50 protein-coding genes (1 of these 50 only partly in view) are annotated in these 57471 nt (G+C 71.1%); 21 read left to right on the top strand and 29 right to left on the bottom strand.

Annotated features, from left to right (window positions below; all coding sequences use genetic code 11):
* The 4 genes from ABD830_RS27640 to ABD830_RS27625 form a co-directional block, all read left to right on the top strand.
* Positions 1 to 381, top strand: the end of a protein-coding gene (locus ABD830_RS27640) for a sensor histidine kinase (protein WP_344993354.1). It extends 798 nt beyond the left edge of the window; only the last 381 of its 1179 coding nucleotides appear in the window; its start codon lies off the left edge, out of view; it ends in the stop codon at positions 379 to 381.
* Positions 382 to 414: 33 nt separating this feature from the next.
* Positions 415 to 1167 carry a LytR/AlgR family response regulator transcription factor gene (locus ABD830_RS27635; protein WP_344993351.1) on the top strand — a complete coding sequence of 251 codons (753 nt, stop codon included), beginning with the start codon at positions 415 to 417 and terminating at the stop codon, positions 1165 to 1167.
* Positions 1167 to 1595, top strand: coding sequence for a hypothetical protein (locus tag ABD830_RS27630; RefSeq protein WP_344993348.1), 429 nt, complete (start codon positions 1167 to 1169; stop codon positions 1593 to 1595). Before ABD830_RS27635 ends, ABD830_RS27630 begins: the two co-directional genes overlap by 1 nt.
* A gap of 67 nt (positions 1596 to 1662) precedes the next feature.
* Positions 1663 to 3150: a sodium/solute symporter gene (locus ABD830_RS27625; protein ID WP_344993345.1), complete on the top strand. Its 1488-nt coding sequence runs from the start codon at positions 1663 to 1665 to the stop codon at positions 3148 to 3150.
* An 11-nt stretch (positions 3151 to 3161) separates the two neighbouring features.
* Here ABD830_RS27625 and ABD830_RS27620 read toward each other — a convergent pair whose 3' ends face one another.
* From ABD830_RS27620 to ABD830_RS27600, 5 genes are all read right to left on the bottom strand, one after another.
* The gene (locus tag ABD830_RS27620) at positions 3162 to 3605 is read right to left on the bottom strand and encodes a protease inhibitor I42 family protein (RefSeq protein ID WP_344993342.1); all 444 of its coding nucleotides are present in this window, start codon (positions 3603 to 3605) and stop codon (positions 3162 to 3164) included.
* 32 nt (positions 3606 to 3637) lie between these two features.
* Positions 3638 to 4216: a DUF3618 domain-containing protein gene (locus tag ABD830_RS27615; protein ID WP_344993340.1), complete on the bottom strand. Its 579-nt coding sequence runs from the start codon at positions 4214 to 4216 to the stop codon at positions 3638 to 3640.
* The gene (locus tag ABD830_RS27610; RefSeq protein WP_344993337.1) at positions 4213 to 4593 is read right to left on the bottom strand and encodes a phage holin family protein; all 381 of its coding nucleotides are present in this window, start codon (positions 4591 to 4593) and stop codon (positions 4213 to 4215) included. Before ABD830_RS27610 ends, ABD830_RS27615 begins: the two co-directional genes overlap by 4 nt.
* A 63-nt stretch (positions 4594 to 4656) precedes the next feature.
* Positions 4657 to 4821 (bottom strand): hypothetical protein, encoded by a 165-nt coding sequence (locus tag ABD830_RS27605; protein ID WP_344993334.1) that lies wholly within the window; start codon positions 4819 to 4821, stop codon positions 4657 to 4659.
* An 18-nt stretch (positions 4822 to 4839) separates the two neighbouring features.
* Positions 4840 to 5601, bottom strand: a complete 762-nt coding sequence (locus tag ABD830_RS27600; RefSeq protein ID WP_344993331.1) for a methyltransferase domain-containing protein — start codon at positions 5599 to 5601, stop codon at positions 4840 to 4842.
* A 91-nt stretch (positions 5602 to 5692) separates the two neighbouring features.
* Here ABD830_RS27600 and ABD830_RS27595 point away from each other — a divergent pair, with 91 nt between their 5' ends.
* Entirely contained in the window at positions 5693 to 8674 is a 2982-nt protein-coding gene (locus tag ABD830_RS27595; protein WP_344993328.1) for a DEAD/DEAH box helicase, read from the top strand.
* Between the two features lie 2 nt (positions 8675 to 8676).
* Positions 8677 to 9453 (top strand): SWIM zinc finger family protein, encoded by a 777-nt coding sequence (locus tag ABD830_RS27590; protein WP_344993326.1) that lies wholly within the window; start codon positions 8677 to 8679, stop codon positions 9451 to 9453.
* Between the two features lie 30 nt (positions 9454 to 9483).
* On the opposite strand, the gene ABD830_RS27585 is transcribed toward ABD830_RS27590, so the two are convergent.
* From ABD830_RS27585 to ctaD, 8 genes are all read right to left on the bottom strand, one after another.
* Entirely contained in the window at positions 9484 to 10422 is a 939-nt protein-coding gene (locus tag ABD830_RS27585) for a diacylglycerol/lipid kinase family protein (RefSeq protein WP_344993323.1), read from the bottom strand.
* A 51-nt stretch (positions 10423 to 10473) separates the two neighbouring features.
* Complete coding sequence (locus ABD830_RS27580; RefSeq protein WP_344993320.1) at positions 10474 to 13218, bottom strand: immune inhibitor A domain-containing protein; 2745 nt, start codon at positions 13216 to 13218, stop codon at positions 10474 to 10476.
* Positions 13219 to 13364: 146 nt separating this feature from the next.
* Positions 13365 to 13706, bottom strand: coding sequence for a fumarate reductase subunit FrdD (frdD, locus tag ABD830_RS27575; RefSeq protein ID WP_344993317.1), 342 nt, complete (start codon positions 13704 to 13706; stop codon positions 13365 to 13367).
* Entirely contained in the window at positions 13703 to 14086 is a 384-nt protein-coding gene (locus ABD830_RS27570; RefSeq protein ID WP_344993314.1) for a hypothetical protein, read from the bottom strand. The genes frdD and ABD830_RS27570 overlap by 4 nt, the downstream gene beginning before the upstream one ends.
* The gene (gene sdhB, locus ABD830_RS27565) at positions 14083 to 14829 is read right to left on the bottom strand and encodes a succinate dehydrogenase iron-sulfur subunit (RefSeq protein ID WP_344993311.1); all 747 of its coding nucleotides are present in this window, start codon (positions 14827 to 14829) and stop codon (positions 14083 to 14085) included. The genes ABD830_RS27570 and sdhB overlap by 4 nt, the downstream gene beginning before the upstream one ends.
* On the bottom strand, positions 14822 to 16567 hold the full coding sequence (gene frdA, locus ABD830_RS27560; RefSeq protein WP_344993308.1) for a fumarate reductase (quinol) flavoprotein subunit: 1746 nt from the start codon (positions 16565 to 16567) through the stop codon (positions 14822 to 14824). The genes sdhB and frdA overlap by 8 nt, the downstream gene beginning before the upstream one ends.
* Before the next feature lie 5 nt (positions 16568 to 16572).
* Complete coding sequence (locus tag ABD830_RS27555; protein WP_344993305.1) at positions 16573 to 16806, bottom strand: hypothetical protein; 234 nt, start codon at positions 16804 to 16806, stop codon at positions 16573 to 16575.
* 32 nt (positions 16807 to 16838) lie between these two features.
* The gene (gene ctaD / locus ABD830_RS27550; RefSeq protein WP_344993303.1) at positions 16839 to 18551 is read right to left on the bottom strand and encodes an aa3-type cytochrome oxidase subunit I; all 1713 of its coding nucleotides are present in this window, start codon (positions 18549 to 18551) and stop codon (positions 16839 to 16841) included.
* Between the two features lie 248 nt (positions 18552 to 18799).
* Between ctaD and ABD830_RS27545 the strand changes: the two genes are divergently transcribed.
* Entirely contained in the window at positions 18800 to 20023 is a 1224-nt protein-coding gene (locus ABD830_RS27545; protein WP_344993300.1) for an aspartate aminotransferase type Ic, read from the top strand.
* Here the strand turns inward: ABD830_RS27545 and ABD830_RS27540 are convergent.
* Positions 20004 to 20558 carry a hypothetical protein gene (locus ABD830_RS27540; RefSeq protein ID WP_344993297.1) on the bottom strand — a complete coding sequence of 185 codons (555 nt, stop codon included), beginning with the start codon at positions 20556 to 20558 and terminating at the stop codon, positions 20004 to 20006. The two genes, ABD830_RS27545 and ABD830_RS27540, sit on opposite strands and share 20 nt — an antisense overlap.
* A gap of 108 nt (positions 20559 to 20666) precedes the next feature.
* Here ABD830_RS27540 and ABD830_RS27535 point away from each other — a divergent pair, with 108 nt between their 5' ends.
* The 6 genes from ABD830_RS27535 (at position 20667) to ABD830_RS27510 (ending at position 30498) form a co-directional block, all read left to right on the top strand.
* Positions 20667 to 22061 carry an FAD-binding oxidoreductase gene (locus ABD830_RS27535; protein ID WP_344993294.1) on the top strand — a complete coding sequence of 465 codons (1395 nt, stop codon included), beginning with the start codon at positions 20667 to 20669 and terminating at the stop codon, positions 22059 to 22061.
* A gap of 159 nt (positions 22062 to 22220) precedes the next feature.
* Positions 22221 to 24491, top strand: a complete 2271-nt coding sequence (locus ABD830_RS27530; RefSeq protein ID WP_344993291.1) for a serine/threonine protein kinase — start codon at positions 22221 to 22223, stop codon at positions 24489 to 24491.
* A 121-nt stretch (positions 24492 to 24612) separates the two neighbouring features.
* Positions 24613 to 26145, top strand: coding sequence for an acyl-CoA carboxylase subunit beta (locus tag ABD830_RS27525; protein WP_344995970.1), 1533 nt, complete (start codon positions 24613 to 24615; stop codon positions 26143 to 26145).
* Positions 26142 to 28022 (top strand): ATP-binding protein, encoded by a 1881-nt coding sequence (locus tag ABD830_RS27520; RefSeq protein ID WP_344993288.1) that lies wholly within the window; start codon positions 26142 to 26144, stop codon positions 28020 to 28022. Before ABD830_RS27525 ends, ABD830_RS27520 begins: the two co-directional genes overlap by 4 nt.
* Positions 28019 to 28780, top strand: a complete 762-nt coding sequence (locus ABD830_RS27515; protein WP_344993285.1) for an enoyl-CoA hydratase-related protein — start codon at positions 28019 to 28021, stop codon at positions 28778 to 28780. Before ABD830_RS27520 ends, ABD830_RS27515 begins: the two co-directional genes overlap by 4 nt.
* Positions 28777 to 30498 carry an acyclic terpene utilization AtuA family protein gene (locus ABD830_RS27510; RefSeq protein ID WP_344993283.1) on the top strand — a complete coding sequence of 574 codons (1722 nt, stop codon included), beginning with the start codon at positions 28777 to 28779 and terminating at the stop codon, positions 30496 to 30498. The genes ABD830_RS27515 and ABD830_RS27510 overlap by 4 nt, the downstream gene beginning before the upstream one ends.
* Here ABD830_RS27510 and ABD830_RS27505 read toward each other — a convergent pair.
* Positions 30487 to 31020: an ROK family protein gene (locus ABD830_RS27505; RefSeq protein ID WP_344993281.1), complete on the bottom strand. Its 534-nt coding sequence runs from the start codon at positions 31018 to 31020 to the stop codon at positions 30487 to 30489. The genes ABD830_RS27510 and ABD830_RS27505 overlap by 12 nt on opposite strands.
* A 753-nt stretch (positions 31021 to 31773) precedes the next feature.
* Between ABD830_RS27505 and ABD830_RS27500 the strand changes: the two genes are divergently transcribed.
* The 4 genes from ABD830_RS27500 to ABD830_RS27485 all read left to right on the top strand — a co-directional run bounded on the left by ABD830_RS27500 (position 31774) and on the right by ABD830_RS27485 (position 34371).
* Positions 31774 to 32787 (top strand): phosphotransferase family protein, encoded by a 1014-nt coding sequence (locus ABD830_RS27500; protein ID WP_344993278.1) that lies wholly within the window; start codon positions 31774 to 31776, stop codon positions 32785 to 32787.
* 79 nt (positions 32788 to 32866) lie between these two features.
* Positions 32867 to 33127 carry a hypothetical protein gene (locus ABD830_RS27495; RefSeq protein ID WP_344993275.1) on the top strand — a complete coding sequence of 87 codons (261 nt, stop codon included), beginning with the start codon at positions 32867 to 32869 and terminating at the stop codon, positions 33125 to 33127.
* Positions 33128 to 33184: 57 nt separating this feature from the next.
* Entirely contained in the window at positions 33185 to 34036 is an 852-nt protein-coding gene (locus ABD830_RS27490) for a helix-turn-helix domain-containing protein (RefSeq protein WP_344993272.1), read from the top strand.
* Between the two features lie 68 nt (positions 34037 to 34104).
* Complete coding sequence (locus tag ABD830_RS27485; protein WP_344993269.1) at positions 34105 to 34371, top strand: hypothetical protein; 267 nt, start codon at positions 34105 to 34107, stop codon at positions 34369 to 34371.
* Positions 34372 to 34432: 61 nt separating this feature from the next.
* On the opposite strand, the gene ABD830_RS27480 is transcribed toward ABD830_RS27485, so the two are convergent.
* From ABD830_RS27480 to ABD830_RS27445, 8 genes are all read right to left on the bottom strand, one after another.
* Positions 34433 to 35404 (bottom strand): ABC transporter substrate-binding protein, encoded by a 972-nt coding sequence (locus ABD830_RS27480; protein WP_344993266.1) that lies wholly within the window; start codon positions 35402 to 35404, stop codon positions 34433 to 34435.
* A 14-nt stretch (positions 35405 to 35418) separates the two neighbouring features.
* Positions 35419 to 36366 (bottom strand): ABC transporter permease, encoded by a 948-nt coding sequence (locus ABD830_RS27475; protein ID WP_344993263.1) that lies wholly within the window; start codon positions 36364 to 36366, stop codon positions 35419 to 35421.
* Positions 36363 to 37172, bottom strand: coding sequence for an ATP-binding cassette domain-containing protein (locus ABD830_RS27470; RefSeq protein ID WP_344993260.1), 810 nt, complete (start codon positions 37170 to 37172; stop codon positions 36363 to 36365). The genes ABD830_RS27475 and ABD830_RS27470 overlap by 4 nt, the downstream gene beginning before the upstream one ends.
* A 76-nt stretch (positions 37173 to 37248) precedes the next feature.
* Entirely contained in the window at positions 37249 to 39273 is a 2025-nt protein-coding gene (locus ABD830_RS27465) for an ArnT family glycosyltransferase (RefSeq protein WP_344993257.1), read from the bottom strand.
* Positions 39270 to 40445 carry a bifunctional glycosyltransferase family 2/GtrA family protein gene (locus ABD830_RS27460; RefSeq protein ID WP_344993254.1) on the bottom strand — a complete coding sequence of 392 codons (1176 nt, stop codon included), beginning with the start codon at positions 40443 to 40445 and terminating at the stop codon, positions 39270 to 39272. Before ABD830_RS27460 ends, ABD830_RS27465 begins: the two co-directional genes overlap by 4 nt.
* Positions 40446 to 40470: 25 nt before the next feature.
* Positions 40471 to 41826, bottom strand: a complete 1356-nt coding sequence (locus tag ABD830_RS27455; RefSeq protein WP_344993252.1) for a sensor histidine kinase — start codon at positions 41824 to 41826, stop codon at positions 40471 to 40473.
* Positions 41823 to 42524: a response regulator transcription factor gene (locus ABD830_RS27450; protein WP_344993250.1), complete on the bottom strand. Its 702-nt coding sequence runs from the start codon at positions 42522 to 42524 to the stop codon at positions 41823 to 41825. The genes ABD830_RS27455 and ABD830_RS27450 overlap by 4 nt, the downstream gene beginning before the upstream one ends.
* Before the next feature lie 64 nt (positions 42525 to 42588).
* On the bottom strand, positions 42589 to 43791 hold the full coding sequence (locus ABD830_RS27445) for a cytochrome P450 (RefSeq protein ID WP_344993247.1): 1203 nt from the start codon (positions 43789 to 43791) through the stop codon (positions 42589 to 42591).
* 87 nt (positions 43792 to 43878) lie between these two features.
* Between ABD830_RS27445 and ABD830_RS27440 the strand changes: the two genes are divergently transcribed.
* On the top strand, positions 43879 to 44436 hold the full coding sequence (locus ABD830_RS27440; protein WP_344993244.1) for a TetR/AcrR family transcriptional regulator: 558 nt from the start codon (positions 43879 to 43881) through the stop codon (positions 44434 to 44436).
* Positions 44437 to 44449: 13 nt separating this feature from the next.
* On the opposite strand, the gene ABD830_RS27435 is transcribed toward ABD830_RS27440, so the two are convergent.
* Positions 44450 to 45958 (bottom strand): phytoene desaturase family protein, encoded by a 1509-nt coding sequence (locus ABD830_RS27435; RefSeq protein ID WP_344993242.1) that lies wholly within the window; start codon positions 45956 to 45958, stop codon positions 44450 to 44452.
* A gap of 285 nt (positions 45959 to 46243) precedes the next feature.
* Between ABD830_RS27435 and ABD830_RS27430 the strand changes: the two genes are divergently transcribed.
* The 3 genes from ABD830_RS27430 (at position 46244) to ABD830_RS27420 (ending at position 50681) form a co-directional block, all read left to right on the top strand.
* Complete coding sequence (locus tag ABD830_RS27430; protein WP_344993240.1) at positions 46244 to 47170, top strand: pseudouridine-5'-phosphate glycosidase; 927 nt, start codon at positions 46244 to 46246, stop codon at positions 47168 to 47170.
* Positions 47167 to 48096: a carbohydrate kinase family protein gene (locus ABD830_RS27425; protein WP_344993238.1), complete on the top strand. Its 930-nt coding sequence runs from the start codon at positions 47167 to 47169 to the stop codon at positions 48094 to 48096. The genes ABD830_RS27430 and ABD830_RS27425 overlap by 4 nt, the downstream gene beginning before the upstream one ends.
* A gap of 83 nt (positions 48097 to 48179) precedes the next feature.
* Entirely contained in the window at positions 48180 to 50681 is a 2502-nt protein-coding gene (locus ABD830_RS27420) for an Rta and bZIP domain-containing protein (protein ID WP_344993236.1), read from the top strand.
* 79 nt (positions 50682 to 50760) lie between these two features.
* On the opposite strand, the gene ABD830_RS27415 is transcribed toward ABD830_RS27420, so the two are convergent.
* From ABD830_RS27415 to ABD830_RS27395, 5 genes are all read right to left on the bottom strand, one after another.
* Entirely contained in the window at positions 50761 to 53967 is a 3207-nt protein-coding gene (locus ABD830_RS27415) for a helix-turn-helix transcriptional regulator (RefSeq protein WP_344993233.1), read from the bottom strand.
* Positions 53968 to 54056: 89 nt separating this feature from the next.
* Positions 54057 to 54491 carry a GNAT family N-acetyltransferase gene (locus tag ABD830_RS27410; RefSeq protein WP_344988883.1) on the bottom strand — a complete coding sequence of 145 codons (435 nt, stop codon included), beginning with the start codon at positions 54489 to 54491 and terminating at the stop codon, positions 54057 to 54059.
* Between the two features lie 88 nt (positions 54492 to 54579).
* Positions 54580 to 55716 carry an acyl-CoA dehydrogenase family protein gene (locus tag ABD830_RS27405; RefSeq protein WP_344988881.1) on the bottom strand — a complete coding sequence of 379 codons (1137 nt, stop codon included), beginning with the start codon at positions 55714 to 55716 and terminating at the stop codon, positions 54580 to 54582.
* A gap of 2 nt (positions 55717 to 55718) precedes the next feature.
* Positions 55719 to 56624 carry a hydroxymethylglutaryl-CoA lyase gene (locus ABD830_RS27400; RefSeq protein ID WP_344988879.1) on the bottom strand — a complete coding sequence of 302 codons (906 nt, stop codon included), beginning with the start codon at positions 56622 to 56624 and terminating at the stop codon, positions 55719 to 55721.
* Between the two features lies 1 nt (position 56625).
* A partial coding sequence (locus ABD830_RS27395) for a biotin/lipoyl-containing protein (protein ID WP_344993230.1) occupies positions 56626 to 57471 on the bottom strand: 846 nt, incomplete at its 5' end.

The following is a 57471-nucleotide window of genomic DNA, read 5'->3' as shown; positions in this document are numbered from 1 at the left end:
GTGACGCTGCGCATCGCGCCCGAGGTGCTGCCGGTCGCGGTGCCGTTCCTGTGCCTGCAGCCGCTGGTCGAGAACGCCGTCAGGCACGGCCTGGAGAGCCGCAACGGCGTCGGCCGCATCACGATCATCGCCGAGGACGCGGGCGCCGAGTGCCGCATCAGCGTCGAGGACGACGGGCTCGGCATGGACCCCGATCGGCTGCGCCGCATCCTCGCAGGTGACATCCCCGCATCGGGCGGCGTGGGGCTGGCGAACGTGGACGAGCGGCTGCGCCAGGTGTACGGCGACGAGTACGGTCTCGTCGTCGAGACCGCCCAGGGAGCGGGCACGAAGGTCAACGTCAGGTTGCCGAAGTATCACCCAGGCGTCTCTGCCCGTTGACCTTGATCTTTGTTGTCTGTTTTATCACTATCTATGGCACAACTACGGGTCCTCGCGGTCGACGACGAGCTGCCTGCCCTCGAAGACCTGTCGTACCTGCTGCGTGCCGATCCCCGCATCGGCGAGGTGGCCTCCGCCAGGGACGGCGCGGCGGCGCTGCGGCTGCTCGACCGCGCCATCGCCGACGGCCGCCCGATCGACGCGGTCTTCCTCGACATCCGCATGCGCGGGCTCGACGGGGTGGTGCTCGGGCGGCTGCTGTCGCAGTTCGCGAACCCGCCGCGGGTGGTGTTCGTGACGGCGTACGAGGAGCACGCCGTGGACGCGTTCGAGATCAAGGCCGAGGACTACCTGCTCAAACCCGTACGGCCGGAGCGGCTGGCGGAGGCGATCAGACGGGTGGCGGTCTCCGCCGACGTGCCCGTCGAGGGCGGGGAGACGGACACCATCCCGGTCGAGCTGGGCGGGGTGACGCGGTTCGTCTCCAGCGCCGACGTGATCTACGTGGAGGCGCACGGGGACTACGCGCGGCTGCACACGGCGACGGGCAGCCATCTGGTCCGGATCCCGCTGGCCACCCTGGAGGAACGGTGGGCCTCGGCCGGGTTCGTCCGCGTGCACCGCAGCCATCTGGTGGCGGTCAAGCACATCGAGGAGCTGCACATCGACTCGGGCAAGTGCACGGTGCGGGTCGGCGACACGGAGCTGCCGGTCAGCCGCCGCCACACCCGCGAACTACGGGACCTGCTGGTCCGCCGGGCCAGGAAGGCGAGGTCGGCGCCGTGATGAGCCCCGAGCCGCGGCCCGCACGCCGGGCGCCCCTCCCCAAGACCGACGCCTCCCGGCGGGAGAGCACGCGCAGGGTGGCCGTGACGAGCCCGCGCACGGCCGCCGCCCGCCGCCCCCGTTACCCGGCCACCAGGGAGATCGACGAGCAGACCCGGCTGGGCGAGGTCTACATGCGCTCGTTCCTGCGCACCCAGTTCAGGCTGGCGCTGTTCGTGTGCACGGTGCTCGCCTGCGTGGTGGGCGGGCTGCCGCTGCTGTTCCTGCTCATCCCCCAGCTGCGCTCGGTGCACCTGCTCGGCATCCCGCTGCCGTGGGCGGTGCTCGGCGGGCTCATCTACCCCGCCTTCGTCATAGGCGCCTGGCTGTACGTGCGCCAGGCCGAGCGGAACGAACGCCACTTCGCCGAGCTGGTCGAGCGCCAATGAGCGGGCGTAGCGAGCGAATCATCAAACGCGTCCTCTTCAGGCTCATGCGAGCGGCGGAGCCGGTCGCATGAGCCTGACGGCGGTATTGGTGGTCATGGTGGCGGCCGTGCTCATCGGGGCGTTCGGGATCAGGTTCTCCCGTACCACCTCCGACTTCTACGTCGCCTCCCGCACGGTCAGCCCGCTCTGGAACGCCTCGGCCATCGGCGGCGAGTACCTGTCGGCCGCCTCGTTCCTGGGCATCGCCGGGCTCATCCTGTCGTTCGGCGTGGACATGCTCTGGCTGCCCGTCGGCTGGACCGGCGGGTACCTCGTGCTGCTGGTGCTGGTGTCGGCGCCGCTGCGGCGCTCCGGGGCGTACACGCTGCCGGACTTCGCCGAGGCCAGGCTCGAGTCGATGACCGTGCGCCGCACCGCGAGCGTGCTCGTCGTGCTGATCGGCTGGCTCTACCTGATGCCGCAGTTCCAGAGCGCGGGCCTGGTGCTGCGTACGATCACAGGCGCGCCCGTGTGGGTCGGCGGGCTCCTGGTCGCGGTCGTCGTGGCGGTGAACGTGCTGTCCGGCGGCATGCGGTCGATCACGTTCGTGCAGGCGTTCCAGTACTGGCTCAAGCTGACGGCGCTGGCCGTGCCGCTGGTGTTCCTGATGATGGCGTGGAAGGCGGACGGAGCGCCCCCGGTGAGCGTCCAGGACGCCGCCACCTGGCAGGTGCCGCTGTCCGGCGGCAAGGAGTACGGGCTGTACTCGACGTACTCGCTGATCCTGGCCACGTTCCTCGGCACCATGGGGCTGCCGCACGTGCTGGTGCGGTTCTACACCAACCCGGACGGCCGGGCCGCGCGCCGCACCACGCTGGTCGTGCTGACCCTGCTCGGGGCCTTCTACCTGCTGCCCGCCGTCTACGGCTGGCTCGGCCGGCTCTACGCGCCCGACGTGATCGGGGCCGACACGGTCGTGCTGACGCTGCCCGCGCGGATGGTCGGCGGGACGCTGGGCGACGTGCTGACGGCGCTGGTCACGGCGGGGGCGTTCGCCGCGTTCCTGTCCACCTCGTCGGGGCTGACCGTGTCCGTGGCGGGGGTGATCGCGCAGGACCTGCTCAAGGGCGGGGTGCGCTCGTTCCGGATCGCCACGCTGATGGCGGTGGTGGTGCCGCTGGTCCTGGCGCTCTGGGCGCGGGCCCTGCCGGTGGCGGACGTGGTGGGGCTGGCGTTCGCGGTGGCGGCCTCGTCGTTCTGCCCGCTGCTGGTGCTGGGCATCTGGTGGCGTCGCCTCTCGACCACGGGCGCGCTGGCCGGGCTGTTCGTGGGCGGGGGGCTGGCGTGCGCGGCGGTGCTCGTCACGATCGTCGCCGGTCCCCACGACGGGGCCGCGGGGGCCCTGCTCGCCCAGCCGGCGGCGTGGACGGTGCCGATCGCGTTCGCGGTGATGGTGTCGGTGTCGTTCCTGACGCCGCACCGGGTGCCGGCGGGGGTCGCCAGGACCATGGTGCGGCTGCACGCGCCTGAGGACCTCGACCTGGACCGCGGCGACTGGCGGCCCCGCTCGTCCTAGCGGGCCGGCGGCTACTTCACGGTGACGTCGAAGACGGCCTCGCCCGACTGCTGTCTGCTCTCCTCATTGGGCGGCGTCGTGGACTGGCCGCACCGCCAGCAGTCGCGCAGCCTGATCTGCGTCGCGCCCGGGCGCTTGCTGTTGAACACGAAGTACGTCGTGCCGCCGGCCCCGACCCCCTCGCCCTTGTGCTTGCTCTCCTCGCTGATGAACGAGGCCACCTTCGGGTCCGGGACCGCGACCAGGTCCCAGTTGTCGCCCACCGACGGGTTGTCGGCGACGGCCAGCGAGAAGCGCTGCCCGGAGCGCAGCTCGACGCGTACGGTCGAGCCCTTGGCGCCCTTGACCACTGTGCCGAGATTGCTCACCGCTGAGCCTCCGCCGCACCCCGCCACCAGCAGGACGGCCAGCAGGACAGCCGGCATGGCGGCGGGGACGCCCGTTCGACGCATCATTCCGGCAGGCTATCGGCCCCCGCCGACGCCCTTTACCGGGACCTGCGGCGGCGGTCGCGCATCATGCTCCGGACGGCGAAGGCCACCGCGGCGCCCCCGGCGGCGATGAGCAGCACGGGCCGCTTCCTCGCCGCCTGTGCCGCGTCCCTGACCTGGCGCGGCGTGCTCTCGCGCACCTTGCCCCTGACGGACCCGGCCGCGTGGCTCGCGCGGGCCTTCACGTCGGCCTTGGCGGCCAGGGCGCTGACGGTGTCGCCCAGCTCCCGCCGGGTCTCCTCGATGTCCCTGCGTACGTCAGGCTCTTCCCTGTGGCGCACCCCGTGGAGCGGGGACGACTGGTCGTGGAGCGACCCGCGTGGTGTGGGCACCGTCTCCTCCTCGGCTCGCTGGCTCTCGGCGGCCTCCGCCCGTTCGTCGCGGACGGGGGGTTCGGGAATGAATGTCTCGTGCTCCGCACGGGCCTCCTCCGCGTGCCGGGCGTTCTCCGCCGCGCCCGGCCTGGTCGGAGGCACGTTGATGGACTCGCGTTCGGTCGGCGTGCCCACGGTCGCCCTGCGGGCGCCGACGTTGCCCGCGTGTTGCTCGCTGTATCCGGGGTCGGTCTCGCTCATCGCCGTGCCCTCTCCTTGACCATGTCGATGTCGGCCTTGACGCTCGCGAGAGTCTCTGACGGGACGGGTGGGCCGACTCGTTTCACCTGGGTCCGGCCGGTCAGGCCGAGCATCGCGGCGATGAGGAACAGCGCTCCCGCCACGATGGCGGCGGCCGCCCAGCCGGGCAGCACCAGGGCGAGGAGCAGGATGACGGCGGCAACGAGCGCGGCACCGCCGAAGAACGCGGCCATCCCCGCCGCGCCGAACAGACCCGCACCGAACCCCGCGCGCTTGCCTTTTTCCGCCAGCTCCATCCTCGCCAGGCGGAACTCGTCTCTCACGAGCCTTGAGACCTGCTCGGAGAGGTCGTTGACCAGCTTGTGGGTGTCGTTCACGACGTTCGCCTCCTCCGTGAGGAAGGCGACTACCCAGCCAAGCGGCCTTCTATCACCGGGCCCTTACCGCTTGGCGACCTTGAGCAGGAACCCCAGCGCCGACAGCACGGGGTCTTTCTGCACCTCGCACCAGTTGTCGGGCTGCTTCGGCCTGCTCCACGGAGACGGGAGCTCGCAGGAGGGAGCCTGGGGCTTGGGCCGCTCACACCACGATCCGGGAGGGTTCATACCAAACATTCTACAACTTCAGGTATGGCTTATATAAGCCTTCCCGCAGATGAGGTGGGTCAGCGCGGCCACGCCCCGGTAGGGGTCGGTCCTGCCCGCCCGCTCCTCCGCCGCCAGCAGGTCGTCGAGGTCGTCGGGGATGGGCGTGTCGTCGGGCACGGCGTCGCAGAACACGCGTACGCCGTACCACTCTTGTACCTCGAGTCCGTGTACGGCCAGCCGCCGCGTGAGCTCGCCGAGCCGGTCGGCCCTGGCGGCGACGCCGAGCCTGTTGACGTAACCGGTGCCCTCGAACGCCTGCAACGCCCCCGTCCAGTCGCCCATGAGCCCGGGTCGCAGGGCGAGGGCGTCGCCGTTCCGCACGAGGAGCGAGAGGATGCCTCCGGGGGCGAGCAGGCGGGCCAGGTCGGCGAGGAGCGGGTCGGGGTCGTCGAAGTACATCAGCACGCCGTGGCAGAGGACCGCGTCGAAGCTGCCCGGCTCGAACAGCTCCCCCAGCCGCTCGGCCTCCGCCTGGACCGTACGGACCGCCATGCCCGGCTGGATCCCGGCCTCCAGGAGGCGAAGGAGGTCGCGGGAGGCGTCGAGCGCGACGACGTGATGGCCTCTGGCGGCCATCCTGAGCGCCTGCGTGCCCTGGCCCGACCCCACGTCGAGCACGTGACAGGGGGCCTTGGGCAGGTGCTCGGCGAGCTGGCGGGTGACGAGGTCCTGCCTGATGACGTCGCGCAGCTTCCCCAGCTTCGCGCGCCACTTGTCCTCCGCCCCCGAAAACCTCATGTCAGGATCCTAAGCTCTCCCGATCTTCCTGGCGGGCGGGCGCGGGGGCCATGCGGGTTCGATCTTCCGTTCCGGGCGGTAACCTGCCGAGGTGCTGGTACACGGGGTCTGGTCGGCTGAAGGGCTCGCCTTCTGGGCGGAGACGGCCGGCGCCGTGCCCGCGGCGAGCCGGCGGCGTCCCACGGAGGCCGAGAGCGTGCCCCATCCGTTCGCCGCTCCCGCGGACGGCGTCGCCGCCGAGCTGGTCCTCGACGAGCCGCCGTCACGGACGCTGGAGCTGCTCCTGCCCGGCTCGGCCAAGGAGCCGCTGCCCTCGCCGGAGACCGGGCGGCTGGCCGAGGTGACGCGCCCGCGGCTGCGCCTCTGGCAGGTTCCCGCGGTCGTCCCGCCGGTCTCGCAGGCGCTGCACGTCCTGGCCGAGCACACCGGCACCGCGACCATGCGCCACTGGGCCGCCGTCGCCGCCTTCGCCCATGACCTGGTACGCCGGGGCCGCGTCATCCCGCAGCTCATCCCCGGCGCGACCGCCCCCGAGCCGGAGCCCGAGCCCGAGCCCGGCGATTCCATGGCCATGTGGGCGGTTCCGCGGGCCGGCGCCCGGGCCGGGTGGCGGCCGGTGGTGACCGGGGCCGACGCCGGATACTTCCGGGAGCTGGCGCTGGCCATGCCGCCCGCCTGCCGCACCTCCCGCACCGAGCGGCCGTCCGCGGACGTCCTGCGGGAGGCCCTCGAAGCGTTCACCGACACGCTCGTCCGGCAGGCGCTCACCGAGCCCCTGGTCGTCACACCCAGGACGCTCCACGAGCGCTGGCTGGCCGCCCTGACCGGCGACGTGCCGGACTGCCCCGACGTCCCGGACCTGCGCCGGGAGCTGGAGAAGTGGCGTGACTCGGTCGAGTCGGCCGAGGGCGCGACCAGGGTCTGCTTCCGCCTGCTGGAGCCCGCCGACACCGACGACTGGCGGGTCGAGCTGGCGTTGCAGGCCGCCGACGACCCCAGTCTCTACGTCCCCGCCGCCCACGTCTGGAGCGGCGAGAAGGTGGCCGGGCTGCCGGGCGTTCCCGAGAGGGAGCTGCTCGCCGGGCTGGGCCGGGCCGTCCGGCTCTATCCCGAGCTGGACCACGCCCTGCGCGGGCCCAGGCCGAGCGAGCTGGCGCTGGACACGGCGGGCGCGTTCGGGTTCCTGAGGCAGGCGGCGCCGCTGCTGCAGGCGGCCGGGTTCGGGGTGCAGCTGCCGCGCTGGGCCGGGCGTACGAAGCTGGGGCTGAAGCTGACCACCAGGGCCAAGGCGCAGACGGCGGCCACCGGCCAGGGGTTCGGGATGCGGGAGCTGGTCGACTTCCGCGTCGAGCTGGCGGTGGGCGGCGAGACGATCAGCGAGGCGGAGCTGGCCGAGCTGGCCCGGCTGAAGGTGCCGCTGGTCAGGGTGCGCGGCCAGTGGGTGGAGCTGGACGACCGGCAGCTCAAGGCCGCGCTCAGAGCCGTGGCGGGCTCCCGCACGGGCGAGGCGACCGCCTCGGACATGCTGCGCCACATCGTCGGCACCGATCTCTGGGGCGATGACGAGCTGCCGCTGGTGGCGGTCGACGCCGACGGCGTGCTCGGCGAGCTGCTGTCCGGCCAGGCCGAGCGGCGGCTCGTGCCCATCACGACCCCGGCCGGGCTGGACGCCACGCTCAGGCCCTACCAGGAGCGCGGCCTGGCGTGGCTGAGCTTCCTGTCGGAGCTGGGCCTGGGCGGCGTGCTGGCCGACGACATGGGGCTGGGCAAGACGGTCACCACGCTGGCCCTGCTCGTCCACGAGCGGGCCGGCACCCCCACGCTGCTCGTCTGCCCCATGTCCCTCGTCGGCAACTGGCAGCGGGAGGCCGCCAGGTTCGCCCCCGGCCTGCGCGTGTACGTGCACCACGGCAGCGGGCGCGACGCCGCCCTGATCCCGGGGGCCGATCTGGTGATCACCACGTACGGCACCGCCCACCGCGACCTGGACGCGCTCAAACAGCACGAGTGGCGCAGGGTCGTGTGCGACGAGGCCCAGGCGATCAAGAACAGCGGCACGCTGCAGGCCCAGGCCGTACGGTCCATCCCGACCGGCACGAGGCTCGCCCTGACGGGCACCCCGGTCGAGAACCACCTGGCCGAGCTCTGGTCGATCATGGAGTTCGCGAACCCGGGGCTGCTGGGGCCGCGTTCCCGGTTCAGGACCCGCTTCCAGGAGCCGATCGAGGCCCGCCAGGACGAGCAGGCCGCTCAGGCGCTCAAGCGGGCGACGGGGCCGTTCATCCTCCGGCGCGTCAAAACCGACAAATCGATTATTTCTGATTTGCCAGAGAAGCTGGAGGTCAAGGAGTGGTGCCCGCTCACCACGGAGCAGGCCACGCTCTACCAGGCGGTCGTGGACGACATGCTGGCCAAGATCGAGGGGAGCGAGGGCATCGAGCGGCGCGGGCTGGTGCTGGCGACCATGGCCAAGCTCAAGCAGGTCTGCAACCACCCGGCCCATCTGCTCAAGGACGGCTCCCGCCTGTCGGGCAGGTCCGGCAAGCTCACCCGCTTGGAGCAGTTGTCAGAAGAAATCCTGGCAGAAGGCGAAAAGGCTCTGCTTTTCACGCAATATGCCGAATTCGGGAGCATGCTCCAGCCGTACCTCGCCCAGCGGCTCGACACCACCGTGCTCTGGCTGCACGGCGGCCTGCCCAAGAAGACCCGCGACCGCCTGGTCGAGCGGTTCCAGCACGACGACGAGCCGATGCTGTTCGTGCTGTCGCTCAAGGCGGCCGGGGTCGGGCTCAACCTGACCGCCGCCAACCACGTCATCCACGTGGACCGCTGGTGGAACCCGGCCGTCGAGGACCAGGCCACCGACCGGGCGTTCCGCATCGGACAGCGCAAGAACGTGCAGGTACGCAAGCTCATCTGCGCGGGCACTCTCGAAGAGCGCGTCGACCAGATGATCGAGCGCAAGAAGGCCCTGGCCGAGCGGGTGGTCGGCACCGGCGAGGACTGGCTGACGGACCTGTCGACCGACGAGCTGCGCGAGGTGTTCAGGCTCACGGCGGAGGGGGTGGGCTGACGATGCCCGACGACAAGCGCGCCTGGTTCGAGGACGCCAGGCCGATCAGGGTCGAGGGCGGCATCAGGGCCCGCACCCAGCGGGGCAGCATCGGCTCCACCTGGTGGTCCAGGCGCTTCATCGACATCCTGGAGCGCATCTGCGACAAGGGCCGCCTCACGCGCGGCCGCGCGTACGCCCGCCAGGGCCAGGTCCTGTCGATCGACCTGTCCCCCGGCAAGGTCAGGGCGTCCGTCCAGGGCTCGCGGCGCCGTCCGTACGAGGTCGTGATCAGGATCGAGGCGTACGGCGAGCAGCGCTGGGCCGCCATCGAGGAGTCGATCGCCGAGCAGGCCGTCTACCGGGCCAAGCTGCTGGCGGGAGAGATGCCGACGGAGATCGAGGAGCTGTTCGCCGCGCTCGGGATCGACCTGTTCCCCCGCGACCTCGACATGGACTGCTCGTGCCCCGACTGGGGCTTCCCGTGCAAGCACCTGTCGGCGGTGCTCTACCTGCTGGCCGAGTCGTTCGACGACGACCCGTTCCTGGTGCTGGCCTGGCGTGGCCGTACCCGGGAGCAGCTGCTCGGGTCGCTGGCGGAGGAGGCGTCCGGGGTGGAGGTGGAGGACGTGCCGTTCGCCGACCGGCTGGCCGACTTCTACGCGCCCGGCGCCACGGCGCACCGGCCCGAACGCCGCCCCACGACGGCCGCCCCGGACCTGCTCCTGCGCGTCTTCCCGCCCCCTGCCGACCTGGCCGGCACCCTCACCCGGGCCTACCAGGCGCTCGCCGACTCCTGACTCGGCACCGGCCGCCGCAAGCGGGTGTGGTCAGCGGTCCTCGAAGGAGTCGGGCACCATCACGCGCACGCCGTTGGGCACCACCCGGAGCCGGATCGGCGTGCGCAGCCGTACCTCGCCGTCCACGTCCGCCGCCATCGGCGGGTCGGTCTCCAGCAGCATCTCGCGCCCCACCACGAACGGCCCGCCGGCGAGGCTGCGCCACCGCCCGGTGGTCGCCCTGATCAGGGTCTCCCCGAGCAGCCGCAGCTTCTTGCCCGAGCCGAGCTGGTAGGCGACCAGCTGGCCGTTGTCGATGCTGATGTCCCTGGCCACCTGCCAGCCGCCGTGGAAGCGGCCGTTGGCGATGTTGAGCTGGTGAGTGAGCAGCTCGTGGCGCTGCCCCTCCACGGTGATGTACGCGCGGAACGGCGTGTGCCCCGGCAGGATGGTCAGCGCGGTCAGCGGGTAGGCGGGACGCCCCACGATGCGCTTGAGCCACGGCTTGACCCTGCCCGCCACCTCGACGGAGACGCCGAAGCTGGCGAGGTTGGCGAACGGCCGGTCGTCGGCCATGCCGAGGTCGATGTCGGCCACCTTGCCGGTGGCGAACACCCTGATCGCCCCGGCCAGGTCGAGCGGGAGGCCGAGGCTTCTGGCGAAGTTGTTGGTGGTGCCGAGCGGCAGCACGCCGAGCGCCACGTCGCGGTGTGCCACGTGGCGCACCGCCGAGGAGAGGGTGCCGTCGCCGCCGCCCACGATGAGCAGGTCGGGCTTGGTGCCCAGGGCCGTGTCAAGCAGCTCGCGCAGCCGCTTGGGGTTGTAGACCGACAGCTCAGCCAGCGGCTCGAACCCGAGGTTGTGGATCTGCTCGATGACCTCGAAGTAGTGGCGGCGGCCCCGGCGCGAGCGAGTGTTGACCACCACTGCCACCTTGCGATCCCTCCGGATCGCCTCGGTGTGCTCGTCCTTGGTGCGCAATTCGCTCATGGACACCAATGGTATGGGCCGCCAGGAGGTCCCGGCGGCCCATGATCACTACTACTTCTTCGGCGGGACGACCTGGACGATGGCGCCCAGGTTGCCCGGCAGCGGACTCACCAGCTTGAACTGCACGCCCAGCGCCTTGCCCTCGTCACCGGGGTTGCCGGTGCCGAGCTTCGAGCCGGCGACCACCTGGCCGTACAGCTCCGTGGCGGGGGTGCCGTCCTGGTGCACCACGCGGGTGGTGTACGCCTGGTCGCCCTTCGACGGCACGACCACCGAGGCGTCGAAGTCACGGTAGTAGAGACTGCCGTTGATGACCTCGAGGCCCGGGTACCAGGTCTTGGCGTCGGTGAAGGCCGGGACGCCCTTCTGCGCGGGCAGGTCCGTGCAGTACGCGCTGAACGGCTCGTCCGCCGCCTCGATGCACTCCTTGAACGGGTACGTCTTGCCGAACCCGAACGCGGCGTTGGACGACTGGACGCGCCCCTGCAGGTTCTTCTGCAGCGTCGGGTCCTTCTCGGCCGCGGTCCCGGTGCGGCGCAGCGGTTCGAAGTGCGAGTCCACGACCAGCAGGCTGCCCTTGGGGCCGAGGCTCGGCGGGAGCCGCAGGTTGTTGGAGAGGTTGTTGTTGGTGAACGTCGAGTCGCGGTACCACACCAGCAGGCCCGGCGCGTTGTAGGCCAGCTTCTGCACCTTCCACGCCCCGTCACGGGAGTAGTCGGTGTCGTAGGTGTACTTCAGACCGTTGTCGAAGCCGTCGAAGTTACGCCACTCGGCCAGGTAGAACCGGGAGATCTCGCGCTCGCCGTTGTTGCGGGTCCAGCCCTGGCCGCTGGTGTTGGTGAAGGTGCCACCAGTGGCCTTCCAGCCGTTGTCGCCGCCCTCGACGTCGTCGCTCCACACGGCCGTGGCGCCGTTGGTGAGCTGGAAGTCGTCGGCGTGCCAGCCGCGCTCCTCGAAGGCGGCGTCGGTGTTGTACGTCAGCCGCAGCTTGACCGTCTTCCCGGCGAACGGCGTCAGGTTGACGTAGTCGTGCCGCCAGCCGCCGCTGTCACCGGTGAGGCCGTACTTCTTGTCGCCGAAGGTCTTGAGGTTCTTGTTCGGGTCCGGGTAGTCGTCAGGCGTGCTGACCTCGTTCCCGGCCTCGTCGAAGACCTTCTGCTGGGCCCAGGTCTGGCCGCCGTCGGTCGAGACCTCGACGAAGCCGAAGTCCCAGTCCTGCTCGATCACGTAGTTGTTCCACATCCACAACTTGAGATCGGTCCCGGCGGGGACGGGCAGGTCGCGCGTCAGCGTGAGGTTGGCCCAGTCCTGGTCCAGGCCGCTCCACCAGGCGTTCGAGCCGCTGTGGGGGTCGATCATCTTCACCGGGGCGGAGGGCACGTTCACCCGGACGCCGTCCTCGGTGAGCCTGGGCGTGCGCGAGGACTGGCCGACCGTGACGAGCCTGGCGGCGTCGCCCGCGTTGAACGTCTTCGGGTTCGCCCAGCCGAGCACCCACTTGTCCCACAGGCCCATGTGGGCCGGCATCGACTGGAAGATGGGGCCGGAGTGGGAGCCGCTGGACATGAGGTCCCAGAAGTCCACGGCCGAGCTGGCCGCGCCCGAGGTGTCGTACAGGTCGGGCAGGCCCAGGTCGTGGCCGTACTCGTGGGCGAAGACGCCGACGCCGGAGTCCTCGGGCTGCACGATGTAGTTGGAGATCTTCTTGTCACTGCCGGGGATCTTGTAGCCGCCGGCGACCGCGCTGGAGTGGGCCCAGATCGCGTACGTGCCCTGGGCGCCGCCGTCGGATGACTTGTCCTTGCCGGCGTGGACCAGCACCAGGTGGTCGACCACGCCGTCGGGCTCGTTGAAGTTGCCGTCGCCGTCGGCGTCGGAGGTGTCCTCGAGGTCGTAGTCGGCCCACGGGAAGTTCGGCTGGGCCTTGGCCAGCGACTGCACGACGTCGATGGGCAGCTGCTGGGCGCCGAGCGGGTTGTCCGGGTGGCCGGACATGTCCTGGGGAGCGCCGCCGCACTTCGCCGCGCCGTAGTAGGCCTCGGAGTGCGGGACCTTGATCCAGCCGACCGCCGACCCGGTGACGGAGTAGGCGCCCTTGGACATCTCCTCGTACATCTTCTTCATCGTGTAGCCGGAGATGTCGATGCCGGCCTTGCCGTCGCGCGGGTCCTTCAGGTCGGGGCGCACGCGCTCGGTGATGCCCTTGTCGGTGTAGAGCATCTTGTTGAAGTGCTCGGTGCTGAAGTCCTTGACCCAGAAGGAGTTGTTGTCCTTGTGCGGCAGCGTGGCCGGGTCGGGGATGTTGTTGTGCAGGGGACCGTTCTTGAGCGTCCCGGCCGGCTCGACCACGCAGTCGTCGGGTGCGCTGTTGACGGTGCGCAGCCGGTTGAAGCCCGAGAAGTCGTCGTTGGCCTGGTCGTTGAACTCGACGAGGATCGTCAGGAGTTTGGCCGTGCGGGTCTGCTTGGAGTTCTTGAAAATCCATTCAGCGGGGTTGCGGCCGGTCTTGATGGCCTGGTTCTCGCGGGCGGCGAGAATGCGACCGGCTGCCGGATTCCCGCTGGTGAACTTCCTGTCGAACTTCTGCGCCGGGGTCAGCGAGCGCTGCTTGCCGTCGTTGACCGAGGGCTCCTGCGGGTCCTTCTCGACCGCGGGCGGAGCGTAATTGATGTAGTAGTCCGCGGCCGTGGGCTCGTAGTCGGCGGCTGACGCCGCTTGAGCCGTAGGCACGGACAGGGCGGCGCCGAGAAGGGCGACCGCCGGGAAAGCTGCTAATAAGCGCTTCGTGCTGGGCACCAGTTACCCTCTCTGCCCGGGGTCACCGGGCGCATGGCCATAAGGGAGTGCAATGCCGGACGCTAGAGGGTAAGTCAACGAAACGTAAAGTACGTTGTTGAAACGTGATCAAAGGGGGACATTTGGTGCATGGTTCGCGCCGCGCCTCAGAACAGTATTAGCCCGGCCGTTATCGCGCCCACGACCGCGCCCCCGTAGCAGATCACCGCTATAACCAGGTCGAACCTGGCGATGCCGAGCAGTTCCTCGCTGGTGAACCGGATGCGGTGCGCGGCGTGGAAAAGACAGAGCACGACGACCGCCAGGAGCGCGAGCCGCACCAGCACGTTGTCGGCCAGCGCGCGCAGGTGCTCGGCCGTCGGCCAGTCCACCACGCCGAGCGGCATGAGCACCCCGAAGAGCAGCACGAGCACCGGCAGCAGGAGCGCCGCCACCACTCCCCCACCGCTGAAGAGCAGCCACAGGTACGGCTCCAGGGTGCGTCTCATGGCGACCTCAGGATGAAGTAGGCGATCAGCACGGAGAGCACCACCCAGGCCGAGTGGTTGCCGCCCTGGATCATCCAGGCGGGCACCCGCCAGCCGTCCAGCCGGACGACGGTGGCCTTGGGGGCGAGGTTGAGGAACGTGATCGTGTGGAGGACGGTCGCGGCCAGGGCGAGCACGTTGATCGCGATCATCCACGGCCGGCCGGCCAGCGCGCCGAACTCCTGGAGGCTCCCGGTGCGCACGGCGTCGACGAACATCAGCAGGAAGACGATCGTCCAGGCCACGAAGACGCTGGTCAGCTCGCGCAGCACGAAGAAGGCGCAGTGACGGGTGCGGGCGAACCACAGGTTGTCGCGCGGCGGCCGGTACGCGCCCGTCATCGCCTGCTCCACGGCAGGACGGAGCGCAGGGCGGCGGTCAGCTTGTAGCGCTGGATGGCCTCGGCCGGGTCCACGTGCTTGGGGCAGACCCGCGTGCACTCGCCGACGAACGTGCACCCCCACACGGCGTCCTCCTGGTTCAGCACGTCGAACCGGTCGCCCATGTCGCGCGAGTCCAGGTTGTAGCGCTGGGCGAGCGCGATGGCGGCCGGGCCGAGGAAGTCGGGGTCGAGCACGTAGACGGGGCAGGCCGAGTAGCAGAGCAGGCAGTTGATGCACATGCTGTACTGCTTGTACGCGTCCAGCTGCTCGGGCGTCTGGGCGTACTCGGTGGTCAGCGGCAGCTCCTCGCCCTCTCTGACCAGCCACGGCCGCGTGGACGACAGCTTGGCGAGGAACCCGTCGATGTCCACGACCAGGTCCCTGATCACCGGGAAGCCTTTCAGCGGCTCGATCCTGATCGGGCCCTCGCCGTACTCGGTGAGGAAGGTGCCGCAGGTCAGCCTGGGCTCGCCGTTGACGGTCATGCCGCAGGAGCCGCACACGCCCATCCGGCACGACCAGCGGTACGACAGGCTGCCGTCGAGCTGGTCCTTGATGTGGTTGAGCCCGTCGAGCACCGCCCAGTCAGGCATGAGCGGCACGTCGTACCCCTGGAACACCGGCTCGTCGTCCTCGCCGGGCCGGTAGCGGGCGACCTCCATCCTGATCGTCCGCGTAGCCGTTTCCTTGGTCTCAGTCACGGCCGTACACCCTTTCTCCCGGAGGCCAGCGGGTGATCGTCACGGGCAGCAGCCCGACGGACGGGGTGCCGTCGGGCGCGCGGTGCACCAGCGAGTGCGCGAGGTAGGCGTCGTCGTCCCTGGCGGGGTAGTCGGTGCGCTGGTGCGCGCCGCGCGACTCCTGCCTGTTCAGCGCGCAGGCCACGATCGTCTGCGCGACCTCCAGCATCGTGTGCAGCTCCTGCAGGTTGATCAGCTCGGTGTTGAACGCGGTGCTCGTGTCGTCGATCCGCACCTCCTCGGCGCGCTCGCGCAGCTCCGCGAGCGTGTCGACGGCCTTGGTGAGCACGTCGCCCGTGCGGTAGATACCGGCCGCCCCCTCCAGCGTGTGCTGCATCTCCTCGCGCAGGTCGGCGATCCGCTCACCGGTGCTGCTGCCCTCCCGCCCGCGTTCCAACCGCCGCCGCTCGTCGTCCCCCTGGGTCCGTACGGCCGCCGCCTCGCCGTCCCGGTGCGACCTCGCGAACTCGGCGGCCGCGATGCCCGCGCGGCGGCCGAAGACCAGGCACTCCGGCAGCGAGTTGGAGCCGAGCCGGTTGGCGCCGTTGATGCTCACGCAGGCGGTCTCCCCCGCCGCGAACAGCCCGGCGATCGGGGTGGCGCCGTCGATGTCGGTGTGGACGCCGCCCATCATGTAGTGCACGACCGGGCGTACCGGGATGAGGTCGGTGGCCGGGTCGAGGTTCTGGTAGCTCCTGCAGAGCTCGCGCACGAACGGGATGCGGGCGTCGATCTTGTCCTCGCCCAGGTGGCGCAGGTCGAGGTAGACGACCGGCCCGTACGGCGTGTCCACGGTGCGGCCCAGCTGCTGCTCGTGCACGAACGCCTGGGAGAGCCGGTCGCGCGGGCCCAGCTCCATGCTGCGCAGCTTGGGCGTGGGCGTGGGCTTGCCGAGGTCGTAGTCCTGCAGGTAGCGGTAGCCGTCCTTGTTGATCAGCCAGCCGCCCTCCGCCCTGGCCGCCTCGGTGATGAGGATGCCGGTGAACGGCAGGCCGGTCGGGTGGTACTGGACGAACTCCATGTCCTTGAGCGGCGCTCCCGCCCGGTAGGCCAGGGCCATGCCGTCGCCGGTCTTGATGGCGGCGTTCGTGGTGAAGGGGAAGACGCGGCCGCACCCGCCGGTGGCCAGGATGACGGTCCTGGCCGCGATGGTCTCGATGCGGCCGGTCCTGATCTCGACGGCCACGACGCCGTGGACGCGGCCGTCGTCGACGACGAGCTTGGTGACGTACCACTCGTCGTACCTGATGACGTCCTGATATTTCAGGGATGTCTGGAACAGGGTGTGCAGGAGATGGAAGCCCGTCTTGTCGGCGGCGTACCAGGTGCGCATCTTCTTCATGCCGCCGAACGGGCGGACCGCGACGCGGCCGTCGCTCTCCCGGCTCCAGGGGCAGCCCCAGTGCTCGAGCTGGATCAGCTCCTTGGGTGCCTCGGCCACGAACGCCTCGACCGCGTCCTGGTCGCAGAGCCAGTCACCGCCGGAGATCGTGTCGTAGCAGTGCTCGTCGAGCGTGTCGCCGATGCCGATCACCCCGGCGGCGCCGCCTTCGGCGGAGACCGTGTGGCTGCGCATCGGGTAGACCTTCGAGACGACCGCCACTGCGAGCGGAGGGCCCCCGGCTTTGACAGCCTCGGCGACCGCGATGGCCGCCCGCAGGCCCGCTCCGCCTCCTCCGACGATGAGCACATCGATCATTTACGTCACTTCCCGTGGTCCGGTTGCACCGGGTCCTTCACCCGCTTGCCGTCGTGCCGGATGGCGGACAGGTGGATGCTGCCGTCGTGGTATTCGTGCCGGATCCTCCGGCAGCCGCAGTCGAAGAGCTGGTCACGGATCACCAGGCCGTAGCCGTCGTCGTCGACGAGGCGCTCACCGCCCGACTTCTTCCCGCAGGGGGCCAGCTCGGGGGTGAAAGGGATTTTCATGCCTGTCATCGCCGATCTCCCTAGATAGGCGAATTTCCTGATCAGTCGAGGTCTTCCTCGGCGGTCCTGTCCGGCTCGACCTCGGGGGCCTCCTCCCGCTCCACGACGGGTGGCCGCTCGGCCTGCTCACGGGGATAGTGCAGGTCGAAGGCGGGCCGCTCGGAGCGGATCGGCGGCATGCTGGTGAAGTTGTGGCGCGGCGGCGGGCACGAGGTGGCCCACTCGAGGGAGTTGCAGTAGCCCCAGGGATCGTCGAGCGTGACCTTGGGCGCGTGTCTGGCCGTCTTCCAGACGTTGTAGAGGAACGGCAGCGTCGAGGCCCCGAGGAGGAACGCCCCGGCGGAGGAGATCTCGTTGAGCGTCGTGAACCCGTCGGCCGGGCTGTAGTCGGCGTACCGCCTGGGCATGCCCAGCTGGCCGAGCCAGTGCTGCACCAGGAACGTGGTGTGGAAGCCGATGAACAGCGTCCAGAAGTGCACCTTGCCGAGGCGGTCGTCGAGCATCCTGCCGGTCATCTTCGGCCACCAGAAGTAGAAACCGGAGAACATGGCGAACACGACCGTGCCGAAGACGACGTAGTGGAAGTGGGCGACCACGAAGTACGTGTCGCTGATGTGGAAGTCGAGCGGCGGCGAGGCCAGGATGATCCCGGTGAGCCCGCCGAGCAGGAACGTCACCAGGAACCCGACCGCGAAGAGCATCGGCGTCTGGAAGCTCAGATGGCCCCGCCACATGGTGCCGATCCAGTTGAAGAACTTCACCCCGGTCGGCACCGCGATGAGGAACGTCATGAACGAGAAGAAGGGCAGCAGCACCTGGCCCGTCGCGAACATGTGGTGCGCCCACACGGTCATCGACAGCCCGGCGATGGCGATGGTCGCGCCGACCAGCCCCAGGTAGCCGAAGAGCGGCTTGCGGCTGAACACCGGGACCACCTCGGAGATGATCCCGAAGAACGGCAGCGCGATGATGTAGACCTCGGGATGCCCGAAGAACCAGAACAGGTGCTGCCAGAGCATCGGGCCCCCGTTGGCCGAGTCGAACACCTGGGTGCCGAGCTTGCGGTCCGCCTCCAGCACGAGCAGCGCCGCCGCGAGCACGGGGAACGCCATCAGCACGAGCATGCTGGTCAGCAGCACGTTCCAGGTGAACAGCGGCATCCTGAACATCGTCATGCCGGGCGCCCGCATGCCGATGATCGTGGTGATGAAGTTGACCGCGCCGAGGATCGTGCCCAGACCGGACAGGGCCAGGCCCATGATCCACAGGTCTCCGCCCATCTGCGGCGAGTACATGGCCGTCGACAGCGGCGTGTAGGCGAACCAGCCGAAGTCGGCCGCCCCGCCCGGCGTGAGGAACCCCGCGACCACCATCAGCCCGCCGAACAGGAACAGCCAGTACGCCACCGCGTTCAGCCGCGGGAAGGCGACGTCCGGCGCGCCGATCTGCAGCGGCATGACCACGTTGGCGAACCCCGCGAACAGCGGCGTGGCGAACAGCAGCAGCATCACCGTGCCGTGGATGGTGAAGAGCTGGTTGTACTGCTGCTGGCTGACCAGCTGCATCCCGGGGGCGACGAGCTCGGCCCTGATGAACATGGCCATGGCGCCCGCCACGAGGAAGAACCCGAACGAGGTGATCAGGTAGAGGTACCCGATGACCTTGTGATCGGTCGTCGACATCCAGGAGGCGATGACGGTCCCGGTGCGGCGGCGCCTGACCTGTTCGAACGAGGTCTCCCGAACAGTCGTCACGGCTGCTCCCTCCTGCGCGGAGTGCTACCTGCGACGGACCGCCGGAGGCGGCCCGGACTGCCCCGATCTACCCATTGCACGCCAAGCAGCGCCGCTGGGGAAGACGTTCTTTACCATTTCGCCCGGAAGCTTTGACGGGGCGACTCAACATGCGGCTCACACCCGACGTCCCACATTGCGGATATTTACCGGCTCACCTGGTGGCTTCTTCTATCCTTCGTAGCCGGACCGACTATGGAGGAGATCTCGTGACCGCTCAGGCTGACTACTCCGCCCTCGTCCAGCGAGGGCTCTCGCTCGACCTCACCAGGGGCAAGCCGTCGCCGCGCCAGCTCGATCTCTCCAACGACCTGCTCAAGCTGCCCGCGTCGTACCGGGCGGCCGACGGGACGGACGGCCGCAACTACGGCAACCTGCAGGGCCTGGCCGAGCTGCGCGAGCTGTTCGCCCCGCTGGTGCAGGTGCCCGCCGAGCGGCTCGTCGTCGGAGGCAACTCCAGCCTGGCCCTGATGCACGACACGATCGTGCACGCGCTGCTCACCCCGGTGCCGGGCGCCACGCGGCGGTGGGTGGAGGAGCCGGAGATCACGTTCCTGTGCCCCGTTCCCGGATATGACCGGCACTTCACGATCACCGAGCGGTTCGGGATCAAGATGGTGCCCGTCCCGATGAACGCCGACGGCCCCGACATGGACGTGGTCGAGCGCCTGGTGGCCGCCGACGCGAGCGTCAAGGGCATCTGGTGCGTGCCGAAGTACAGCAACCCGTCCGGCGTCACCTACAGCGACGAGACGGTGCGCAGGCTGGCCGCCATGCCGACCGCCGCCCCCGACTTCCGGATCTTCTGGGACAACGCCTACGCGGTGCACCACCTCACGGACACCCCGGACGAGCTGGCCGACCTGCCGGCGCTCGCCGCCGAGCACGGCAACGCCGACCGCGTGTTCGTCTACGCCTCCACCTCCAAGGTGACGCTGGCGGGCTCCGGCGTGTCGTTCTTCGGCTCCTCGCCGGCGAACGTCGAGTGGTTCCTGCACAACACCTCCAAGCAGTCCATCGGCCCGGACAAGATCAACCAGCTCCGTCACATCGAGTTCCTGCGTGACCCGGCGGGCGTGGCCGCCCACATGAAGCGGCACGCGGAGCTGATCGGACCGAAGTTCGAGCTGGTCGACAAGGTGCTGACCGAGCGGCTCGGCGACCTCGGCACCTGGACGAGCCCCAAGGGCGGCTACTTCATCAGCCTGGAGGTGCCGCACGCCGCCGAGGTGGTGGCCAAGGCGAAGGCCGCGGGCATCGCGCTGACGCCCGCGGGCGCGACGCACCCGTACGGCAAGGACCCCGACAACCGCACGATCAGGCTCGCGCCCACCTTCCCCGAGCTGGACGAGCTGGAGCAGGCCATCGAGGGCCTGGCCGTCTGCGTCCGCCTGGTGGCGGAGGAAGGGCTGATCAGCGGCCGTTGCCCCTGAAGCCGAAGATGTACTCGCGCGTCTCGCTCGGATGGAACGAGACGCCGACCCCCGGCTCGAACACGACGTTGTCGCGGGAGCAGTAACGCAGGCCCTCCCAGACGGCGAGGGCCTTCTCCCTGGCCGGGGCCTCGAGGGTGTCGCGCTTGCGGGCGCCGTACGAGCCGAGCACGTTCAGCAGCCCGAACCCCCAGAACAGGCCCGTCAGGCAGAACGGGGCGAGCAGCACCTCGCCCCACTTGGGGTCCTGGCCCATCGCGATGACCAGCGACACGACGAGGTGCACCAGGGCCGCCACGCCCAGCATGATGTAGCCCTGGTTCCTGGCCCAAGGGGTGTAGTGGCGGCTGGGGAACGACAACCAGACCGCGAGCTGCGTACGGCTCATGACGTGCTTCGACGCGCCGAGAGCCGCCCTGGCGGGCAGATCGGCGACCTCGCGGGTGCCTGGCAACCTGACTCTGCCGATCTTGTACGTGGTCCCGGCCGCGACCGCTCCGGGGACCGCAATGATCTGGTCAGTTTCCGAACACACCGGGCACCTGACTTCCACCCGGGCAGTCTGGCCTTAAGTCACGACCTGCGCAAACTGTCGGGCGCGCCACCCCGTGGATAAAGGTGATTTGCCCCTAGAGTGCATGATGTGAGATCGATTGACGCATTGGTGAGCTCTCTGCCCGAAGCCCGCGTCGTCACCGACCCGGACGTGATCGACTCCTATGCCCGCGACCGTACGTTCCTGGAGCCCGGCAAGCCGCTCGGCGTGGTGCTGGCCGCCTCCCGCGAGGACGTGGTGACGACGATGAAGTGGGCCACCGAGCACCGGGTGCCGGTCGTGCCGCGCGGCGGGGGCACCGGCCTGGCGGGCGCGTCCGTCGCCGGTGACGGGTCGGTCATCCTCTCGCTGGCCAGGATGAACGCGATCAGGGAGCTCTCCCCCGCCGACGAGATCGCCGTCGTCGAGCCGGGCGTCATCACCGCCGACCTGGACAAGGCCGCCAGGGAGCACGGGCTCATGTACGCGCCCGACCCGTCGTCGTACGAGATCTCCACGATCGGCGGCAACCTGGCCACGAACGCGGGCGGGCTGCGGTGCGTGAAGTACGGCGTGACCAGGGACTCGGCGCTGGGCCTCGAGGTCGTGCTGGCGGACGGCCGCGTCATGGACACCGGCCGGCGCACGATGAAGGGCGTCACGGGCTACGACCTGACCGGGCTCTTCGTCGGCTCGGAAGGCACGCTGGGCGTCATCACGGCGGCCACCGTGCGCCTGCGCCGGGCGCCCGCCGCGCCGCCGGCCACGTTCGCCGCCGAGTTCGGCTCGCTCAGGGACGCGGGCGCGGCCGTCTCGGCGATCATGGCGGCGGGCTGCCAGCCCTCGCTCATGGAGCTGCTCGACCGGGCCACTCTCGAGGCCTTCGACGACTGGCGCAACATCGGGCTGGAGCCGGCCACGCAGGCCATGCTGATCGGCCAGTCCGACGCCACCGACAGCCAGGCCGCGGTCGAGCGCATGGAGCGGCTCTGCATGGAGAACGGCGCCTCGTTCGTGGCGGTCTCCTCCAGCCCGCAGGAGGCCGAGGAGCTGATCGCGCTGCGCCGGCTGGCGTACCAGGCCAAGGAGCGGCTCGGGGCCTGCCTGGTGGAGGACGTGTGCGTGCCGCGGTCCGTACTGCCCGACATGATCACCGCCATCGAGGCGACGGCCGCCCGGCACGACGTGAAGATCTGCACGGTCGCGCACGCCGGCGACGGGAACCTGCACCCCGTCTTCATCTTCGACCGCGGGACCGTGGAGCCGCCCGCGGAGGTGTGGGCGGCGGCGGACGAGATCTTCACGCACGCGCTCGCGCTCGGGGGCACGCTGACCGGGGAGCACGGCGTGGGCCTGCTCAAACGGCGCTGGCTGGCGCTGGAGTCCGGCCCGGTGGTCACGGAGATTCAGCAGGGCATCAAGGCGGTCTTCGACCCTCTGGGCATCCTCAATCCCGGCAAGGCGATCTGGCCGGACACCTCGGGCACCTTGACCAACCCGTGACTTTGGGGGCGGATGCGCGCACGTACCTGCGGTGAAGGATGAACCACTGCCTGACATTCTGCGTCAAAACATGAAACTTCTGGCAGGTCCGGCAGACGCCCCAACCTTCACGCTGGTAGCGTCTTGCCTCATCGATTTGGGGTTGTAATGGGGGTCGACGTGAATCAGTTCCAGCCGTTGGCGGCGGACGATCCGCGGCGGCTGGGGACGTATGACATCGTCGCCCGGCTCGGCGAGGGCGGTCAGGGCGTTGTCTATCTGGGCAAAGGCGAGTCCGGAGACCAGGTAGCGGTCAAGCTCCTGCACCAGTCCCTCGTGGCCGACGCCGACGCCAGGACACGGTTCCTGCGCGAAGTGGCGGTGGCGCAGCGGGTGGCCAGGTTCTGCACCGCTCCGGTGCTCCACGCCGACCTGGAGGGCAGCAAGCCCTACATCGTGAGCGAGTACGTCCCGGGACCGTCACTGCGTGAGATGGTCGTCAACGAGGGGCCGCGGCGCGGCGCCGCGCTCGAACGGCTCGCGATCAGCACCGCCACCGCGCTCGCGGCCATCCACCGCGCCGGGATCCTGCACCGGGACTTCAAGCCCGCCAACGTGCTCATGGGTCCCGAGGGTCCCGTTGTGATCGACTTCGGCATCGCCCGCGCCCTTGACTCCCCTGGCGCGACCGCCACGGGGATGGCCATGGGCACGCCCTCGTACCTGGCGCCCGAGCAGCTCAGCGGTGGCGCGGTGTCCGAGGCGGCCGACGTGTTCGCGTGGGGCGTCACGATGGTGTTCGCGGCGACGGGCAAGCCCGCCTTCGGCGCCGACTCCATCCCCGTGGTGATGAACCGGATCCTGAACGAGGAGCCGCAGCTCGGGGGGATGGAGGGCGTGCTGGCCGAGCTGGTGGCCGCCTGCCTGTCGAAGGACCCGACGCAGCGGCCCAGCGCGGACGAGCTCATCGTCCGCCTCACCGGCCAGCCGGCCCCGAAGTCGGCCATCGAGCCGGTGACCGGCCAGCAGCTCACCGCCGCCGCCCCCAGTGGACAGGCGGGCGGACAGGCGGGCCCGGAGGGCGGCAAGCCCGCACAGGGCGGCGACCTCTATCCCGGTCCCTGGACCCAGCCGGTTCCTTCCGCGGGCGGTCCCGTCCAGGGCGGCTCGGATGCGGTGCCTCAGACGGGCGCGTTCGCCCACCACGTGGCGGCCGCCCAGGGTGCTCCCGCCCAAGGTGTGCCCGCACACGGCGGTCCCGCGCAGGCGGCATCGCCCATGGGCGGCGCGCAGGCGGGCGGACCGCAGGCGGGGATGCCCGGCAACGGCCCCCAGGCGCTGGCCGGAGCCGCCGCGCCGCACGGAGCCCCGCAGCCACCTCAGACTCCTCACGGCGCTCCTCAGACGCCTCAGGGCGCCCCTCACGGCGGCCACCTGGGTGCGGCGGCCGCGTCCGGCATGCCGCCTCACGGCCCCGGCATGCCCCAGGGCCAGTCCCCCTTCAAGGGGCAGGCAGGCACCCCGAACGGACCCGGCAGGCCCGGCGGCCCCACCGGCCCGACCCGCTCTGCCGGTGCCGCGCCCACGAAGCAGCGCCGCACTCTGATGCTCTCCCTGTCCGGAGCCGCGGCCGCCGCCCTCCTGGTGGTCGTCGGCGCCGTGGTGGTCCAGGCGAAGAGCAACCCGAAGGTCCCGGTGGTGGCCGTGGGCAACTCCGCCAACCAGTCCGACGGCGACGGCTCGGGCGCGGGCCAGCCCGTCGACCCCCCGTCCACGGATCAGACCCCGCCCCCGTCGGTCCCCACGGACACGGCGGCCCCGGTGCCCACCTTGGACGTGGACCAGCCCACGAAGGACCCCAAGACCACCAAGCCGAAGCAGCACACCGAGGAGCCTGTCTCCCAGGTCCCGAACCCGGTCACGCAGCATCCCACCTCCCAGCCCACGACGGCCCGGCCGGAGCCCAAGAAGACCCCGACCAAGAAGAAGACGAAAGCGCCGACCGTGGTCGACCCTCAGAGCGTGGACCAGGGAGGTCAGTCGGAGACTGATCCTTCCTCGAGCGTGTCCACCGCTCCCCAACCGACCGCCAAGCCCACCAGCAAGAACACCGTGGCGCCGAAGCCGAACACGGCCAACGCGGCCTCCGTGTGCGGCTCGGGTTACAAGGTCATCGACTCGCATGCGTTGACCACGAACGCCACGATCTACCTGCTGTACAGCGCGAGTGCGGGCAAGAACTGCGTGATCACGATGTCGCGCTTCGTATGGACCGGCAAGGTACAGATGAACGCGGTGCTGCAGGTCAAGGGTGGTTCCAGCGCAAGCACCCCCGGTAGCTTCACCGCCTATGCCGGACCGATCCGTCTGCCCGGCAAGGGCAAGTGCGTGATCTGGGGCGGCGGCTGGGGCACGCAGAGTTGGAAGTCCGGCTGGAGCCACTGCAGCTGACCGACGACATACGCGCGAAAGGGCCCCTCATACGGGCCCTTTCGTGCGTTAGCGTGTTGACGTGATCGTCAGGAGCAGGCTCGATCTCGAGAGTGCCGACTACCGCAGTCGCCGCGCATCCATGCTCACCAAGCTGAGCGAGCTCGACGCCGAGCACGCCAAGGCCGTGGCCGGAGGTGGCGACAGGTACGTCGAGCGGCATCGCGGGCGCGGCAAGCTGCTGGCCCGCGAGCGCATCGAGCTGCTGGTCGATCCCGACTCCCCGTTCCTGGAGCTGTCGCCGCTGGCCGCCTGGGGCAGTGAGTTCCCCGTGGGGGCCGGCATGGTGTCGGGGATCGGGGTGGTCGAGGGCGTCGAGTGTGTGATCACTGCCAACGACCCGACGGTCCGCGGTGGCGCCTCCAATCCGTGGACGTTGAAGAAGTCGCTGCGCGCGGCCGACATCGCGCTGCAGAACAGGCTCCCGTACGTGAACCTGGTGGAGAGCGGCGGTGCGGATCTGCCGACGCAGAAGGAGATCTTCATCCCGGGTGGGCGGATATTTCGGGACCTGACCCGGTTGTCGGCCGCGGGTGTTCCGACCGTCGCGCTCGTGTTCGGGAACTCCACGGCGGGCGGTGCGTACGTGCCCGGGATGAGCGACTACGTGGTGATGGTGCGGGAACGCGCGAAGGTGTTCCTGGGCGGCCCGCCCCTGGTGAAGATGGCCACCGGGGAGGAGTCAGACGACGAGGCGCTGGGCGGCGCCGAGATGCACGCCAGGATCAGCGGCCTGGCCGACTACCTGGCCGAGGACGAGCACGACGCGCTGCGGATCGGGCGGCAGATCGTCCGTTCACTCAACTGGCGCAAGCAGGGCGTCACGCCGCAGGCGGCGCGGGAGCCGCGGTACCCGGTGGACGAGCTGCTCGGGATCGTCCCCGCAGACCTGAAGGTGCCGTTCGACCCCCGCGAGGTGATCGCGCGGGTGGTGGACGGGAGCGAGTTCGAGGAGTTCAAGCCGCTGTACGGCGCCTCGCTGGTGACCGGCTGGGCGCGCGTCCACGGCTACCCGGTGGGCGTGCTGGCCAACGCGCGCGGCGTGCTGTTCAGCGAGGAGTCGCAGAAGGCCACCCAGTTCATCCAGCTCGCGAACCAGTCGCGCACTCCGCTCATCTTCCTCCAGAACACGACCGGTTACATGGTCGGCAAGGACTACGAGCAGGGCGGCATCATCAAGCACGGCGCCATGATGATCAACGCCGTGTCGAACTCGACGGTGCCGCACCTCACCATCGTCATGGGTGCCTCGTACGGCGCCGGAAACTACGGCATGTGCGGGCGCGCGTACGAGCCCCGCTTCCTGTTCAGCTGGCCGAGCGCCAAGTCGGCGGTGATGGGGCCCGCGCAGCTCGCCGGGGTGCTGTCGATCGTGGGCAGGGCGTCGGCGCAGGCCAAGGGGCAGGTGTACGACGAGGAGGCGGACGCGGCGATGCGCGCGATGGTGGAGGCCCAGATCGAGGCGGAGTCGCTGCCGTTCTTCCTGTCGGGCCGCCTGTACGACGACGGGGTCATCGACCCGCGCGACACGCGTACCGTGCTGGGCATGTGCCTGTCGGCGACCAACAGCGCGCCGGTGCCGGAGCCGGCGGCTTTCGGGGTGTTCCGGCCTTGATCACCCGTCTGCTGGTCGCCAACCGGGGCGAGATCGCCCGCCGCGTCTTCCGCACCTGCGCGTCGCTCGGCATCTCCACGGTCGCCGTCTTCTCCGACCCCGACGCGGACGCGCCGCACGTGGCCGAGGCCGATCTGGCGGTACGGCTGCCCGGCGCCCGCCCGTCCGATACCTACCTGGACATCGGACGCATCCTGGACGCCTGCCGGGCCACCGGGGCGGACGCCGTGCATCCTGGTTACGGCTTCCTGTCCGAGAACGCCGACTTCGCGCGGGCCGTGCTGGAGGCCGGGCTGGTCTGGGTCGGCCCGCCGCCGGAGGCCATCGCCGCCATGGGGTCCAAGGTCGAGGCGAAGCGGCTGATGGCGGAGGCGGGGGTGCCCGTGCTCCCTTCGCTCGACCCGGCGGCGCCCGGGGAGTTCCCGGTGCTGGTGAAGGCGTCCGCGGGTGGCGGCGGGCGCGGCATGCGGATCGTCCGCGAGGCCGGGGAGCTGGCCCTGGAGGTCGAGTCGGCGCGCAGGGAGTCGGCGGCGGCGTTCGGCGACGGGACCGTGTTCGTGGAACCGCTGCTGGAGGGCGCCCGGCACGTCGAGGTGCAGGTGCTGGCCGACCGGCACGGGACCGTGTGGGCGCTGGGCGAGCGGGAGTGCAGCGTGCAGCGGCGGCACCAGAAGGTCGTCGAGGAGTGCCTGTCCCCCGGGATCACGGCCGAGCTGCGCGAACGGCTCTGCGAGGCGGCGGTCAGGGCCGCGCGGACGATCGGCTACGTCGGGGCCGGGACCGTGGAATTCCTGGTCAAGGGGGACCGGGTGGCGTTCCTGGAGATGAACACCCGGCTCCAGGTCGAGCACCCGGTCACCGAGCTGGTCCATGGAGTGGATCTCGTACGGCTGCAGCTCGAGGTGGCCGAAGGCGTCCCGCTCCCGGCGGCGCCGCCCGCGCCGGCCGGGCATGCGGTCGAGGTGCGGCTCTATGCGGAGGACGAGGACTATCTGCCGCAGAGCGGGGTGCTCCGGCGGTTCGAGGTCTCCGGGGACGTTCGGGTGGATGCGGGGGTCGAGTCGGGGTCGGTGATCTCGCCGTACTACGACGCGATGCTGGCGAAGATCATCGGGTACGGGGCGTCCCGGGCCGAGGCGGTGCGGAAGCTGGTCACGGCGCTGCGGCGGGCGCGGCTGCACGGTGTCACCACCAATCGCGATTTACTGGTGAAAATCCTGGTGAATCCGGCGTTTGCGGCGGGCGACACCCACACCGGCTTCCTCGCCCCCGACGGCCCACTCCAGGGCGCGGCGGCGCGAGAAGAGGAGCCGGGCGAGCTCCCCGCTCTCGCCGCCGCCCTCGCCATGGCCGCCGCCAACCGCCGCCGGGCGACGGTGCTGGCGGGCCTTCCGAGCGGCTGGCGCAACGTACGCTCCCAGCCCCGCCGCGCCCGCTTCGAGGAGGCCGAGGTCGTCTACGACCCGCTGCCCGACGGCGTCACCGTGATCAGCGCGGAGCCGTACGAGGTGGTGCTGGAGCGGGACGGCGTCCGGCAGACCTTCCAGGTGGCCCGGTACGACGAGGACGGCAGGATCTACGTCGACCACGCCGGCGGCTGCGCCGAGCTGACCCCGGTCCCCCGCCTCCCCGAGCCGGTCGAGCACGTCGCCCCCGGATCCCTGCTCGCCCCCATGCCGGGCAGCGTGCTGCGGGTCGAGGTGGAGGCCGGCGACCGGGTGATGAAGGGGCAGGCGGTGCTGGTGCTCGAGGCGATGAAGATGGAGCATCGGATCGCGGCGCCTTCCGACGGGGTGGTGTCCGGCGTACACGTCGAAAAGGGCCAGCAGGTCGACGCGGGCGCGGTGCTGGCGATCATCCAGGAGGGGACCTCATGACGAGCCTGGTGCACAAGGACCTGGCGGAGGGCGTCGCGACCATCACGCTGGACTCGCCGCCCAACCGCAACGCCCTGTCCGTACGGCTCCTCGCCGACCTGGCGGACCGGCTGCACTGGGCGCTGGCCGAGCCGGAGGCCAGGGTGATCGTGCTGACCGGCACGGGGAACGTGTTCTGCTCGGGCGCGGACATCAAGGAGCAGAAGGCTTCAGGCGCGCCGGTGACGGCATCGTTCCCGGAGATCCTCTCGCTGATCTGGGAGAGCCCGAAGCCGGTCATCTGCCGGCTCAACGGCACCGCGCGGGCGGGCGGCCTGGGGCTGGTGGCGGCCTGCGACTTCGCGATCGCGCCGCTGACGGCGTCGTTCGCGTTCTCGGAGGTACGGCTCGGGGTCGTGCCCGCCATGATCTCGGTGCCGGTGCTGCGCAGGGTCGAGCCCAGGGCGGCGGCCGAGTACTTCCTGACCGGCGAGGTGTTCGACGCCGCTCGCGCGGCGGAGATCGGGCTGCTCACGCGGGCCGTGCCCGAGGAGGAGCTGGACGCCACGGTCGCCCATTACGCGGAGCTGCTGATCAAGGGCGGCCCCGAGGCCCTGGCCATCACGAAGCGGCTGGTCAGAGAGGTTCCGGGGATGTCGTTCGAGGAGGGGCAGCGGCGCATGACCGAGCTGTCCGCCGAGCGCTTCACGTCGGAGGAGGGGCAGGAGGGCATCGCGGCGTTCCGGGAGAAGCGCCCGCCCAAGTGGGCCGTGCGATGACGCTGCGGATCGCGAACTGCAGCGGTTTCTACGGCGACCGCCTCTCGGCCGCGCGCGAGATGGTCGAGGGCGGGCCCATCGACGTACTGACCGGCGACTGGCTGGCCGAGCTGACCATGCTCATCCTGGCCGGCAACCGCCTCAAGGGCCGCCCGGGGTACGCGCCGACGTTCCTCCGGCAGATGGAGGACGTGCTCGGCCCTTGCCTCGATAAATCCATAAAAATCGTGACAAATGCTGGCGGCCTGGACCCTGCCGGCTGCGCCGAGGCCGTCCACGACCTCGCCACCCGCCTCGGGGCCTCCCCCACGATCGCCCACATCACGGGCGACGACCTCACCGGCCACCCCCTGGACCTGACCAACGCCGACACGGGCGAGCGCCTGGCCGCCACCCCGCTGACCGCGAACGCCTACCTCGGCGGCCGCCCGATCGCCGCCGCACTGTCGGCGGGCGCCGACATCGTCGTGACCGGCCGCGTCACGGACGCCGCCCTGGTGACGGGTCCGGGCATCTGGCGGTACGGGTGGGGGCCCGACGATCTCGACCCGCTGGCGGGCTCGGTGGTCGCGGGGCACATCATCGAATGCGGCTGCCAGGCCACGGGCGGGAATTACGCGTTCTTCCAGGACGTACCGGACCTGGCGCACTGCGGCTTCCCGCTCGCGGAGCTGCGCGCGGACGGCTCCGCCGTGATCACCAAGCACCCGGGCACCGGCGGGCTGGTCTCGGTCGGCACGGTGACGGCGCAGCTCGTGTACGAGCTGGGGAGCCCGCGCTACCTCGGCCCTGACGTGGTCGCCCGCTTCGACACGATCACGCTGTCGTCCGACGGCCCCGACCGCGTCCTGGTCTCGGGCGTCCGGGGCGAGCCGCCGCCGGACACGTTGAAGGTGGCCGTCAACTACCTGGCGGGCTACCGGAACACGATGACCCTCGTCCTGACCGGCCTGGACGTGCAGGCCAAGGCCCGGGCGGCGGAGGAGGCCCTCTGGGCCCGCATCCCCCGGGACTCGTTCGACGAGGTGGACGTCACGCTGACCGACGCGGGCCTGCTGCGGATCACGGTCATGGACGCCGACCGGCACCGGACGGGGCGGGCCTTCTCCTCCGCCGTGGTGGAAACGGGCCTGGCCAGCTACCCGGGCTTCTACGCCCTCACCCCGCCCGGCGACGCCTCGCCGTACGGGGTGTACTGGCCCGTGCTCGTGCCCGCTTCGGAGGTCCGCCCGCGCGTCTTCGTCAACGGCAAGGAACTGCCCGACCCGAGTCCCGCGTCGGAGGGGGCGACAGGGGCGGCGAGCACAGCACGCGCGCCGAGCAACCCAGGCGCGCAAGCCACCGGGCAGCACGGCGGCCCAGAGGTCGTGGACCGACGCCAGGGCGTCGTGCGGGTGCCCCTGGGGCGGATCGCCGGGGCGCGCTCCGGGGACAAGGGCGGGAACGCCAACCTGGGCGTCTGGACCGACACCCAGGAGAGGTACGACTGGCTGGCGGCGTATCTGACGCCGGACACCCTCAGAAGCCTCCTCCCGGCCCTCGCACCCCACCGCATCGACCGCCACGAGCTCCCCAACCTCAAAGCGCTCAACTTCGTCATCCACGGCCTGCTCGGCAGGGGCGTGGCGGCGAGCCCCAGGATGGACCCCCAGGCGAAGGCCCTCGGCGAGGAGCTGCGGGCGAGGGAGGTCGACCTCCCCCCGCACCTACGCGGCTGATCTCCAGCCCAGCAGCGCCGCCCCGAGCAGCCCCGCGTCGACCCCGAGCGTCGACGCCACCACCTCCGGCGCCCGGCGGAACGCCAGGCGCGCCGCCAGCCGCTCCCGCAGCGGCACGAGCAGCGCGTCCCCCGCCGTCCCGATAGGGAGGAACAGCACGTCGTCCCCTCCGGCCCCGTACGCCTGCTCCGCCTCCCCCGCCGAACGGACGTCGTGCCCGAGCGCCACCGGCAGGTCCACGTCCGCGAACGACGCGACGGGCACGTCCCGCCACCCGAAGGCCGCGGAGAAGACGGCGTGGGTGGGCGTGACCAGCCCGGGCATCGCCAGCCCCACGCCCACCTGGCGCAGGCCGGGCCGGGGCCGCGCCAGGTCGGCGACGAAGGCGGAGATGGCGGCGATCACCCGGTCGGCGCCGCGAGGTGTGTCACGGCGCTCAAAGTGCAGAATCGTCCCGTCGCGGGCGACAAGTCCGCCCTTGATGGTCGTCCCGCCTACATCAACCGCAACGACGAAATCCATCCGTCCATCGTCCCCCAACGCCCCACTATGATTATCCGTCGCGCAGGGTATGAATGCTCCTGGCGCTCGCTTTGCGAGCCCGTAGTTCACCTGTTGAACTGTGGTTGGTTGGGCCAGCCAATTGCGACCCAGGGTAAGCGAGTGGTAATGTTCAGTCACAGCCGAGTGCCTGACTGGCGCCCGGTCCCCGCCCCCGTTGGTGCCCGCACCAGCGGGACAGCGTCCGGCGGGGCGGTGGCCCAAGAGCCGCATTCTCTCCAGGAATGCGGAGTCAGGCCCCGACAACGCGGCTCTCAACCACGGTCCGCCCGGCTCACCGGACGGACGCGGCATCGGCTTCCACCGGATCGCTTCCCAACCTCGGTCGGCAAGCGACAAGGCCACGCTGTTGTCCGCTTTGCTCATGCAAACACAGAGTGCCGAAGACGCTCATGGAGCACGTGCTGAAGGCCGAGCCCCGTACGGTCCCTCTACGCCACCGACCACGGTCGGCCGCTCTATCTGCGCGGCTCGGGTTCCCCGTGGTCGGTCGGGCCGCCAAGCGCACCGGCGTCTTCGTGGGCGAGCCGTCCAGCAGGAACCGCCCCACCACGACCGGCCGACCGCTCCTACTATCTCCCGTTCATGCAGGCGCTCAGCTGACGCCGTCCGCCCTCCAGGGTGAGGCGCTCGGGCACCCATGTAGGTTGACCGTGGGTACGGGGCTCTCGTAGGGTCGGCAAACCCGAACATGGTTCTGTCGAAGGGCGGGTCATGACCACCACCCACATCGACGTCAGCGCCATCGACTTCGCCGCGCTAGGCACGTGGATGGACGCCCAGAGACTCCCCCAGGGCCCGATCACGGGTGAGGCGCCGGTTCTGGGCGGCACGCAGAACGTCATGGTCCGCTTCGAGCGCGGCGGCCGCCCGTACATCCTGCGCAGGCCTCCCGTGCACGCCCGGAGCAGGAGCAACGAGGTGCTGCGCCGCGAGGCGCGGGTGCTGGCGGCGCTGCGTGACACGTCCGTCCCCGCGCCCAGGCTGGTGGCCGCGCAGACCGAGCGGGAGCCGGTGTTCTACCTGATGGAGCCGGTCGACGGGTTCAACCCCTCGACCGGGCTGCCGGAGCCGCACGCCTCCGACCCGGCGATCAGGCACCGCATGGGGCTGGAGGCCGCTGCCGCGCTGGCCGAGCTGGGGCGGGTCGATCCGGGGGTGCTGCCGGGGTTCGGCCGGCCGGAGGGGTTCCTGGAGCGGCAGGTGCCGCGCTGGCTGAAGGAGCTCGACTCGTACGGCGACCTCGACGGCTATCCCGGGCCCGACATCCCGGGCCTGACGGAGACGGCCGACTGGCTCGCGCGCCATCTTCCCCGCACGTTCACTCCAGGGATCATGCACGGCGACTACCACTTCGCGAACCTGATGTTCGCCTCCGACGGCCCCCGCGTCGCCGCGATCGTGGACTGGGAGATGTGCACGATCGGCGACCCGCTGATCGACCTCGGCTGGCTGCTGGCGACCTGGCCGAGCAGCAACGGCCACGTCCCGGGGCTGCCGGAGCCGCGCGAGCTGATCGCGTACTACGCGGCGCTGTCCGAGCGTGACCTGTCGGCCGTCGACTGGTACGCGGTCATGGCCTGCTTCAAGCTCGGCATCGTCCTCGAGGGCACGCACGCGCGGGCCTGCGCGGGGAAGGCGCCCACGGACATCGGGGACGTGCTCCACGCGACCACCTTGGAGCTGTTCGAACGGGCCCGGGGCTTTATGGACGGTATTCTCAGCTGATTTCTTGAAAAACGATCACATGAGCCCCCTGACCCATACAATTGCGCGCAATTGCATTGTTGATCGGGGAAGGATCGTCATGCGCATGCGGTTCCTCGGCTCCACCTCGGAGGCGGGCGCCTGCCCCACCCTGTACGAGACCGACCGCGGCACCATCGTCGTCCAAGGGCTGCAGGTGACCGACGCCGAGGCGCTCGCGGACCTCCGGGACGTGCTCGAGGGCGAGGTCGCGGTCGAGGTTCCCCGCGAGCTCATCACCGAGATCGCCCGCCGGGTTCTGCCCGACCACACGGCAACCGCTTTCCAGGCCAGGGAAGGAACACCCTCGGCCACCGGTTGATCACATTTCCCTGGGGCCCTGGCATGATCGACACGCACGGGGCTAGCCTCTTGCGGCGTGACGTCGTTTCAGCAGGCGCGTGTCGACCTCGGCGGCCAATTACGCCAGCTGCGCGAGGCCGCACATCTGTCCGGCAAGGAGCTGGCCGAGCGGCTGCGCTGGCAGCCGTCCAAGGTCTCCCGCCTGGAGAACGCCCGCCAGACCGCCACCGAGGACGACGTGGTCGTGTGGGCGCAGGCCGTACGCGCCTCACCCGACACGACGGACGAGCTGATCAGGCAGGCCATCGCGCTGCTGGAGCGGCACGACGACTGGAAGCAGCGCCACCGCAGCGGCCTGGCCGCCCTCCAGGAGGACATCCGCGACCTGGAGGCGCGCACGAAGCTGTTCAGGGTGTTCGAGCCGGGTATCATCGTGGGCCTGCTGCAGACCTCGGAGTACGCCAGGCACGTGTTCCGCAAGGTCAAGCGTCTCTACAGCGCCGCCGACCAGATCGACGCCGCGGTGCGGGTGCGGATGCAGCGCCAGGAGATCCTCTACGACCGGACGCGGACGTTCAGGTTCGTGGTGACGGAGGCGGCGCTCCGCACCGCCCTCGCGCCGCCCGAGGTGATGCGCGGCCAGCTCGACCGATTACTCGCCGTCAGTACGCTGCCGAACGTGGAGTTCGGCGTGATCCCCTTCTGCTCCGAGCTGCCGTCCAGCCCGATCAACGGCTTCTGGATCTACAACGAGGCCATGGTCTCGGTGGCCACCATGACGAAAGACCTGGTCCTCCGCGACCCGGACGACATCGCCTTCTACGTCCGGGCCTTCGACGACTACGCGAAGGTGGCGCAGCTCGAGGAGGCCGGACGGGACATCATCCTCAAGATTCTTCACGATTACCGCAAACAACCGTCACATTAACCGCAGCAATTGCTTGCCTCCCACCCAAGATCGTGCAATTCTGTCGCGAGACGTTGCGGAGGTGACGCATGATGCTCGATACCGCGCTCTGCCTCGAGCGGTTCGCCTGGCACGCGGGTCGCCACGCCGACCTGTCGGTCCAGAGCCTCGCCCTGTCCAGCGACCCGGCCTACGTGTCGGTCCGCAACCGCTTCTCGGCCACCCTGGCGGAGACGGTGACATGCTCGGCCGAGGGCGCTTACATCACGTCGTGGGGCTACCGCCTCGGCACCGCGGAGGACGTCGAGTCCGCCGCCGCCCGCCTCGCCTTCCTCCTCGCGGCCCTGCCCGCCTGACCTGCGCCTGCACACGGCCCCGGCCCGCCTCGGGTCGCGGGCGAGCCGGGCGGCCATGGGTTCAGCAGCCCGCCTTGTAGAGGACCTTCTGCACCTCCGGCTGATCCACGTTCTTGGCCGTGACGATGGTGGCGTCCGTGGGGATCGACGGCGTGACCTGCTGCCCCTTGACGGCGGCGACCGCCTGCTCCACGCCCTTGCCGCCGATGTCGCCGGGCAATTGCGCGATGAGCGCCTGCACGACACCGTCCTTCAGCTGCTTGACCTGAGCGGGACCGGCGTCGAACCCGACCATCTTGACCTGCCCCAGCTTGCCGGCCTGCTGGAGGGCGGATCCGGCGCCGGTGGCCGAGTTGAGGTTCGCGGCGAACACGCCGGCCAGGTCGGGGTCCTTCGCCAGGGCCGCGTTGACGATCTTGGAGGCCTCGCTGACGTCGTTGTGCGAGTACTGCACCCCGAGGTACGTCATCCCCGGATGCGACGCCTTGACCTCCTCCTCGAAACCCTTGATCCGGGCGTCCACGGTGCTGACACCCGGGTCCGTGGAGATCACCAGCACCTTGCCCTTGTCACCGATCTGCTCCGCCAGCGCCTTGGCCGCCGCCGCCCCGCCCTTGACGTTGTCCGTGCTGATCCTGGACAGGCCGATGCTCTGGTCCTCGACCACCGTGTCCACCAGGACGATCTTGATGCCCTGCTGCTTGGCCTGGGTCAGGGGCGCGATCATGGCCTTGACGTCGGTGGGCGCGATGAGCATGGCGTCCGGTTTGGAGGCGACGACGGAGTTCACGATCGGCGTCTGCAGCGTCGGGTCGAACTTCTGCGGCCCCTGGACGTCCAGCGCCACGCCCAGCTCCTTGGCCTTGGCCTTCGCCCCGCAGGCCATGGTCTCGTAGAACTCCTCCCCCGCCAGCCCCTGCACGAGCGTCACCCTGATCTGCCCGCTCCCACCGCCCTGCCCGTCCTGCCCGCCCTGCCCGCCGCAGGCGGCGATCGTCAGCAGCGCTCCAAGAGCTGCCACAGCCTTGCGCATCGTGGTGCCTCCTCCTACTGGTCCCGGGCCCTGCGCCTCCACTGGTCGACGTAGACGGCCGCCACGAGCACGGCGCCGACCACCACCTGCTGCCAGAACGGCCGCACGCCCAGGATCTGGAACCCGTTCTGCAGCACGACCGGGATGAACACCCCGATGACCGTCCCGGCCACCGTCCCCACGCCGCCGAAGAGGGACGTTCCGCCGATCACCACGGCCGCGATGGCCTGCAGGTTGTCGGTGGAGTGCGCGGACACGCCGGTGATGCCGTACTTGGCGAGCGACAGCTGCCCGGCCAGCCCGGCCAGCAGCCCCGCCAGGCCGTACACCCTGATCAGGTGCCCGTGCACGGCCACGCCGCCGCGCCTGGCGGCCTCGGCGTTGGACCCGATCGCGTACGTGTGCCGCCCGAAACGCGTGTAGGCGAGCATGAGGGCGAGGACGGCCGTGATGGCGGCGCAGATCCACACGATCAGCGGCACGCCGAGCCAGCGCGCCAGGCCGAGACCGAGGTTCAGGTCCGTCGGGGCACGCAGATCGACGCCGCCGGTGAGCAGCAGCGCGCCGCCGAGCGACATGCCGAGCGTCCCGAGCGTCACGATGAGCGCCGGGATGCGGCCCAGGGCGATCAGCACGCCGTTCAGCACGCCCCACGCCAGCCCCGTGACGAGCGCGGCCAGCGTGCCGAGGAGCAGCGAGCCGGTCGCGTCCATGACCTCGGCGGCCGCCACGGCCGAGAACACCAGCACCCCGCCCACCGACAGGTCGATCCCCGCGGTGATGATCACGTACGTCATGCCGGTGGCGAGCAGCAGCAGGATGGCGGCGTCGCTGACCAGGTTGAGCAGGTTGAACGCGGTCGGGAACGTGCGCGGCGCCAGGGCCGAGAACGCCGCCAGCAGCGCGAGCAGCACCAGGCCGATCCACACGACCTGCAGCCGGCCCAGCCGCACGCCCTTCATGCGCCGCGCCCCCGCTCGCCGTCCTGCCCGGGAACCCCCGGCCCGCCGTCCTCCTGTGCGCCGAGCGCGCCGGTCATGGCACCGACCAGCTCCTCCATCGAGACGTTCGCGGTGTCGAACCGGGCCACCCTGCGTCCTAACCGCAGCACCTCGACCCGGTCCGACACAGCCTTCACGTCCTGCATGTTGTGGCTGATCAGCACGACCGACACGCCCGAGTCGCGTACGCTCCGGATGAGGTCGAGCACGAGCCGGGTCTGCACGACGCCGAGCGCGGCGGTGGGCTCGTCCATGAACACCGCCCGCCGCGCCCACGTCACCGCCCTGGCCACCGCGACCCCCTGCCGCTGCCCGCCGGACAGCGCGGAGACGGGCGTGGTCTGGGACGCGAGCCGCACGCCGAGCCGTTCGCAGGCCTCCTGCGCGGCGCGGCGCATGGCGGCGTTGTCGAGCACGCCGAGCAGGCCGAGGAGGCCGGGCTTGAGGCGTTCCCTGCCGAGGAAGAAGTTGGCGGCGGGGCTGAGGTCGGCGCAGAGCGCGAGGTCCTGATAGACGGTCTCGATACCGGCGCTCCTCGCCTCCTCGACCGACCCGAACGCCACCGGCTCGCCGTCGATCTCGATCGTCCCCTCGTCCGGGCGTTCGACGCCTGAGAGGATCTTCGCCAGCGTGGACTTGCCCGCGCCGTTGTCGCCGATCAGCGCGACCACCTCGCCGGGCCGCAGGGTGAAGTCGGCGCCGCGCAACGCCTCGACGTGGCCGTAGCTCTTCACGATCTCGCGGGCGGCGATCAACGGTACGGCCATAAGAACATCAATAATGCGATTGACATCGTTGTCAAGGCTCACATTTCACGCCACCCGCGCCGGCCCCCGTCCGCGGTTACGTGGCGCAGTCGTAGAGGCCGTCCTGCCCGTCCACGGCCGTGCAGTTCTCCTGTACGTACGTGCTCACCCCGGTGTCGCCCCTGTCCGGGCCGCCGCGGTCGCCGCCCGACATGACGTAGCGCAGCTGTCCGGAGGAGACGAGCTCCTTGAGACGGTCCACGGTCATGGCGGGATCGCTGCCGGTGAAGCCGCCCATGGCGAGCACGGGCTTACCGGTGGACAGGATGACCGGCGACGCCTGCATGGAGCTGTTCACCGCGACCAGCCAGGTGGCCTTGCCCTGGTTCGCCAGGAGGTACTTGACCATGGAGTCGCTGATCCCGCCGCCGGGGCCGCCGCCCATGAAGCCCGCCCGGCCGGTCCGTTCCGTCCCCGAACCGGCCTCCTGGCCGGGCGGCTGTCCCTGCCCGCCGGGGAACTCGCCACCAGGGCCTCCGGGGAACTGGCCGCCGCGGAACTCGCCGGCGGGGAACTGGCCGCCCATCCGGCCGAAGCCCATCCCTCCCGTGTTCGGCCCGGCGGTCGGGTTGGATCCGTTCCCCTGCGACCCCAGCGGCGTGACGGCGAACGCGGCGGGACCGGCCAGCCCCGCCACCGCCGCCGCGGCCAGCGCGACGGCCGCGATCCTGACCGTCACCTGGGCCCGCACCCTGGCCAGCACCAGCCCCGCCACGGCCACCAAGGTCGCCCCGAGCACGACCCAGGCCAGCCACGGCGCCCAGTCGGGCGTGCGGCGCAGCACCACGAACGACCAGGCGCCCGTCACGGCCACGGCCAGCGGCAGCGCCCAGGCCCACGCCGGCGACCGCCGGTACGCCTGCCACATGATCACCCCGCCCATCCCGCACAGAGCCGCCACGGCAGGAGCCATCGCGGTCGTGTAGTACGGGTGGAAGGTGCCGCTGGAGAAGCTGAACACCACGTAGTGGACGGCCAGCCAGCCGCCCCACAGCAGCCAGGCGGCGCCGGACGGGCCGTCCGGGAGCCGCCGCACCCGCATGACCACGGCGAACGCCAGCGCCACCACGCAGAATGGCAGCAGCCAGGAGATCTGCCCCGCCACGATGTCGTTGAACAGCCGCCCGGCCCCGGCCTCACCGCCGAATCCGGCGCCCCCGCCGCCGCCCCGGCCCTGGCCCTCGCCGAAGACGCGGCCCAGGCCGTTGTAGCCGATCACCAGGTCCCAGACGGAGTTGTCCGTCGAGCCGCCGACGTAGGGACGGGAACCGGCGGGCATGAGGTCGACGATCAGCATCCACCAGGCGCTCGACACCGCCATGACGGCGCCGGCCGCGAGCAGATGCCCCACGCGCTTCGCCCAGGAGAGACGGGCGCACACCAGGTACGCCGGCGCGAACGCCGGCACCACGAGATAGGCCTGCAGCATCTTCGTGTTGAAGGCCAGCCCCACGAAGAGCGCGCACACCACCAGCGACCGCAGCCGCCCGGTACGCAGCGACTCCAGGCAGAACCAGGCCGCCAGCACCAGCAGCAGCACGAGGACCGTGTCGGGGTTGTTGTCCCGGTTGATCGCCACGGTGATCGGGGTGAGCGTCATGACCACGGCCGCCACCAGCGCGGCTGTGTGCGCGTACCGCCCTCCGGAGAAGGCCCCGGAAAAGGCACGGCGTACGGCGGAGAAGACCAGGCCGACGGCGGCCACCCCGGCCAGCGCCTGCGGCAGCAGCATGCTCCACGTGCCGTACCCGAAGATCCGCGCGGACAGCCCCATCACCCACAGCGCCAGAGGCGGCTTGTCCACGGTGATGAACGATCCGGCGTCCAGGGCGCCGAAGAAGAACGCCTTCCAGCTCTGGGTGCCGGACAGGACGGCGGCGGCGTAGTACTGGTTGGCGTCGCCGCTCAGCCCCCACGCGTAGAGGACGAACGCGACCGCGAGCACCCCCCAGAGCGCGGGCCGCGACCAGCGCGGGTCCTCCGCGGCGCCGAGGAAGACGCGGGCGGCCCGTCCGCGGTCCACGGGGATCCGGTGCGCGGGCCGTTCGGCGGTGGCGGTCATCGGGCAGTCCTCCTTCGGGGGTTGAACACCCAGACACGCAGCAGCAGGAAGCGTACGAGCGTGGCGGCGGCGTTCGCGACGATGACCGCGACCAACTCGACGCCGTGGGAGACCCCGGCAGGCAGGAGCGACAGGGTCCCCGAGGTGAGCACCAGGCCGACGAGGAAGGCGATCAGTCCCTCGAACTGGTGGCGCAGCGCGCCTCCCGAGCCCTTGACGCCGAAGGTGAAGCGGCGGTTCGCGGCGGTGTTGGCCACGGCCGTCACGAGCAGCGCGACCGCGTTGGCCGTCAGCGGCGGGACGATCTGCCGCAGCAGCGAGTAGAGCACGAGGTAGGCCGCCGTGCTCACCGCGCCCACGATCGCGAACCTGGGCAGCTGCCTGGCCATCCCCTTCGGCAGCTCGGCGCGCTCGACCCGGGCGGGCACGGGGACGCGGGCCGCCCCCCACAGCGTCCTGCGCGCCACCCTGGCCAGGCCGCGCAGGTCGTCGAGCGCGGTCTGAACGATGTCGACGCGGCTGTCCGGATCGTCCACCCAGTCCACGGGCACCTCGTGGATGCGCAGGCCGTGCCGCTCGGCGAGCAGCAGCAGCTCGGTGTCGAAGAACCACTGCTCGTCCTCCACACCGGGCAGCAGCGCCTGCGCGATCTCCGTACGCACGGCCTTGAACCCGCACTGCGCGTCCGAGAAGCCGGCGCCCATCACGGAGCGGAGCAGCAGGTTGTACGAGCGGGAGATGAACTCGCGCTTCGGCCCCCGCTCCACTCTCGACGCCCTGGCCAGGCGGGTGCCGATGGCGAGGTCGCTGTGGCCGGACAGCAGGGGCGCGACCAGCGGCAGGAACGCGTCCAGGTCCGTGGACAGGTCCACGTCCATGTAGCTGACGACGTCCGCCTCGCTCCCCGACCAGACCGTGCGCAGCGCCCGGCCGCGGCCCTTCTCGTCGAGGTGCACGGCCCGTACGTGGGCGAGCTCCTTGGCGAGCTCGGTGGCGATCTGCCAGGTGTTGTCGGTGCTGGCGTTGTCGGCGATCGTGATGCGGAAGCCGTACGGGAAGTTCCCGGTGAGGTAGGTCTGCAGCCGGGTGATGCTCGCGCGGAGCGCCCGCTGCTCGTTGTGGACCGGGACGACCACCTCGACCAGGCGCGTCCTTACTGCTGTTGTCTCCATGCCCCATAGCTCAAGGGGCAGTCATTTAATGGGACTTATCCGTTTCTGAGCTGCGCATGAGAGTTCCCGGCAGCTCCATCGTCGCGATGGCCCCGCCACCTGGCGCGTTCGCGAGACGTACCTCTCCTCCGGCCTCCGCGACGGCCTGCGCCACGATCGCCAGCCCCAGCCCGGACCCCGGCAGGCCGCGGGCGGACGGCGAGCGCCAGAACCGCTCGAAGACGTGCGGCAGCTCCTCTTGGGGCAGCCCGGGGCCGTGGTCGCGCACGGTCAGCCGGCCGCCGCGCAGCCGCACCTCGACCTGGCCGCCGGGGCTGAACTTGGCGGCGTTGTCGATGAGGTTGAGCACGGCGCGTTCGAGTGAGGTGGCGCTGCCGACGACGTACCAGGGGCCGAGCTCGGTGACCACCTCGGCGCCGCGCAGCCTGGCCCGCTCGACGGCCGCCGTCACGACCTCGTGGAAGCCCAGCTCCACGTGCGGCTCGTGCTCGGTGTCGCCGCGCGCGAGCTGGAGGAGGTCGGCGACCAGCGTGGACAGCTCGGCGAACTGCGCCTTGACGTTGACCAGCAGGCGCTCCTTGGCCTTGGGGTCGAGGCTGCGGCCTGTCTGCTCGCTGCGGAGGAGGAGGTCGATGTTGGTGCGGAGGGTGGTCAGGGGTGTTCGCAGCTCGTGGCCGGCGTCGGCGACGAGCTGCTTCTGGCGCTCGCGTGATCCGGCCAGGGCGGCGGTCATGGCGTTGAAGGAGGAGGACAGGCGGGCGATCTCGTCGTCGCCCTCGACGGGGATGCGGGTGCCGAGGTCCTCGGTCTGCGCTATGTGCTCCACCGCCTTGGTGAGTCGGCCCACGGGGCGCAGGGCCGTGCGGGCGATGAGCAGCCCCGCGGTGCCCGCGCCGATCACGCCGAGGGCCGAGACCACGCCCAGCAGCAGTGCCACGTTGCGAAGAGTGTTCTGCAGGCGGCCGATCGGCCGGGCGTCCATGACGGCCATTCCCGGGCCGACCTGGGCGGTGACGATGCGCATGGGCGAGCCGTCCTCGGCCAGGCCGTTGTGGAAGTGCGGCCTGCCGCCTTGCGACGCGATGTCACGATCCTCCTGCGTGACCTTCAGTGCGACTCCCAAGTAGCAGGTGGGGCGGCCGTCGCTGTAGATGATCTGCGTCGCCTGGGGCGGGCCGTAAGGTCCCGCGGGTTCGGGCGTGGGCCCGCAATTCTGCATGAGCCAGGGAAGGTCGCTCTTGTGCTTCAGCTCGAAGTCCACCTGGTCGTAGAGCTGCTTGCGCACGATCATGAAGCACGCGCCCGCGCTGACCGCGATGGCGAGCGCGACCGCCGCCGCGACCAGGAGCGTGAGGCGGGTGCGGAGGCTGCGCCAGATCACGGCGTGGCCCGCAGCACGTACCCCACCCCGCGCACCGTGTGGATCACGCGGGGCTCGCCCCCGGCCTCGGTCTTGCGCCGCAGGTACATCACGTAGACGTCGAGCGAGTTGGACGTCGGCTCGAAGTCGAACCCCCAGACTTCGCTGAGGATCTGGTCCCTGGTCAGCACCTGGCGCGGATGCGACAGGAACAGCTCCATCAGCAGGTATTCGGTCCTCGTCAGGTCGAGCCTGCGATCGCCCCGCGTGACCTCCCTGGTGGCCAGGTCCATGCGCATGTCGCCGTACGTGAGGGCGTCGCCGCCGTCGGGGGTGGGCACGGTCAGCGCGCCCCGCCGCAGCAGCGCGCGGACGCGGGCCAGCAGCTCGTCCAGCTCGAACGGCTTGACCAGGTAGTCGTCGGCCCCCGCGTCGAGCCCCGACACCCGGTCGCCCACGGCGTCGCGGGCCGTGAGCATGAGAACCGGGATGTGGTTGCCGGACGCCCGCAGCCGGCGGCACGCGGTCAGGCCGTCGAGCCTGGGCATCATGACGTCGAGCAGCACCGCGTCGTAGGACTCCTGCGCCAGCGCCTCAAGTGCCGCCTGCCCGTCGTTGGCCGTGACGACCTGGTAGCCCTCGAACTCCAGGCTCGACTGCAACGCCTCGCGCAACGCGGGCTCGTCGTCCACCACCAGCAACCGTGCGGACTCACTCATGGGACAAACGCTAGAGGCTCATCATGAGAACCTGATAAACGCACTCATCCGCGTTTCATGAGGATCACCACGCGACAGGCACCGCCTTGAGGCCGAAGATGGGCCCGTCGCCCTTCATCGGCAGCTCCTCGTCGGGCACCGTGACCCGCAGGCCGGGGATGCGCTCGAACAGCGTGCGCAGCGCGATCTCCATCTCGGCCCTGGCCAGGTTCTGGCCCAGGCACTGGTGCACACCGTACCCGAACGCGACGTGGTGGCGGGCCCCGCGCCCGACGTCGAACTCGTCCGGCCGCTCGAACGCCCGCTCGTCCCTGTTGGCGGAGGCTCCGAGCACGAAGATGCCCTCGCCCTTCCTGACGAGCTGCCCGCCGATCTCCTGGTCCTCGGTGGCCACCCGGTCGAACGCCACCCAGTCCACCACGGAGTGGTAGCGCAGCAGCTCGTCCACCGCCATGGGCCACTTGTCCGGGTTCGCGCGCAGCGTGGCGAGCTGGTCCGGGTGGCGCATGAGGGTGAGGGCGGCGAGCGGGACCATGTTGGCGGTGGTCTCGTGACCGGCGACGAGCAGCAGGAAGATCACGCCCACGAGCTCGTCGTGGGTGAGCTGCCCGCTCTGGATCAGCCGCCCGAGCAGGTCGTCCCCGGGCTGCGGCTCGACCTTGGTGACCAGGCCGTCGAGGAACTCCCTGATCTCCATCATCGCGGCGCGGCTCACGTCCGGGTCGTCGAAGTTCGACAGGGCCTGCCGGGTGCGCGACTGGAAGAACTCGCGGTCCTCGTACGGGACCCCGAGCAGCTGGCAGATGACCAGCGACGGCAGCGCCAGCCCGAACGCCTCCACCAGCTCCGCCTCGTCGCCCTTGGCCAGCATGTCGTCGATGAGCTCGTCGGTGATGCGCTGGATGCCGGGCCGCAGCTCCTTCATGCGCCTGACGGTGAACTCGGGGATGAGCAGCCGCCGGAACCTGCCGTGCTCCGGCGGGTCGAGGTCGATGAAGTGGCCGATCGCGAACGCCCGCATCGCGGCCCGCTCCTCCGGCGTCGGCGGCTCCGGTTGGAGTGCCCAGTGGGGGTGGCCGGGGGTCTCCGGGTTGGTGCTGATGCCCGTGCCCGACAGGACCTGCTTGGCCTCGGCGAGCCTGGTGACCAGCCACACGTCACCGCCGGGGAGTGAGACCCGCACGAGCGGGGCGTCCTCGCGCATCCGTTCGTACTCGGGCGGGGGCGCGAAGGGGCAGGTGCGCTGGACGGGGAAGGTCTGAGCCATAGTCTTGCTCCCTATAAGCCGGATCGCATTGCTTACTTACGCGAAAGTAAGTGATCGCGAGGCCGATCGTCAAGTGATGGGAGCGGCATGGCAGGGCGGCGGACGGACACCAAGGACCGGATCCAGCAGGTGGCGCTGGAGCTGTTCGCCGAGCGGGGATACGAGCAGACCACGCTGCAGGAGGTGGCGGAGCGGCTGGAGATCACCAGGCCGGCGCTCTACTACCACTTCCGTACCAAGGAGGCGATCCTGGCCAGCGTCGTGGAGGGGCTGCTCTCGTCGCTCGAGGAGCTGGTGGAGTGGGGTCGCGAGCAGCCCAGGACCGCCGAGGCCAGGCGGGAGATCCTGCGGCGGATCGGCGAGCTGCTCGAGGACCAGTGGCAGCCTCTGGTCAAGTTCGCGCAGGTGAATCAGGGCGTGATGCAGGAGGTGCCGACCGGCGAGCGGATGCGGGCCGAGATGCTCAAGATGGTGTCGCTGCTTGAGGTGCCGAACGCGAGTCCGGTACGGCGGTTCGAGGCGCGGCTGGCGGTGGTCGCGGTGATCATGGGGAGCGTGGCGTTCCCCATCGACATGGACGTGCCGGAGTCGGAGCGGCAGGCCGTGGCCATGGAGGTGGCCATGAAGCTGATCTCGGAGGACTGACGCTCCGGACGGATCAGCGCCCCAGCACCGACATGGCCGCGTTGTGCCCGGCGATTCCGCTCACGCCGCCGCCCCGGCGGGCGCTCGCGCCGCATATCAGGATGCGTTCATGCTCGGTCTCCACGCCCCATCTCCCACCTTCCTCCGCGTACGGCCAGCTCAGGTCGGTGTGGAAAATGTGGCCGCCCGGAAGCCCGGCCTCCCTTTCGAGGTCCACGGGGGTTCTGACCTCGACGCACGGGGTGCCGTCGGGGGCCTTGAGCAGGCATTCCTCGATGGGCTCCGCCAGGACGGAGTTGACGGACGCGAAGGTGGCCGCCAATGCCGCTTTTCTGGCGTCTTCTGGATTTTTCCGGAAAAGTCGGGCTGGCATGTGGAGGCCGAAGAGCGTCATCGTCTCGGCCCTGCCTCGGAGCTCGGGGCCGAGAATGGACGGGTCAGTCAGCGAATGGCAATAGACCTCCGCCGGGGGCAATTCCGGGATTTGCCCTCTTACCGCCTGTTGATATGCCGTGTCGAGCTGGTCGCGTCCCTCGTTGATGTGGAACGTACCGCTGAAGGCCGCCCGGGGATCCACGGACGCGTCCTTCAGCCGAGGCAGCCTCGTCAGCACCATGTTGACCTTGAGCTGCGCCCCCTCGGGCACCGTCGCGGGACGGCGCAGCACCCGGTCGAGCACGGCGGGCGGCAGGTTGACCAGCACGTGCCCGCCGTTCACCGTGTGCTCGCCGTCCCCGGCCGCGAACGTGACCTCGCCGGACGGCGAGATCCCGACGATCTCGGCCCCGGTCCTGATCTCGGCGCCCGCCTGCCTGGCCGCGGCCTCGAGCGCCCCAGAGACGGCGCCCATGCCGCCGACGGGGACGTTCCACTCGCCGGTGCCGTCGCCGATCACGTGGTAGAGGAAACAGCGGTTGGCCAGCAGGTCGGTGGCGGGGTCGGCGAACGTGCCGATCAGCGCGTCGGTGAGCACGACGCCGCGCACGGTGTCGTCGCCGAACCGCTCGGCCACGGTCCGGCCGATCGGCTGCCGGAACAGGTCACGCCACGCCTCGGGCCCGACGAGCCGCTCGACCTCGGAGGCGGAGAGAAGGGGTTCGAGCAGCGTGGGCGCGAGGGCCCGCGCCACGTGCGCGGTCAGGCCGTAGAAGTCCTGCCACGCCTTGTGGTCGGCCTCGCCGCCGGTGACGCGCGCGAACGAGGCCGCCGTCGCCCGCGCGTCCTCGTTGTCGACGAGCAGCCCGGTGTCGCCTTTGGGGGTGTACGAGGCGTAGCGGCGGCGGCGCAGCTCCAGGTCGAGCCCGAGATCGCGGGCGATCCTGGATGGGAGGAGGCTGACCAGGTAGGAGTAGCGCGACAGCCGTACGTCGACGCCCGGGAAGGCCCGCGCGGAGATCGCCAGGCCGCCCACGTGGTCCTGCCGCTCCAGCACCAGCACGCTGCGCCCGGCCCGGGCCAGGTAAGCGGCCGCCACCAACCCGTTGTGCCCGCCTCCGGCCACGACCACGTCATACGAACCCATTCCCGCACCCTACGACCGACCCGGCACCACCCGTCAACGCCCACAGCCGGACATTTCTCCCGGCGTCTGCCGGTCCTCACGCGGCCCGGCCGGCCGGGCGTCGCACGCCGGCCACCTGGGCCTCCCGGGCGCTGGCGGGTCGCTGGCGTGGGCGGCACCGCTCGTGTGATCCTCAGGTGGACCGCCGTCCGACCAGCGCCGCAGCGTGCCGTGTTCTGAACAAATCGCGTAAAATTCGCCGTTCGCCCTAACAGCCCAAGACCGCTCAAGGAGCACAAAACACACATGCGCAGCACCCCCGACTCCGTTCTCCAGCCGTCTGACGAGGTCGCCGAGGCCCTGGCGAGTGGCGCGCCCGTCGTGGCCCTGGAGTCCACGATCATTTCCCACGGGCTGCCGCAGCCGCGCAACCTCGAGGTGGCGCGCGAGCTGGAGGGCGTCGTACGGGCCGCGGGCGCCGTGCCGGCCACGATCGCCGTGCTGGACGGCGTACCCCGCATCGGCCTGAACGAGGTGGAGCTGGAGCGCATCGCCGGCGAGCCCGGCCTGCGCAAGCTGGGGCAGCGGGACCTGCCCGTGGCCGCGGCGCTCAAGGCCAGCGGCGCGACGACCGTGTCCGCCACGTCGTTCCTGGCCGCCCGCGCCGGCATCCGGATCTTCGCCACCGGCGGGCTCGGCGGCGTGCACCGCGGATGGACCGAGGACCAGGACGAGTCGGCCGACCTCGACACGCTGGCGCGTACCCGCATCACGGTCGTCTGCGCCGGCGTCAAGTCGATCCTCGACGTGCCGGCGACGCTCCAGCGCCTCGAGACGCGCGGCGTGACCGTGGCGGGATACCGTACGGACACCTTCCCCGGCTTCTACCTGCACTCCTCCGGCCTGCCGATCGACTGGCGGATCGAGTCGCCCGACGAGGCGGCGGCGATCATGCGCGGTCAGGACGCGCTCGGCGGCCAGGAGACGGCGCTGATCGTCGCCAACCCGGTCCCCGAGGACCAGCAGCTCGACCCGGAGCTCCATGACCGGGTGCTGGCCGAGGCGCTGGCCGCCGCGGAGCGCGAGGGCGTCAAGGGGCAGGCGATCACGCCGTTCCTGCTCTCGTACCTGGTCGACGGCACCGCCGGCGCCTCCCTGGAGGCCAACCTGGCCGCCGTGCGCGGCAACACCGCCCTGGCCGCCCAGATCGCCCTGTCCTGGGCACGATCGTGACGGGCAACGCCCTCCTGGTCGTCGGTGACGTGGTCACCGACGTGGTGGCGTTGCACGGCTCGCCGGTCACGTCGGGCACCGACACGGCCGCCGACATCGTCCTGCGCCCCGGCGGCTCAGGCGCGAACACCGCCGCCTGGGCCGCCCGCCTCGGCGCCGACGTGCGCCTGCTGGCCCGGCTCGGCTACGACAGCAGCGAGTGGCACACCACCGAACTGGCCAGGACGGGCGTGCGCACGCACATCACCGTCGATCCCGACCGCCCGACCGCGGTCGTGATCGCGATGGTGGACAGGACCGGCGAGCGTACGATGCTCACCAACCGCGGCGCCGGCGGCCTGATCTCCGAGGCCGACTGGGACCCTGCCCTGCTCGACGGCGTCGCGCGGCTCCACCTGTCCGGCTACGTGATGTTCGCCGACGCCGGGCTGCGGCTGGCCCGGCGGGCGATGGCCGAGGCGGCGGCCGCCGGGATCGCGATCAGCCTCGACCCGGCCTCCACCGGCCCGCTGCGCGACTTCGGCGTCGAACGGTTCCTCCGCGAGTCCGCCCCCGCCGGGCTGATCCTGCCGAACCTCGACGAGGCCCTCCTGCTGACCGGCGCCACCACCGCGGAGGGCGCCGCCGTACTTTTGAGTGAGACTTACGGCACAGCGGTCGTGAAGCTCGGAGCACAGGGCGCGATGGCCGCCGTGGACGGCGAGATCATCGCGACGGCCGCGGGGGTGTCCGCCGAGGTCGTGGACTCGACGGGGGCGGGTGACGCGTTCGCCGCCGGCTTCCTCACAGGAACTTTGCAGGGTGTCAGCGAAGAGGCGGCTTTGGAGGCAGGTTGCCGTGCTGGTGCCGAATGTGTGGCCCAGGTGGGCGGTCGGCCACGGTACGGTTTGGATCTGAACCGTCTTTACCCTATTCACACTGATTGATAGCTTGCCGCGTAAGCTGCACCATTAGCCACACGCGTTACGGCCAGCACCACGCGGCCCACTGGGGAGGATAAGGTCCGCCGATGGAAGTCGAGTCATCGATCTGCCTGAGCGACCTGGTCCCTGCGCTGCGCTGGAGCCGCCCACAACAGGTGGCCGAGGCGCTGGGTGATCCGCGTCTTCCTGCGGGGTGGTGGTCCTCGCTCGCGCTCTCGAGGGCGCTCGGCACGGCGGGGCTCGACTGGATCTGCGAACGTCTGGCGCGGCTGGCCTCCTCTCGCTGGGACCATCTGCCGCTGTCCGACCTGCTGCCGGCGCTGACCGTTCATCACGTCGACCCGGCGCTGCCGGGCTGGCCGGAGGCCACCCGTACGGCGATCACGGGGCTCGGCGGCTGGCAGCGGCTGCGCCGCCTGTCCCCCAGCGACCTGGGCACGCCGTCGGCGACGCCGGAGGCGGTGATCGGGTCGGTCTTCCGCGAGATCCTCGGCCGCATCCCGGCCCAGCGGGAGGCCCCGGTCACGGCCGAGCATCCCGAGGTCACCCGACCGCTCCACGTTTCGCCCCGGGGCACGGGCTCCTTCCCGGCCCAGCCGGACGGAGGGCCACAGACCGGCACGTTCGCCGCCCTGGGCGGCTCCACGGCCCAGGACTCAGGGCAGCGGCAGGGTGCCACCGGCCCGTTCGCGAACCAGGGCCAGGCCGCCTCCCTGTCCCCGGACGGCGACCCGCAGCGCCAGACGGGCTCGTTCCCGGCCCTGCCGTCCTCGGGGCCGTCCTCGGGGCCGTCCTCGGGGCCGCCCTCGGGCGTCCAGACCGGGTCCTTCGCCGCTCAGTCCTCCGACCCCGCCCAACAGCACCAGCCCGGCTCCTCCCCCACGCAGCGGCCGTCGGATCGCCAGACCGGCTCCTTCCCTGCACAGCAGGGCGACCCCCTTCCAGGGCAGCAGCCGCCCTCTGACCGCCAGAGCGGCCCTTTCCCGGCGCAGCAGTCCACGGACAGCGGGCCACAGCGGCAGACGGGGGCGTTCCCCGCGCAGGGCGGCTCTGGCCCGGCAGAGTCCCAGGGCGGCGGCCCGCGCCAGAGCTTCGCGGGCGAGGGCCTGCCGCAGCGCCCGGCCCCCGGCCAGTCCGAACGCCTTCCGCAACGCCCGTCGGGCCCGCAGCCCGGCCGCCCGGATGCCGGCCCGATGTCCGGCGGCCCCTCGACCGGGTCGATGCCCGCCATTTCCGGCGGCGGCCCTGGCACCGGGTCGATGCCCGCCGTCCCAGGAACCACGTCCAGCGGCCCGGCAACCGGCTCGATGCCCGCCGTCCCCGGCGGCGGCCCAAGCACCGGCTCGATGCCCGCCGTCCCCGGCGGCGGCCCAAGCACCGGCTCGATGCCCGCCATCCCTGGCGGCGGCCCAAGCACCGGCTCGATGCCCGCCGTTCCCGGCACGGGGGACAACTCCAAGGCCGGCGGCCCTTCGCGTTATCCGACGCCCGCACCCGGCGCGCCCTCCGGCGGTTCCGTGCCCTCCGACACCGACCACGCGATGGTCCGGGTCGTGGACAGCCTGTTCCGCAGCCTGGACAAGCTGGAGCTGGCCGTGGCCGTGCACCGGCTGTTCGCCCAGGATCCGGTGAGCCTGCGCACGCTGGCCCACAAGATGCTGGTGGAGAGGGAGGCGCTCTCCCAGGCGCAGCGCACCGCCGAGGAGCGGGTGCTGAACTGGCTGCGCTCCTCGGAGTCCGCACCGGTCACGGGGCACATGTTCCGCCTGACCGAGTGGCTCGGCGCGGCGGCCACCGAGGACCAGCTCATCGGCGCCGACCCGGCCCACCCCGTGATGGTGCCCTCACTGCGTACCCCGCTCTGGCGCGTGCTGGTGACGCTCATGCCCGACCGCCGCCTCCAGGACGGCTGGCTGGTCGTGGGCGACATGTACGGCCTGCAGGCACGTACGAGGCAGCTGCTGGCCGCCAGCCCGCCCGACGCGGACGTCGTGGAGCTGATGGCCGAGCTGGGCATCCGCGCCCACTCCGCCAAGGCCTGGCTCGACGCCCTGCCCCCGGAGACCGGCCCCGACACCGCCGCCTCGGCCCCGTCGCCCGCCCAGCCCCTGCCCCGCCGCACGCCCGGAGCCAACGGCCACCACCACCGGGGCGGCCAGCCCATCCCGGCGGCGTCGGCCAACTCGATCGACCCCTCCGCCGCGCTGGCCACGCTGTCGGCGCTGTCGGGCGGCCGCTCGCCAGTGCTCCCCGGCAGCCTGGCGGGCACCCCTTCCACGCCGCCTCCGCCGCTGCCCAGCCCGTCCTCGGACCCGCGCCGCTGGCAGCGCATCGAGGTGACCCCGGAACACCTCCGGGGCGGCCCTGTGCCGGTGCCGGAGGGGTACGCGGCCCAGCTCGGCATGCGCCCCGGCACGCTGCTGTCGGTGACGGGCCCTGGCGACAACGCCATCGTCCTGGTCTGGCAGGGCCACCAGCCGGTCTTCGACTCCCTCCAGCCGGTGCTGATGCGCCTGAACGCCCGGCCTGGTGATCAGGTGTACGTCACGGTGGACGGCTACCGCCTGGAAGCCCAGCTGACCGGCTGACTGCCCCGGAGTCCTCAACGCCCCCTCGCCGTAGCAGGGCGGTAGCGTCACGGCAGCCGGAAACCGGCGCACCGTGCCATCACAGGGGTGTGTCGAACAGGTGGAGGCGGTGGGCGGTGGCGGCGGCCTCGCCCCGGGTGGCGACGCCCAGCTTGGCGAGGATGTTGGAGACGTGCACGCTCACCGTCTTCACCGAGATGAACAGCGCCTCGGCGATCTCCCGGTTGCTCCGCCCGTTCGTCACCTCCCGCAGCACCTCCAGCTCCCGGGCCGTCAGCCCCAGCGGATGCCCGTCGGCCGCCTCCTCCGAGCCCCCGATCCGGGCCCGCCGCGCGAAGACGTCGAGCTGCTCCAGGAGCGGCGTCGCGCCCAATCGGCCGGCGAGCTCCCGTGCGCGGCCCAGCCGTGCCGCCGCCTCCTGCCGGTCCCCGCACGCCAGCGCCGCCGAAGCCGCGCCCGCCAGGCTCTGAGCCTCCGCGTACGGCTGCCGCAGCGCCGCCCACGCGCTCACCGCCAGGTCCCATGCCTTCACCTGCCACGCGGCCGGATCAGCGGCGTCTCCGCCCAGCGACGGCTCGGGACCCAGCAGCGCCGTGAAGGTGAGGTGGTACGCCTGCTGAAGCTCGCCGTCCGTCTCGAGCTCCTGCCCCAACGCGCGGAGCCAGGCCATCAGCGACGCACCGAGCTGCGACAGCGGCACGGGCGACGCACCTGAGCCCACGACCCCCGACGCACCCGAGCCCACGACCCCAGACGCGCCCGAGCGTGCGGCCCGCAACGCATCCGGGCCCACGGCTCCCGACCCACCCGAGCCCATGTCACGCAACGCGCCCGACCCGAGAACCCCCGGCGAGCCCGAGCGCGCGGCATCTCCCGGAGCAGGAAACTGGACGGGCAGGACGCCTCGGCGGCCCGCCTCCGCCTGCGGGAGCGCCTCGCCGGGCCGGGCAGGCGGTGCGGCGCGCTCGGACTGCGGCACCACCGAGGTGAGCAGGGAGGCGACGGTCACCAGCACCGGCCAGGAGTAACGCGGAGTCGCGAGCAGGTCGCGCTCCCCCATGGCCCGGGCGGCCGCCTCGACGGCCGCCTCCACCTGACCGCGCGCCCGCAGCAGCTGCACCTCCCTGCGCAGGTGCGGCAGGACCGTCTGATCGCGGAAGGTGCCGCGCGACAGCACGCTCCGCGACGAATCCAGCAGCCTCTCCGCCCGGTCGAGCTCCCCGCGCGCCAGCGCGATGTCGGTGGCGAACCCCTGCAGGCTGGCCCGGTAGGGCGCGGGCGGCGCGAGGTCGAGCGCGTGCTCGATCACCTCCAGCGCCTCGTCCCATCTCCCGAGGGACACCAGCGGCTCGGCCAGGTTGATCGACAGGAACGTGCCGGACGTGCGCGCCAGGCCGTAGAGCCCCGCCTCCTCGACCCCGTCGCGGGCGACCTGCGCGGCCCGCTCGTGCCACCCCGCCCCCTCCAGCGCGTCGGACTCGGAGATCGCGCAGCGCATCAACGCGTTGTACGCCACGTCGCGGTGAGCGATCCTGCGCGCCTCCGTGAACGCCTCAAGCTGGGCCTCGATCTCGGAGTAGCCGAACCGCGCCCAGGTGAGATTGATCAGTGAGTGCGCCTCCACGTTGGCGTCGCGCACCTCGTGGCCGATCTCCATCGCGAGCCGCGCCGTGGCCAGCTTCTCCGGCCAGACCTCGGGCTCGTGGAGCATGCGGGACAGGCTCTCCAGGACCTGGCCGCGCAGTTTGTTCGGCTGGTCGGAGGGGACGAGCGCCGCCGCGTCGCGCAGGTCCTCGATGTAGCCGGCGCGGCCCAGGTCGTAGCGGGTCAGGCCGCGCTGGCGCAGCAGCTTGGCCGACCTGATCGGGTCGGCGTCGCGGTCGAGCTCGGCGAGGGCGGCGCTGGCCAGCGCGATGGACCGCTCGTACTCCCCGGCGAGATGAGCCACCGTGGCCGTCTGCGCGAGCACGTCGAGCCGGTCGCGGCCGAGGCGCTCGGCGGCGTCGGGCACCTGGTCCCACAGCTCGAGAACCCTGGAGAGCATGCCGAGCTGCTCGTCGTACGCGGTGGACTTGCGGGCGGCGGCGGCCGCGTGCCAGGCGCTGACCAGCGCCCAGGTGGAGTCGTGGGCGGAGTGCCAGTGGTGGGCCAGCTCGATCGCGCCGCGCGGCGCGGGCAGGATCGACAGGTCGCGCTCCAGCGCCTCCGCGAAGCGGGTGTGCAGGCGGGTGTGCTCGCCGGGCAGCAGGTCGTCGTGGAGCGCCTCGCGGATCAGCGCGTGTCTGAAGCAGTAGCCCTCGCCGTCGACGGCGAGCACGTTGCCCGCCACCGCGGGCCGCAGCGCGCGGGAGAGCGCGCTCTCGTCGAGTCCGGCGACGGCGGAGAGCAGGTCGTGCTCGATGCGCTGGCCGCCGGCGCTGGCCACGCGCAGCAGCTCCTGCGTCTCGTCGGGCAGCCGCTCGACGCCGGCCAGCAACAGGTCGCGCAGCGACTCCGGCAGCGCGTCACCCCCGTTCCCCTCGCTGAGCAGCGCCTCCACGAACAGCGGGTTTCCCTCGCTGCGCGCGTAGATCTGGTCCATGACGGCGGGGGACGGCTCCCGCTCCAGGATGCTGGCCGCCTGCGCGACGGCCTCCCTGCGGGTGAGCCTGCGCAGCTCGACCCTCCGCACCCACTCGACCCGGCCCAGCTCGGCGAGGAGCGGCCGCAGCGGGTGGGTGCGGTGCAGCTCGTCGGTGCGGTATGTCACCACGATCAGCAGGCCCGCCGCGCTGGGCTGGTAGCGGACCAGGAACGACAGCAGGTCGCGGGTGGACCGGTCGGCCCAGTGCGCGTCCTCGACGATCAGCAGGGCTGGACGCTCTTCGGCCAGCCGCTCCAGCAGCCCGAGCACCTGCTCGAACAGCCGCGCCCGCGCCTCGGGCCCGTCCTTGTCCGGCTCCCCGAACTCCGGCAGCAGCCGCGCGAGCCCCCGCGTGGTGCCACCGGGGACGAGCGCCGCGACGCCGTCGCGGCCCAGCTCGCGCACGAGCCCGCGCAGCACGGCGGTGAACGGCGCGAACGGCAGGCCCTCGGTGCCCAGCTCCAGACACCCGCCGACGAGCACCAGAACGTCGTCGGCCCGGTCGGTGAACTCCCTGATCAGCCGTGTCTTGCCGACCCCCGCCTCGCCGCCGACGAGCACGGTGGAGGACGCGCCGGCGCGCGCCCTGGCCAGCGCATCGCCCAGAACGGCGAGCTCGCGCGCTCGCCCGACGAACCGAGGGCTGATGGCGTGGATACTCACGCCCTAAGGATGCCATCCGGAGACGACAGAATCCCCCGCCGGTCACCCGGCAAACGCGAGGCGATGGGCTGGCGGGGGCTAGCCGTGGGCTAGCGGAGGACCTTGCGGAAGAACGTGGCGGAGGCCTCGTAACCCAGCGCGTGGTAGAACTCCGGTGCCCGACGCGTGGCCATCGCCACGTATTTGGCCTCACGCGACCGCGCCCAGCGCTCGAACTCCTCCAGGAGGGCCCGCCCGATCCCCTGCCGCCGCGACCCGGACCCGACCATGGCCTCCTCGACCCAGGCCACCGGCCCGTTCGCGAACAGCGTCAGGTGGACGAACCCCAGCAGGTAGCCGTGCACGCGCCCGCCGACGACGGCTGTGAGCAGCAGGGCGTCCTCGTTCGCCAGCAGCTCGGGCAGGGCGGCGTCGAAGGCCCCGCGCTCGGGCCTGAACGTCAGCCCGAACTCGCGGGCCAGCGCGAACACCTCGTCCGCGTCCGCCTTCTCCGCCCTCCTGATGAGAAGATCTTCAGCCGTCATGGAAGATGACACTAGATCTTTCAACCTTCCTCACGCAAACCCCTGGACCTGCCGCTCGCGTGGCGCCTCCGGACCCTCGATATGACGCTCAGAGGTCGCCCAGGCCGAGCTGGCGGGCGATGAGCATGCGCTGCACCTCGCTCGTACCCTCACCGATCTCCAGCACCTTGGCGTCCCGGTAGAAACGCGCGACGGGGAACTCGTTCATGAACCCGTACCCGCCGAACACCTGCGTGGCCTCCCGCGAGTTGTCCATCGCCGCGTTCGACGAGACCAGCTTGGCGATCGCGGCCTCCTTCTTGAACGGCGCCCCGGCCAGCATCTTCTCGGCCGCGTGGTAGTAGGCCAGGCGGGCGGTGTGCGCGCGGGCCTCCATGTCGGCGATCTTGAACTGGATGGCCTGGTAGTGGCCGATCGGGTGGCCGAAGGCCTTCCTGTCCCTGACGTACTTGAGGCATTCGTCCACGCAGCCCTGCGCCAGCCCGACGCTGAGCGCCGCGATGGCGATGCGGCCCTCGTCGAGGGTCTGCAGGAACTGCGCGTAGCCGCGGCCGCGCTCGCCCAGGAGGTTCGCGGCGGGGACGCGGCAGTCGGTGAAGGACAGCTCGCGGGTGTCGGAGGCGTTCCAGCCGACCTTGGAGTACTTCTTCGACACCTGGAACCCGGGCGTGCCGCTCGGCACGAGGATCGTGGAGATCTCCCGCTCGCCGGTGAGCGCGGCCACGCCGACGACGGCGGTGATGTCGGTGCCGGAGTTCGTGATGAAGGACTTCGTCCCGTTAATCACCCATTCGGCCCCGTCGAGCACGGCCGTGGTGCGCATGCCGCCCGGCACGTCGGACCCGCCGCCCGGCTCGGTCAGCCCGAACGCGCCCATCGCCGAACCAGAGGTCAGCTTGGGCAGCCAGTGTCCGCGCTGCTCGTCGGTGCCGAACCGGTAGATCGGCATCGCGCCCAGCGACACCGCGGCCTCGAGCGTGATCGCCACGCTGGAGTCGACGCGGGCCAGCTCCTCCAGCGCCAGGCACAGCGCGAAGTAGTCGCCGCCCATGCCGCCGTACTCCTCGGGGAACGGCAGCCCGAACAGCCCCATGGCGCCCATCTGCCGCACGATGTCGTACGGGAACTCCTCGCGCTCGTAGTAGTCGCCGATCACCGGCGCGACCACCTCGCGGGCGAACGACTCGACGGTCTTGCGCAGCTCTTCGTACTCGTCCTTGAGCATGATCAGCCTTTCGACAGCGCCTGCACGACGCGGGACGGGCTGGGCCGGCCGAGCAACCGCGCCAGCCAGGTGCTGGTGTCCACGAGCTTGCCCAGGTCGAGCCCGGTCTCGATGCCGAGCCCCCGCAGCATCCAGACCAGGTCCTCGGTGGCCAGGTTGCCGGTGGCGGACTCGGCGTAGGGGCAGCCCCCGATGCCGCCCGTGGAGGCGTCGACCGTGGTCACGCCCGCTCTCAACGCGGCCAGGGTGTTGCCGAGCGCCTGGCCGTAGGTGTCGTGGAAGTGCACGGCGAGCCGCTCAGGCCGGCGGAACGCCTCGATCAGCGCGGTCACGTGCCCCGGCGTGCCGACCCCGATCGTGTCGCCGAGCGACAGCTCGTAGCAGCCGAGCCCGAGCAGCCGCTCGCCGACCGAGACGACCTGCGCGATCGGCGTCGGCCCCTCCCACGGGTCGCCGAAGCACATCGACACGTACGCGCGCACCCGCACGCCGCTGTCCAGCGCCCTGGCCACGACCGGCTCGAACATGTCGAACTGGCTGTCCAGGCTCCGGTTCAGGTTCTTGGCGGCGAACGTCTCCGTGGCACTGGCGAAGATCGCGATCTCGTCCACGCCGCGTTCGAGCGCCCGGTCCAGGCCGCGCTGGTTGGGGACCAGCACCGGGTAACGCACGCCGGGCTTCCTGTGCAGCCGGCCGACCAGCTCGTCGGCGTCGGCGAGCTGCGGCACCCACTTGGGGTGCACGAAGCTGGTCGCCTCGATCACCTTGTGGCCGGCGTCCGCGAGCCGGTCGATGAACTCGGCCTTCACCTCGACGGGCACGACCGCGGCCTCGTTCTGCAGCCCGTCGCGCGGTCCGACCTCGTAGACGGTGACCTGCTGCGGCAGACCTTCCATGTGGTACGGCATCTCACAACTCCCCGGTGCTCACCACGGCCAGCACGGCGTCCATGTCGACCGGCTGGCCGGCCTGGACCGGCAGCTCGGAGACCACGCCGTCGCGCGGGGCGGTCACCGTGTGCTCCATCTTCATGGCCTCCACGATGACCAGCGGCTGCCCCTCCCTCACCCGCTCCCCGACCTGGGCCTTGACCACCAGAACGGTGCCGGGCATGGGGCTCCTGACCACGCCGTCGCCCATGTCCGCCGCACCGGGCCGGTCACCGGGGTCGCCGATGAGGTGCCGGGTGAGCGCCCACGCCTCGCCGTCCCTGCCGAGCCAGAGCGTGTCGGCGTGGCGTACGTGGAGGTAGCCGTCGGTACGGCCGCCGATCGTGACCGTCAGGTCCGCACCGCTGTGCTGGAGACGCGCGGGGACGGTCTCGTCGTTCATCCGGATCTCGGCCGACTCGCCGGGCAGGCCGCGGACCTGGACCGCGTGCACGCCGCCTCTGGACTCCAGCCGCCACGTCGTCCAGGCGGGCTCGCCGATCCGCCATCCGTCCGTGACCTCCCACGGGTCGTCGCCCTGGGGCATGGCGTGGAAGGCGAGCGCCGCCGCCGCGAGCACCTCGCCGGGCACCTCCACGGACGGGACCAGCTCGGGAAGCACCCGCTCGACCAGCCCGGTGTCCAGCTCGCCCGCTCGGACGGCCGGTGCCCGGCGAGGGCCCGCAGGAACGGGATGTTGGTGACCACCCCGAGGACGGCCGTGCGGGCCAGGCCCGCGGTCGAGCGTCCTCAGCGCCGACTCCCGGTCCGGCGCCCAGGCGACGACCTTGGAGAGCAATCGGGTCGAACTCGCTCCCCACGACCC

The sequence above is a fragment of the Nonomuraea helvata genome, assembly GCF_039535785.1.
Classification (GTDB): Bacteria; Actinomycetota; Actinomycetes; order Streptosporangiales; family Streptosporangiaceae; genus Nonomuraea; species Nonomuraea helvata.
This window is presented reverse-complemented; position numbering and strand designations above follow the sequence as displayed.

Coding starts and splice junctions, on each gene's coding strand:
- ABD830_RS27590 (WP_344993326.1), top strand. CDS start 8,677: ATGCCCGACGACAAGCGCGCCTGGTTCGAGGACGCCAGGCCGATCAGG.
- ABD830_RS27435 (WP_344993242.1), bottom strand. CDS start 45,958: ATGGGTTCGTATGACGTGGTCGTGGCCGGAGGCGGGCACAACGGGTTG.
- ABD830_RS27465 (WP_344993257.1), bottom strand. CDS start 39,273: ATGACCGCCACCGCCGAACGGCCCGCGCACCGGATCCCCGTGGACCGC.
- frdD (WP_344993317.1), bottom strand. CDS start 13,706: ATGAGACGCACCCTGGAGCCGTACCTGTGGCTGCTCTTCAGCGGTGGG.
- ABD830_RS27625 (WP_344993345.1), top strand. CDS start 1,663: ATGAGCCTGACGGCGGTATTGGTGGTCATGGTGGCGGCCGTGCTCATC.
- ABD830_RS27485 (WP_344993269.1), top strand. CDS start 34,105: ATGATGCTCGATACCGCGCTCTGCCTCGAGCGGTTCGCCTGGCACGCG.
- ABD830_RS27400 (WP_344988879.1), bottom strand. CDS start 56,624: ATGCCGTACCACATGGAAGGTCTGCCGCAGCAGGTCACCGTCTACGAG.
- ABD830_RS27480 (WP_344993266.1), bottom strand. CDS start 35,404: ATGCGCAAGGCTGTGGCAGCTCTTGGAGCGCTGCTGACGATCGCCGCC.
- ABD830_RS27600 (WP_344993331.1), bottom strand. CDS start 5,601: ATGAGGTTTTCGGGGGCGGAGGACAAGTGGCGCGCGAAGCTGGGGAAG.
- ABD830_RS27525 (WP_344995970.1), top strand. CDS start 24,613: ATGCTCACCAAGCTGAGCGAGCTCGACGCCGAGCACGCCAAGGCCGTG.
- ABD830_RS27630 (WP_344993348.1), top strand. CDS start 1,167: ATGAGCCCCGAGCCGCGGCCCGCACGCCGGGCGCCCCTCCCCAAGACC.
- ABD830_RS27500 (WP_344993278.1), top strand. CDS start 31,774: ATGACCACCACCCACATCGACGTCAGCGCCATCGACTTCGCCGCGCTA.
- ABD830_RS27410 (WP_344988883.1), bottom strand. CDS start 54,491: ATGACGGCTGAAGATCTTCTCATCAGGAGGGCGGAGAAGGCGGACGCG.
- ABD830_RS27620 (WP_344993342.1), bottom strand. CDS start 3,605: ATGATGCGTCGAACGGGCGTCCCCGCCGCCATGCCGGCTGTCCTGCTG.
- ABD830_RS27635 (WP_344993351.1), top strand. CDS start 415: ATGGCACAACTACGGGTCCTCGCGGTCGACGACGAGCTGCCTGCCCTC.
- ABD830_RS27495 (WP_344993275.1), top strand. CDS start 32,867: ATGCGCATGCGGTTCCTCGGCTCCACCTCGGAGGCGGGCGCCTGCCCC.
- ABD830_RS27470 (WP_344993260.1), bottom strand. CDS start 37,172: ATGGCCGTACCGTTGATCGCCGCCCGCGAGATCGTGAAGAGCTACGGC.
- ABD830_RS27555 (WP_344993305.1), bottom strand. CDS start 16,806: ATGACAGGCATGAAAATCCCTTTCACCCCCGAGCTGGCCCCCTGCGGG.
- ABD830_RS27420 (WP_344993236.1), top strand. CDS start 48,180: ATGGAAGTCGAGTCATCGATCTGCCTGAGCGACCTGGTCCCTGCGCTG.
- ABD830_RS27430 (WP_344993240.1), top strand. CDS start 46,244: ATGCGCAGCACCCCCGACTCCGTTCTCCAGCCGTCTGACGAGGTCGCC.
- ABD830_RS27450 (WP_344993250.1), bottom strand. CDS start 42,524: ATGAGTGAGTCCGCACGGTTGCTGGTGGTGGACGACGAGCCCGCGTTG.
- ABD830_RS27460 (WP_344993254.1), bottom strand. CDS start 40,445: ATGGAGACAACAGCAGTAAGGACGCGCCTGGTCGAGGTGGTCGTCCCG.
- ABD830_RS27505 (WP_344993281.1), bottom strand. CDS start 31,020: ATGGATTTCGTCGTTGCGGTTGATGTAGGCGGGACGACCATCAAGGGC.
- ABD830_RS27585 (WP_344993323.1), bottom strand. CDS start 10,422: ATGAGCGAATTGCGCACCAAGGACGAGCACACCGAGGCGATCCGGAGG.
- ABD830_RS27605 (WP_344993334.1), bottom strand. CDS start 4,821: ATGAACCCTCCCGGATCGTGGTGTGAGCGGCCCAAGCCCCAGGCTCCC.
- ABD830_RS27475 (WP_344993263.1), bottom strand. CDS start 36,366: ATGAAGGGCGTGCGGCTGGGCCGGCTGCAGGTCGTGTGGATCGGCCTG.
- frdA (WP_344993308.1), bottom strand. CDS start 16,567: ATGATCGATGTGCTCATCGTCGGAGGAGGCGGAGCGGGCCTGCGGGCG.
- ABD830_RS27570 (WP_344993314.1), bottom strand. CDS start 14,086: ATGACGGGCGCGTACCGGCCGCCGCGCGACAACCTGTGGTTCGCCCGC.
- ABD830_RS27445 (WP_344993247.1), bottom strand. CDS start 43,791: ATGGCTCAGACCTTCCCCGTCCAGCGCACCTGCCCCTTCGCGCCCCCG.
- ABD830_RS27615 (WP_344993340.1), bottom strand. CDS start 4,216: ATGAGCGAGACCGACCCCGGATACAGCGAGCAACACGCGGGCAACGTC.
- ABD830_RS27515 (WP_344993285.1), top strand. CDS start 28,019: ATGACGAGCCTGGTGCACAAGGACCTGGCGGAGGGCGTCGCGACCATC.
- ABD830_RS27510 (WP_344993283.1), top strand. CDS start 28,777: ATGACGCTGCGGATCGCGAACTGCAGCGGTTTCTACGGCGACCGCCTC.
- ABD830_RS27405 (WP_344988881.1), bottom strand. CDS start 55,716: ATGCTCAAGGACGAGTACGAAGAGCTGCGCAAGACCGTCGAGTCGTTC.
- ABD830_RS27440 (WP_344993244.1), top strand. CDS start 43,879: ATGGCAGGGCGGCGGACGGACACCAAGGACCGGATCCAGCAGGTGGCG.